General features: G+C 72.2%; 49 protein-coding genes, 1 tRNA gene and 1 pseudogene (2 of these 51 running past the window's edge). 20 read left to right on the top strand and 31 right to left on the bottom strand.

All coding sequences use genetic code 11. From position 1 onward, the window contains the following. The 5 genes from ACIRPP_RS15950 to ACIRPP_RS15930 all read right to left on the bottom strand — a co-directional run. Nucleotides 1–543, bottom strand: partial view of a helix-turn-helix transcriptional regulator gene (locus tag ACIRPP_RS15950; protein ID WP_403642544.1) — the 5' portion only. 411 nt of this gene lie to the left of the window's left edge; the window shows 543 of its 954 coding nt (coding positions 1–543); its start codon is at nucleotides 541–543; its stop codon lies off the left edge, out of view. 201 nt (nucleotides 544–744) lie between these two features. Next, entirely contained in the window at nucleotides 745–1,116 is a 372-nt protein-coding gene (locus ACIRPP_RS15945; protein WP_403642542.1) for an FKBP-type peptidyl-prolyl cis-trans isomerase, read from the bottom strand. A gap of 56 nt (nucleotides 1,117–1,172) precedes the next feature. Further along, nucleotides 1,173–2,147: an FKBP-type peptidyl-prolyl cis-trans isomerase gene (locus ACIRPP_RS15940; protein ID WP_403642539.1), complete on the bottom strand. Its 975-nt coding sequence runs from the start codon at nucleotides 2,145–2,147 to the stop codon at nucleotides 1,173–1,175. Between the two features lie 191 nt (nucleotides 2,148–2,338). Continuing rightward, a complete protein-coding gene (pafA, locus tag ACIRPP_RS15935) occupies nucleotides 2,339–3,700 on the bottom strand; it encodes a Pup--protein ligase (RefSeq protein WP_403642536.1) in 1,362 nt (453 codons plus the stop codon). A 9-nt stretch (nucleotides 3,701–3,709) separates the two neighbouring features. Next, nucleotides 3,710–4,969, bottom strand: a complete 1,260-nt coding sequence (locus ACIRPP_RS15930; protein ID WP_403642533.1) for an MFS transporter — start codon at nucleotides 4,967–4,969, stop codon at nucleotides 3,710–3,712. Nucleotides 4,970–5,045: 76 nt separating this feature from the next. Between ACIRPP_RS15930 and ACIRPP_RS15925 the strand changes: the two genes are divergently transcribed. Further along, nucleotides 5,046–6,098, top strand: a complete 1,053-nt coding sequence (locus ACIRPP_RS15925; RefSeq protein WP_403642530.1) for a LacI family DNA-binding transcriptional regulator — start codon at nucleotides 5,046–5,048, stop codon at nucleotides 6,096–6,098. A gap of 73 nt (nucleotides 6,099–6,171) precedes the next feature. Here the strand turns inward: ACIRPP_RS15925 and prcA are convergent, their stop codons facing one another. The 6 genes and pseudogenes from prcA to arc form a co-directional block, all read right to left on the bottom strand. Next, complete coding sequence (gene prcA / locus ACIRPP_RS15920; protein WP_403642527.1) at nucleotides 6,172–6,945, bottom strand: proteasome subunit alpha; 774 nt, start codon at nucleotides 6,943–6,945, stop codon at nucleotides 6,172–6,174. 61 nt (nucleotides 6,946–7,006) lie between these two features. Continuing rightward, nucleotides 7,007–7,852 carry a proteasome subunit beta gene (gene prcB, locus ACIRPP_RS15915; RefSeq protein ID WP_164335106.1) on the bottom strand — a complete coding sequence of 282 codons (846 nt, stop codon included), beginning with the start codon at nucleotides 7,850–7,852 and terminating at the stop codon, nucleotides 7,007–7,009. Further along, nucleotides 7,804–8,037 (bottom strand): annotated as a pseudogene (locus ACIRPP_RS15910) (endonuclease domain-containing protein); the annotation flags it as partial. The pseudogene ACIRPP_RS15910 and the gene prcB, both read right to left, overlap by 49 nt. Before the next feature lie 79 nt (nucleotides 8,038–8,116). After that, nucleotides 8,117–8,335, bottom strand: a complete 219-nt coding sequence (locus tag ACIRPP_RS15905; protein WP_164335133.1) for a ubiquitin-like protein Pup — start codon at nucleotides 8,333–8,335, stop codon at nucleotides 8,117–8,119. A gap of 199 nt (nucleotides 8,336–8,534) precedes the next feature. Beyond that, nucleotides 8,535–10,046, bottom strand: coding sequence for a depupylase/deamidase Dop (gene dop / locus ACIRPP_RS15900; RefSeq protein ID WP_343240650.1), 1,512 nt, complete (start codon nucleotides 10,044–10,046; stop codon nucleotides 8,535–8,537). A 235-nt stretch (nucleotides 10,047–10,281) separates the two neighbouring features. Beyond that, complete coding sequence (gene arc / locus ACIRPP_RS15895) at nucleotides 10,282–12,048, bottom strand: proteasome ATPase (protein ID WP_403642523.1); 1,767 nt, start codon at nucleotides 12,046–12,048, stop codon at nucleotides 10,282–10,284. Between the two features lie 245 nt (nucleotides 12,049–12,293). Here arc and ACIRPP_RS15890 point away from each other — a divergent pair, with 245 nt between their 5' ends. Beyond that, on the top strand, nucleotides 12,294–12,599 hold the full coding sequence (locus ACIRPP_RS15890) for a ferredoxin (protein WP_403642520.1): 306 nt from the start codon (nucleotides 12,294–12,296) through the stop codon (nucleotides 12,597–12,599). Between the two features lie 136 nt (nucleotides 12,600–12,735). Here ACIRPP_RS15890 and ACIRPP_RS15885 read toward each other — a convergent pair whose 3' ends face one another. The 3 genes from ACIRPP_RS15885 to ACIRPP_RS15875 all read right to left on the bottom strand — a co-directional run bounded on the left by ACIRPP_RS15885 (nucleotide 12,736) and on the right by ACIRPP_RS15875 (nucleotide 16,315). After that, on the bottom strand, nucleotides 12,736–13,314 hold the full coding sequence (locus ACIRPP_RS15885) for a hypothetical protein (RefSeq protein ID WP_403642517.1): 579 nt from the start codon (nucleotides 13,312–13,314) through the stop codon (nucleotides 12,736–12,738). Nucleotides 13,315–13,667: 353 nt separating this feature from the next. Next, on the bottom strand, nucleotides 13,668–14,570 hold the full coding sequence (locus tag ACIRPP_RS15880) for a tRNA (adenine-N1)-methyltransferase (protein ID WP_164335096.1): 903 nt from the start codon (nucleotides 14,568–14,570) through the stop codon (nucleotides 13,668–13,670). A 95-nt stretch (nucleotides 14,571–14,665) separates the two neighbouring features. Continuing rightward, a complete protein-coding gene (locus ACIRPP_RS15875; protein WP_403642514.1) occupies nucleotides 14,666–16,315 on the bottom strand; it encodes a site-2 protease family protein in 1,650 nt (549 codons plus the stop codon). A 232-nt stretch (nucleotides 16,316–16,547) separates the two neighbouring features. Between ACIRPP_RS15875 and ACIRPP_RS15870 the strand changes: the two genes are divergently transcribed. Continuing rightward, nucleotides 16,548–17,501, top strand: coding sequence for a RecB family exonuclease (locus tag ACIRPP_RS15870; protein WP_403642511.1), 954 nt, complete (start codon nucleotides 16,548–16,550; stop codon nucleotides 17,499–17,501). 90 nt (nucleotides 17,502–17,591) lie between these two features. Continuing rightward, nucleotides 17,592–18,263 (top strand): response regulator transcription factor, encoded by a 672-nt coding sequence (locus tag ACIRPP_RS15865; protein ID WP_024885186.1) that lies wholly within the window; start codon nucleotides 17,592–17,594, stop codon nucleotides 18,261–18,263. Nucleotides 18,264–18,354: 91 nt separating this feature from the next. On the opposite strand, the gene ACIRPP_RS15860 is transcribed toward ACIRPP_RS15865, so the two are convergent. The 4 genes from ACIRPP_RS15860 to metH form a co-directional block, all read right to left on the bottom strand. Next, nucleotides 18,355–19,938: an ABC transporter substrate-binding protein gene (locus tag ACIRPP_RS15860; protein WP_403642507.1), complete on the bottom strand. Its 1,584-nt coding sequence runs from the start codon at nucleotides 19,936–19,938 to the stop codon at nucleotides 18,355–18,357. 61 nt (nucleotides 19,939–19,999) lie between these two features. After that, the gene (locus tag ACIRPP_RS15855) at nucleotides 20,000–21,604 is read right to left on the bottom strand and encodes an ABC transporter substrate-binding protein (protein ID WP_403642504.1); all 1,605 of its coding nucleotides are present in this window, start codon (nucleotides 21,602–21,604) and stop codon (nucleotides 20,000–20,002) included. Between the two features lie 445 nt (nucleotides 21,605–22,049). Further along, on the bottom strand, nucleotides 22,050–22,805 hold the full coding sequence (locus tag ACIRPP_RS15850) for an HAD family hydrolase (RefSeq protein ID WP_403642502.1): 756 nt from the start codon (nucleotides 22,803–22,805) through the stop codon (nucleotides 22,050–22,052). 196 nt (nucleotides 22,806–23,001) lie between these two features. Then, nucleotides 23,002–26,514, bottom strand: coding sequence for a methionine synthase (gene metH / locus ACIRPP_RS15845; protein ID WP_403642499.1), 3,513 nt, complete (start codon nucleotides 26,512–26,514; stop codon nucleotides 23,002–23,004). Between the two features lie 296 nt (nucleotides 26,515–26,810). Here metH and ACIRPP_RS15840 point away from each other — a divergent pair, with 296 nt between their 5' ends. The 5 genes from ACIRPP_RS15840 (at nucleotide 26,811) to ACIRPP_RS15820 (ending at nucleotide 33,550) form a co-directional block, all read left to right on the top strand. Further along, nucleotides 26,811–27,575 (top strand): IclR family transcriptional regulator, encoded by a 765-nt coding sequence (locus tag ACIRPP_RS15840; RefSeq protein WP_403642496.1) that lies wholly within the window; start codon nucleotides 26,811–26,813, stop codon nucleotides 27,573–27,575. Nucleotides 27,576–27,957: 382 nt separating this feature from the next. Next, nucleotides 27,958–28,752, top strand: coding sequence for an MIP/aquaporin family protein (locus tag ACIRPP_RS15835; RefSeq protein WP_192232212.1), 795 nt, complete (start codon nucleotides 27,958–27,960; stop codon nucleotides 28,750–28,752). Nucleotides 28,753–28,838: 86 nt separating this feature from the next. After that, entirely contained in the window at nucleotides 28,839–30,377 is a 1,539-nt protein-coding gene (gene glpK / locus ACIRPP_RS15830) for a glycerol kinase GlpK (RefSeq protein ID WP_403642493.1), read from the top strand. A 19-nt stretch (nucleotides 30,378–30,396) separates the two neighbouring features. Beyond that, nucleotides 30,397–32,013: an FAD-dependent oxidoreductase gene (locus ACIRPP_RS15825; protein WP_403642490.1), complete on the top strand. Its 1,617-nt coding sequence runs from the start codon at nucleotides 30,397–30,399 to the stop codon at nucleotides 32,011–32,013. Nucleotides 32,014–32,551: 538 nt separating this feature from the next. Then, nucleotides 32,552–33,550, top strand: coding sequence for a PAC2 family protein (locus tag ACIRPP_RS15820; protein WP_403642488.1), 999 nt, complete (start codon nucleotides 32,552–32,554; stop codon nucleotides 33,548–33,550). 69 nt (nucleotides 33,551–33,619) lie between these two features. On the opposite strand, the gene mshC is transcribed toward ACIRPP_RS15820, so the two are convergent. The 4 genes from mshC to ACIRPP_RS15800 all read right to left on the bottom strand — a co-directional run bounded on the left by mshC (nucleotide 33,620) and on the right by ACIRPP_RS15800 (nucleotide 37,118). Further along, nucleotides 33,620–34,849 carry a cysteine--1-D-myo-inosityl 2-amino-2-deoxy-alpha-D-glucopyranoside ligase gene (gene mshC, locus ACIRPP_RS15815; RefSeq protein WP_403642485.1) on the bottom strand — a complete coding sequence of 410 codons (1,230 nt, stop codon included), beginning with the start codon at nucleotides 34,847–34,849 and terminating at the stop codon, nucleotides 33,620–33,622. 109 nt (nucleotides 34,850–34,958) lie between these two features. Then, the gene (locus ACIRPP_RS15810) at nucleotides 34,959–35,792 is read right to left on the bottom strand and encodes an SCO1664 family protein (RefSeq protein WP_403642482.1); all 834 of its coding nucleotides are present in this window, start codon (nucleotides 35,790–35,792) and stop codon (nucleotides 34,959–34,961) included. Continuing rightward, complete coding sequence (locus ACIRPP_RS15805; protein ID WP_164337358.1) at nucleotides 35,756–36,346, bottom strand: DUF3090 domain-containing protein; 591 nt, start codon at nucleotides 36,344–36,346, stop codon at nucleotides 35,756–35,758. Before ACIRPP_RS15805 ends, ACIRPP_RS15810 begins: the two co-directional genes overlap by 37 nt. Before the next feature lie 85 nt (nucleotides 36,347–36,431). Next, nucleotides 36,432–37,118: a histidine phosphatase family protein gene (locus ACIRPP_RS15800; protein WP_403642479.1), complete on the bottom strand. Its 687-nt coding sequence runs from the start codon at nucleotides 37,116–37,118 to the stop codon at nucleotides 36,432–36,434. A 62-nt stretch (nucleotides 37,119–37,180) separates the two neighbouring features. Between ACIRPP_RS15800 and corA the strand changes: the two genes are divergently transcribed. Beyond that, a complete protein-coding gene (gene corA, locus ACIRPP_RS15795; RefSeq protein ID WP_403642477.1) occupies nucleotides 37,181–38,176 on the top strand; it encodes a magnesium/cobalt transporter CorA in 996 nt (331 codons plus the stop codon). Nucleotides 38,177–38,237: 61 nt separating this feature from the next. Here corA and ACIRPP_RS15790 read toward each other — a convergent pair whose 3' ends face one another. Both ACIRPP_RS15790 and ACIRPP_RS15785 read right to left on the bottom strand, forming a co-directional pair. Further along, complete coding sequence (locus tag ACIRPP_RS15790) at nucleotides 38,238–39,026, bottom strand: ferritin-like domain-containing protein (protein ID WP_403642474.1); 789 nt, start codon at nucleotides 39,024–39,026, stop codon at nucleotides 38,238–38,240. A gap of 226 nt (nucleotides 39,027–39,252) precedes the next feature. Continuing rightward, nucleotides 39,253–40,308 carry an LLM class F420-dependent oxidoreductase gene (locus tag ACIRPP_RS15785; RefSeq protein ID WP_403642471.1) on the bottom strand — a complete coding sequence of 352 codons (1,056 nt, stop codon included), beginning with the start codon at nucleotides 40,306–40,308 and terminating at the stop codon, nucleotides 39,253–39,255. A gap of 190 nt (nucleotides 40,309–40,498) precedes the next feature. Here ACIRPP_RS15785 and ACIRPP_RS15780 point away from each other — a divergent pair, with 190 nt between their 5' ends. Together ACIRPP_RS15780 and ACIRPP_RS15775 are read left to right on the top strand one after the other, a co-directional pair. Continuing rightward, a complete protein-coding gene (locus ACIRPP_RS15780; protein WP_403642468.1) occupies nucleotides 40,499–41,485 on the top strand; it encodes an aldo/keto reductase in 987 nt (328 codons plus the stop codon). Further along, nucleotides 41,482–43,878, top strand: a complete 2,397-nt coding sequence (locus ACIRPP_RS15775) for a helix-hairpin-helix domain-containing protein (RefSeq protein WP_403642465.1) — start codon at nucleotides 41,482–41,484, stop codon at nucleotides 43,876–43,878. Before ACIRPP_RS15780 ends, ACIRPP_RS15775 begins: the two co-directional genes overlap by 4 nt. A 99-nt stretch (nucleotides 43,879–43,977) precedes the next feature. Here ACIRPP_RS15775 and ACIRPP_RS15770 read toward each other — a convergent pair whose 3' ends face one another. Continuing rightward, a complete protein-coding gene (locus ACIRPP_RS15770) occupies nucleotides 43,978–44,685 on the bottom strand; it encodes a hypothetical protein (protein ID WP_403642462.1) in 708 nt (235 codons plus the stop codon). Between the two features lie 47 nt (nucleotides 44,686–44,732). Here ACIRPP_RS15770 and ACIRPP_RS15765 point away from each other — a divergent pair, with 47 nt between their 5' ends. After that, nucleotides 44,733–44,921, top strand: coding sequence for a DUF5703 family protein (locus tag ACIRPP_RS15765; RefSeq protein WP_031108614.1), 189 nt, complete (start codon nucleotides 44,733–44,735; stop codon nucleotides 44,919–44,921). A 99-nt stretch (nucleotides 44,922–45,020) separates the two neighbouring features. Here ACIRPP_RS15765 and ACIRPP_RS15760 read toward each other — a convergent pair whose 3' ends face one another. From ACIRPP_RS15760 to ACIRPP_RS15750, 3 genes are all read right to left on the bottom strand, one after another. Next, a complete protein-coding gene (locus tag ACIRPP_RS15760) occupies nucleotides 45,021–45,836 on the bottom strand; it encodes a chaplin (protein WP_403642459.1) in 816 nt (271 codons plus the stop codon). 165 nt (nucleotides 45,837–46,001) lie between these two features. Beyond that, the gene (chpH, locus tag ACIRPP_RS15755; protein ID WP_403642457.1) at nucleotides 46,002–46,235 is read right to left on the bottom strand and encodes a chaplin ChpH; all 234 of its coding nucleotides are present in this window, start codon (nucleotides 46,233–46,235) and stop codon (nucleotides 46,002–46,004) included. 197 nt (nucleotides 46,236–46,432) lie between these two features. After that, entirely contained in the window at nucleotides 46,433–47,758 is a 1,326-nt protein-coding gene (locus tag ACIRPP_RS15750; RefSeq protein WP_403642454.1) for a M20/M25/M40 family metallo-hydrolase, read from the bottom strand. 243 nt (nucleotides 47,759–48,001) lie between these two features. Between ACIRPP_RS15750 and ACIRPP_RS15745 the strand changes: the two genes are divergently transcribed. Together ACIRPP_RS15745 and ACIRPP_RS15740 are read left to right on the top strand one after the other, a co-directional pair. Beyond that, nucleotides 48,002–48,086, top strand: a tRNA-Leu gene (locus ACIRPP_RS15745). 77 nt (nucleotides 48,087–48,163) lie between these two features. After that, complete coding sequence (locus ACIRPP_RS15740; RefSeq protein ID WP_403642451.1) at nucleotides 48,164–48,541, top strand: YchJ family protein; 378 nt, start codon at nucleotides 48,164–48,166, stop codon at nucleotides 48,539–48,541. Between the two features lie 34 nt (nucleotides 48,542–48,575). Here ACIRPP_RS15740 and ACIRPP_RS15735 read toward each other — a convergent pair whose 3' ends face one another. Next, on the bottom strand, nucleotides 48,576–49,277 hold the full coding sequence (locus tag ACIRPP_RS15735) for a FadR/GntR family transcriptional regulator (RefSeq protein WP_403642448.1): 702 nt from the start codon (nucleotides 49,275–49,277) through the stop codon (nucleotides 48,576–48,578). Between the two features lie 138 nt (nucleotides 49,278–49,415). On the opposite strand from ACIRPP_RS15735, the gene ACIRPP_RS15730 reads away from it, so the two are divergent. The 3 genes from ACIRPP_RS15730 to ACIRPP_RS15720 all read left to right on the top strand — a co-directional run bounded on the left by ACIRPP_RS15730 (nucleotide 49,416) and on the right by ACIRPP_RS15720 (nucleotide 52,653). Further along, complete coding sequence (locus ACIRPP_RS15730) at nucleotides 49,416–49,934, top strand: gluconokinase (RefSeq protein WP_403642445.1); 519 nt, start codon at nucleotides 49,416–49,418, stop codon at nucleotides 49,932–49,934. A 96-nt stretch (nucleotides 49,935–50,030) separates the two neighbouring features. Continuing rightward, complete coding sequence (locus ACIRPP_RS15725; protein WP_403642442.1) at nucleotides 50,031–51,428, top strand: gluconate:H+ symporter; 1,398 nt, start codon at nucleotides 50,031–50,033, stop codon at nucleotides 51,426–51,428. Between the two features lie 178 nt (nucleotides 51,429–51,606). Then, nucleotides 51,607–52,653, top strand: a complete 1,047-nt coding sequence (locus tag ACIRPP_RS15720) for a hypothetical protein (protein ID WP_403642439.1) — start codon at nucleotides 51,607–51,609, stop codon at nucleotides 52,651–52,653. Between the two features lie 71 nt (nucleotides 52,654–52,724). Here ACIRPP_RS15720 and ACIRPP_RS15715 read toward each other — a convergent pair whose 3' ends face one another. Both ACIRPP_RS15715 and ACIRPP_RS15710 read right to left on the bottom strand, forming a co-directional pair. Then, entirely contained in the window at nucleotides 52,725–54,266 is a 1,542-nt protein-coding gene (locus tag ACIRPP_RS15715; protein ID WP_403642436.1) for an APC family permease, read from the bottom strand. A gap of 144 nt (nucleotides 54,267–54,410) precedes the next feature. Next, a complete protein-coding gene (locus ACIRPP_RS15710; protein WP_403642434.1) occupies nucleotides 54,411–55,361 on the bottom strand; it encodes a hypothetical protein in 951 nt (316 codons plus the stop codon). 319 nt (nucleotides 55,362–55,680) lie between these two features. Here ACIRPP_RS15710 and ACIRPP_RS15705 point away from each other — a divergent pair, with 319 nt between their 5' ends. Further along, the gene (locus ACIRPP_RS15705) at nucleotides 55,681–56,574 is read left to right on the top strand and encodes a DMT family transporter (RefSeq protein WP_403642431.1); all 894 of its coding nucleotides are present in this window, start codon (nucleotides 55,681–55,683) and stop codon (nucleotides 56,572–56,574) included. 60 nt (nucleotides 56,575–56,634) lie between these two features. Beyond that, nucleotides 56,635–56,656 carry the beginning of an NUDIX hydrolase gene (locus tag ACIRPP_RS15700; RefSeq protein ID WP_403642428.1) on the top strand. 494 nt of this gene lie beyond the right edge of the window, so 22 of the gene's 516 nt are visible here — the first part of the coding sequence; its start codon is at nucleotides 56,635–56,637; the stop codon falls past the right edge of the window.

Here is a 56,656-nt window from a genome sequence, read left to right as displayed (position 1 = left end):
CCACGGTTCGACGTGCCTTTGCTCGGGCTGGGCGGCGGAGGCCTTGCGGTAGTCGAAGACGACGGGGCGGCGGTCGCGGCAGGCGAGCATCAGCGGCTCGAAGGCGGCCTCGTGCACCGGGATGCGGGGTTCGAGGGCGCTGTGGGTGCCGTGCGGGTCGACGTCGTCGGGCAGCCCGGCGGCGCGCAGCTTCTGCAGGGCGCCGCTGGCCGCCCCGGCGAGCCGGGCCTGCTGCCAGACCTTGGCGGCGAGCCCGAGCGCCGCGGCCTCCTCGGCGTCCAGGGTGATGGGCGGCAGCCGGTTGCTGTCGCGGCGGGCGAGGTAGCCGGTCTCGCCGTCGAGGTTCTCGACGGTCTCGATGACGAGTCCGAGTTCGCGCAGGTCGTCCTTGTCGCGCTCGAACATCCGGTTGAAGGAGTCGGTGGAGCCCGCCTCCAGGTAGGCCTCGATGGACTCACGCAGCTCGCGCTTGCTGAGGGGCCGCCGCGTCCCGAGCAGACACAGCGCCAGGTTCATCAGCCGCTCGGCCTTGGCAATGGCCATCGACGCCCTTCGCCTCCCTATGGTGCTTACGACCGATGACCGTACCGCTCCGTGGTGGCGCGGCAAAAGCCGAGGGCCCACGCCCGGACGGGCGTGGACCCCTGATGATCGGCTCCGATCGGTTTCCGACCGGACGTCGCACGACGAACCGACCGTACGGTGATCGCTTCGATCACCGGGTGCCGGCCGGCGGTGCGATGCTCAGACGCCGAGCAGGTCGACCACGAAGATCAGCGTCTCGCCGGGCTTGATCGCCGGCGTCGGGCTCTGGTTGCCGTAGGCCAGGTGCGCGGGGATGGTCAGCTGGCGGCGGCCGCCGACCTTCATGCCCTGCACGCCCTGGTCCCAGCCCTGGATGACCCGGCCGCCGCCCAGCGGGAACCGGAAGGGGGTCCCGCGGTTCCAGCTGGCGTCGAACTCCTCGCCCGTGCTGAACGCGACTCCGACGTAGTGCACGGTGACCGTGTGACCCGCCTGGGCCACCTCGCCGTCACCCTCCCAGATGTCCTTGATCTCGAGGTCCGCCGGGGGCTCGCCGCCCGGGAAGTCGATCTCGGGCTTGTCGATGCTCACTACATATCTCCTTGTTGCGTGACCTGCGAACCCTGACAGTTTCACAGACGCACGGGTCAGACGGTGCCCACGATGTCGACGACGAAGACCAGCGTGTTCTTCGCCAGCTCGCTGCCCGGGTTGGCGCCGTAGGCGAGGGACGGCGGGATCACCAGCAGCACGCGGTCGCCGACGTTCTTGCCGACCAGGCCCTGGTCCCAGCCGGCCACGACCGAGCCGGTGCCGATCTGGAAGGCGGTGGCGCCGCCGTGGTCCCAGGAGGAGTCGAACTTCTTGCCGTCCTCCCACTTGACGCCGGTGTACTGCGCGACGAGTCCCTGACCGGCCTCGACCTTCTTGCCGTCGCCCTTGATCAGGACCTGCTCCTCGAGCTCCTTCGGGGCCTCGGCGCCCTTCGGGACGGTGATCGTGGCGGCCTTCTGCGGCGCCGCCTTCACCTCGGGCAGACCGTCCTCGGTGGCCGCCTGCTCACCCTTGGCCTCGGCCTTGGCGTCGACGGGGGCGGCGGCGACGGTGTCGACCACCCAGACCAGGACGTCCTTCTCGGTGACGCCGGAGGCGGGGTTCAGCCCCGGACCGATCAGGTCGCCCGCGGTGCCCTGCACCAGGGTGCGGCTGCCGACCTGCTTACCCTTCAGGGCGTTCAGGACCTTGGGGGGCAGCTGCCCGCCCTCCTTGCCCAGCTGGGCCACGGACTGCGGCCGGGGGTTCTTGCCCGCCGCGGTGGCCCAGGTGCCGCCGAGCTCCTGCTCCTCGCCCCACTTCACGAGGGACCAGTCGAGCCGGACGAAGTCGGACGCCTTGACGGCCGCCCCCTTGCCCGCCGACACCGTCTTGACCACGGTCTTCTCGGTCGGCTTGGTGTCCTTGGGGTCGGAGATCTCGGGCTTCTGACCGAACTTCCCCTCGACCTGGGCGACGCCGTCCGCGGAGTCGCTGTTCTTGTCGTCGTCCGCGCCGCACGCGGCGGTGAACAGCAGGGCGGGAACGGCCAGCAGCGCCGCGAGGCGCCGGTACGTGTTGTGGTTCATCAGTCCAACTGGGAGTCGGGGGCGTGGGGGCGATGCCCGCCACTCTACGACCTGTGACCCCGTGGACCACGAGAACGCGGTGACGCCCCGGCGAAAGAGGGCGCACCCGGCCGGGAGGCCCGATGCCCCCGGGTGGTGTGGGTCACCACCCGGGGGCATCGCATCCGCACCGGCGCGGCCGGCCCGACCGGTCACATGCCGGCGATCAGCTTCTCCACCCGGTCGTCCACCGAGCGGAACGGGTCCTTGCACAGCACGGTGCGCTGCGCCTGGTCGTTCAGCTTGAGGTGGACCCAGTCGACGGTGAAGTCCCGGCGCTGCTCCTGGGCCCGCCGGATGAAGTCGCCGCGCAGCCGCGCCCGGGTGGTCTGCGGCGGCACGGACTTGCCCTCGAAGATCTTGAGGTCGTTGCAGATCCGGGCGGCCTGCCCCCGCTTCTCGAGGAGGTAATACAGACCACGACGCCGGTGGATGTCGTGGTAGGCGAGGTCTATCTGCGCGACCCGCGGATTCGACATGGTCATGTTGTGCTTGGCCCGGTACCGCTCGATGAGCTTGTACTTCATGACCCAGTCGATCTCGGTGCCGATGCGGTCGAGGTCCTCCTCCTCGATGGCGTCCAGGGTGCGGCCCCACAGCTCCAGCACCTGCTCCACCGTGCCGGTGCGGATGCCCCGGCGCTCGCAGAAGTCCAGCGCCTTCTCGTAGTACTCGCGCTGCACCTCCAGGGCGGACGCCTCACGTCCGCTGGCCAGGCGCACCTTGCGCCGGCCGGTGATGTCGTGGCTCACCTCGCGGATCGCCCGGATCGGGTTCTCCAGGGTGAGGTCCCGCATGACGGTGCCCGCCTCGATCATGCGCAGCACCAGGTCGGTGGCGCCGACCTTGAGCAGCATGGTCGTCTCGGACATGTTCGAGTCGCCCACGATGACGTGCAGCCGGCGGTAGCGCTCGGCGTCCGCGTGCGGCTCGTCGCGGGTGTTGATGATCGGCCGGGAGCGGGTCGTCGCCGAGGAGACGCCCTCCCAGATGTGCTCGGCCCGCTGGCTGACGCAGAACACGGCTCCGCGCGGCGTCTGCAGCACCTTGCCCGCGCCGCACAGGAGCTGGCGGGTCACCAGGAAGGGGATGAGGATGTCGGCGAGCCGGGAGAACTCCCCGTGCCGGGCGACGAGATAGTTCTCGTGGCACCCGTAGGAGTTTCCCGCGGAATCGGTGTTGTTCTTGAAGAGGTAGACGTCGCCCGCGATTCCCTCCTCGTGCAGGCGTCGTTCGGCGTCCACCAGGAGTCCTTCGAGAATGCGCTCCCCGGCCTTGTCGTGGGTGACCAGTTCGGTCACGTTGTCACACTCGGGGGTGGCGTATTCCGGGTGTGATCCCACGTCGAGATAAAGGCGGGCACCGTTGCGCAGAAAGACGTTGCTGCTTCGGCCCCATGACACGACACGGCGGAAGAGGTACCGCGCCACCTCGTCAGGAGACAGGCGCCGCTGTCCCCTGAACGTGCACGTGACGCCGTACTCGTTCTCCAGCCCGAAAATGCGGCGGTCCATGACTGAACATTACGCCCGATCCTCTGAACTGAAACGGGGTTCGAGGGCACGGTTCGGATCATTTTCCGAACGGGCCGCAACCACCGCCCTGCCGACCGGAACTGCTATTACCCTTCTTGTGGCGATCAAAACCAGCAGGGACACGCCACCGGCCGCGCCGGGCACCGCGAAACCCCACAGGGCGCCGCCGGCCTCGACGACCGGGCCCGCCACGCCCGTTCCGGCCGACGCGCCCACGGTGAAGGTGGTCACCAGCCAGGAGAACGCCTCCGTGACCGTGCCGCGCGGCGCGTGCCGGTCGACGAGCACGAAGGCACAGGCGATGGCCGGGGCGAGGAACACGCCGGCGAGCGCGGCGAGCAGCGTCATGGCGACCGGGCCCGGCATCAGCATGAGCGGCAGGTAACACACCGCCAGAAGGGCCACCAGCACCCGCAGTCGACGCCCGGGTTCGCCCCGCCAGCCGCGCGCCCCGTACGCCAGGCCGCCGACAAGGGCTCCGAAGCCGAGGCCCGCCATCAGCCAGCCGTACACGACGTCGCCGCCGTTGTCGTCCCCGTAGGACACCGCGGCCACGGTGATGGAGCCGAGCGCCATGCCGATGAACAGGAAGGCGGCCAGCAGGGCGAGGAGCCCCGGGGAGCGCAGGGCGCCCAGCCAGTGCGCCTCGCGCGGCGCGGAGCGCCATGCGCGGGAGGGTGCCGAGACGACCACGGACAGCGCGCCGAGCACCCCGACGGCGTTGAGCACGAGCAGGGCCGCCTGGGCCGACCACAGGGCGGCGCACACCGTCACGAGCAGCGGCCCGACGGTGAACATCACCTCCTGGGCCACGGCGTCCAGGGCGTACGCCCGGTGCACGTGGTTCTCCTTGGGCAGCACCGTGGCCCACAGGGCCCGCAGTCCGCCCTCCAGCGGGGGCGTGAACAGCCCGGCGGCGGCCACGGCCGCGTAGGCCAGGGGCAGCGGACCGATGCCCGCGAAGGCGAACACGGCCATGGCGAGGGCCGAGAGCACGGCGGCGGGCAGCTGCACCCGGGGCTGGCCGCGCAGGTCCACCAGCCGCCCGAGCACCGGCTGGCCGACGGCGTTCGCCACGCCGTAGACCGCCGCGAGGGCACCCGCCAGGCTGTAGGAGCCCCCCTCGGCGCGCACGAAGAGCACGATGGCGATGGCCGCGGTCGCGTTGGGCAGCCGTCCCACCAGCGTGCCGACAAGCAGCCGGGCGGCGTGCCGCACCCGGAGGATCTCCAGGTATCCCGTGGCCATGCCGAGCCCTCCGCTCACCGGCCGTTCCGGGGCCGGACCGTGGGTTGTACGTATAACGGCCGGTTCCATACGTACCATGTCGGCTGTTCGCCAGTCCAGACGAAGGAGCGGTCCGACGGTGGCACGAGCCAGCACGCGACCCACGAGCCGGGACGTCGCCCGGGCCGCCGGTGTCTCCCAGGCCGCGGTCTCCCTGGTCCTGGGCGACAAGTGGCGCGGCCGGGTCTCCGAGACCACCGCGCAGCGCGTCCGCGAGGCCGCGGACAGCCTCGGCTACCGGCCCAACCTCGCCGCCCGCAACCTGCGCCTGGGCCGCACCCGTACGGTCCTGCTGGTGGTTCCCGCGCTCACCACGGAGTTCTTCGCCGGGGTCTACACCGGCGCCGCGCGCGTCGCCGGCCGGCACGGCTTCGGTGTGGTGCTCTACCCCTCCCCGGAGGGCATCGGCCCGGCCCGCGACCCCTTCGCGTCCGCACAGGCCGCCCTGGACGGCGTCATCGCCTCCTCCATGGCAGCCGACGCCCTCAGCGCGATCCGGGGCGACCAGCTGCCCCTGGTGATGCTGGACAGCGACCCGGCGGCCGGGGTGGGCGCGGCCACGGTGAACCTGGACATCGCCGACGGCGTCCGCCAGGTCGCCCGGCACCTGCTGGACCTCGGCCACCGGCGCTTCGTGCACCTGGCCGCGGACGTGGCGTCCTGGACCTTCGAGGTGCGCGCCCGCGAACTGGCCGCCCGGCTGGAGGACGTCCCGGGCGCGTCCGTGCGCACCGTCTCCTCGCCCATCTCGATCAGGGGCGCGGAGGCCGCCGCCGGGGCCGCCCTCGCGGGCGGGGACCGGCCCACGGCCGTCGTATGCGACGACGACCAGCTGGCGGCCGGTGTCTACAAGGCGGCCCGCAGGCTCGGCCTGCGGATCCCCGACGACCTCTCCGTCACGGGGCTGGACGACCTGGCCCTGGCCACGGCCATCGACCCGGAACTGACCACGGTGCGGTTCGACGCCGAGCTGTTCGGCGAGCGCGGCATGCGGGCGCTGCTGGCCGTGCTGGAGCAGCGCGCGCCCGACGCGGACGACATCCCCGTCGACCTGGTGGTGCGGGGGTCCACCGGCCCCGCACCGGACTGACGGGCCGCGCATGACGGTGCACCGCGCGCTGCCGGCCCGCAGGCCCGGCCGCGCACGGCGCACCCGTGCCCGGCTACTCGGTGTCCGAGCCCCCGGACTCCGTCTCCGCCTCGGTGTCCGCTTCGGCCTCCGACGCCGTCTCGGCGCCGCCGGCCTCCAGCAGGCGCACCAGCTGGCGCCCGGTGATGCGCTTGAACTTGCGCTTCTGCGGCCGGGTGCGGTCCAGCACCGCCACCTCCAGCCGCTCGGCGGGGATCTCCCGCTCACTGCCGTTGGTGTCCCGCGACAGCGACTGCACGGCCAGCTTCAGCGCCTCGGCCAGGGTCATGCCGTCCTGGTGCCGCTGGTCGAGGTAGCCGCTGATCTGCTCCGCGTTGCCGCCGACCGCCACCGAGCCGTGTTCGTCGACGATGGAGCCGTCGTGCGGCAGCCGGTAGATCTGGTCCTGGTCCGGGGTCTCACCGACCTCGGCGACCACCAGCTCCACCTCGTACGGCTTCTCGCCGACGCTGGAGAAGATGGTGCCCAGCGTCTGCGCGTAGACGTTGGCCAGGCCCCGGGCGGTCACGTCGTGCCGGGCGTAGGTGTAGCCGCGCAGGTCGGCGTACCGGACGCCGCCGATGCGGAGGTTCTCGTACTCGTTGTACTTGCCGGCGGCGGCGAAGCCGATCCGGTCGTAGATCTCGCTGAACTTGTGCAGCGCGCGGGACGGGTTCTCGCCGACGAAGACGATGCCGTCGGCGTACTGCAGCACGACCAGGCTGCGGCCACGGGCGATGCCTTTGCGGGCGTACTCGGCCCGGTCGGCCATCGCCTGCTGGGGGGAGACATAGAACGGCGTCGACACCGGTTATCCGTCCCTTTCTGTCGAAGTCACTGGACCACCTTGAAACATCCGGACCGCCCGCCTACAGCAGCGAGGCCCGCGGGCCGTCGGGCTGCTCCAGCCGCCGCTCCAGCACGGACCGGGCGATCCCGGACGCCTCGTCCTCGGTGAGCCGGCGGAAGCCGTCCTCGGTGATCACGGTGACGATCGGGTAGATCCGGCGGGCGACATCGGGACCACCGGTCGCCGAGTCGTCGTCTGCCGCGTCGTACAGGGCCTGCACCACCAGCGTGGTGGCCTCGGCCTCGCTCAGGTCCTCCCGGAACAGCTTCTTCATCGCGCCGCGCGCGAAGATCGAGCCCGACCCGGTGGCGGCGAACCCCTGCTCCTCGGAACGGCCGCCCGTGACGTCGTAGGAGAAGATCCGCCCCTTCTCCCGGTCCACGTCGTACCCGGCGAACAGCGGGACCACGGCCAGGCCCTGCATGGCCATGCCCAGGTTGGAGCGGATCATGGTCGACAGGCGGTTGGCCTTGCCCTCCAGGGACAGCTGCGCGCCCTCGACCTTCTCGAAGTGCTCCAGCTCCAGCTGGAACAGCTTCACCATCTCCACGGCCAGGCCCGCCGTGCCGGCGATGCCCACCGCGGAGTACTCGTCGGCGGGGAACACCTTCTCGATGTCCCGCTGGGCGATGACGTTGCCCATGGTGGCCCGCCGGTCCCCGGCGAGGACGACCCCGCCGGGGAAGGTCACGGAGACGATGGTGGTGCCGTGGGGAGCCTCGATCGCGCCCTGGACGGGCGGCAGCTTCCTGCGCCCCGGCAGCAGGTCCGGCTGGTGTTCGGAGAGGAAGTCCATGAAGGAGGAAGACCCTGGCGTCAGGAAGGCAGCAGGCAGACGCCCGGTGTCACGAGTGTTGGCTTCCACGAGGTTCCCTCCAGATAGGCGGCAGCCCGACGGATGCGGTCGGGATCGTCTCCCAACTTGCCGATGGCCGAATTGCAGTTGAAGCACAGTACGTCACGGACCCTACCCGCCACGCGGCAATGATCCACATGCGATACGGGTCTTTCCGGGACGGGTCCGGTGCAGCGCGAACGCTGTCCGCGGCAGGTCTGGGCGCACCGCGGACAGCGTTCACACTCTCTTCGATTGCGAAGTACGGCACCTGCTCGGCCTTCGGACCGAAGGTTACTCGCCGCCCTTTTGGACGAAGGACCTGACGAAGTCCTCGGCGTTGGCCTCCAGGACGTCGTCGATCTCGTCGAGGACGTCGTCCACGTCCTCGTTGAGCTTCTCCTGGCGCTCCTTGAGGTCCTCGGAAGCCTGCGCGTCCTGCGTCTGCTCCTCGACCTCCTCGGTGGAGCGCGTGGCCTTCTGCTGCCCGCCGCCGGTGTCCTTGGTCGCCATAACCCTCACCCCGCTCAGTTCGCCCGACATGGTCGGCATGACGCCGATCGGTGATGATCAGACCCTACAAGCCTGGTCCGACAATGCCCCCGTACTTGCTCCAACGTACGGGGACCACCTCGATGATTCCCGCCGACGGGGCGTTCCACCCCGTCGGCGGGCCGTTCGCGGCTCCCCGGGTACCCCGGGGCGCTCCGGTTCAGTTCCCGGACAGGACCCTGACCAGGTCTTCCGCCGTGCGGCAGCGGTCCAGGAGCTCCTTGACGTGATTACGCGTTCCGCGAAGCGGTTCGAGGGTTGGGACCCTCTGGAGCGAGTCGCGGCCCGGCAGATCGAAGATCACGGAGTCCCAGGAGGCCGCCGCCACGTCGTCCGCGTACTGCTCCAGGCAGCGTCCGCGGAAGTACGCTCGCGTGTCCTCCGGCGGCTTCGTACGGGCCCGCTCGACCTCCGCCTCGTCCAGCAGCCGCTTCATCCGGCCGCGGGCCACCAGCCGGTTGTAGAGACCCTTGTCGGGGCGTACGTCGGCGTACTGGAGGTCCACCAGGTGCAGCCGGGCGGCGTCCCAGTCCAGGCCGTCGCGGCGCCGGTAGCCCTCCATCAGCTCCCGCTTGGCGACCCAGTCCAGCTCGCCGGCCAGGCTCATCGGGTCGTTCTCCAGACGGGTGAGGGTGTCCTCCCAGCGGGCCAGGACGTCCTTGGTCTGGTCGTCGGCGTCCGCCCCGAACCGCTCCTCCACGTACTTGCGGGCCAGCTCGTAGTACTCCATCTGGAGCTGGACCGCGGTCAGGGTCCGGCCGCTGCGCAGCGTGACGAGGCGCTTCAGCGACGGGTCGTGGGAGACCTGGTGGAGGGTGCGGACCGGCTGGTCGACGGCCAGGTCCACGGCGATGAAGCCGTCCTCGATCATCGACAGCACCAGGGCGGTGGTGCCCAGCTTCAGGTAGGTCGAGATCTCCGACAGGTTCGCGTCGCCGATGATCACATGCAGGCGCCGGTACTTCTCGGCGTCCGCGTGCGGTTCGTCGCGGGTGTTGATGATCGGGCGCTTCAGCGTGGTCTCCAGGCCCACCTCGACCTCGAAGTAGTCCGCCCGCTGGCTGATCTGGAAGCCGTGCTCGTGGCCGTCCTGGCCGATGCCGACGCGGCCGGCCCCGGCGAAGACCTGGCGGGAGACGAAGAAGGGCGTCAGGTGGCGCACGATGTCCGAAAACGGGGTGGCCCGCTTCATCAGGTAGTTCTCGTGCGTGCCGTAGGAGGCGCCCTTGTTGTCGGTGTTGTTCTTGTAGAGGTGGATCGGCTGGGCGCCGGGCAGTGCGGCCGCCCGTTCGGCGGCCTCGGCCATGATGCGCTCGCCGGCCTTGTCCCACAGCACGGCGTCGCGCGGGTTGGTGACCTCCGGTGCGCTGTACTCGGGGTGCGCGTGGTCCACGTAGAGGCGGGCCCCGTTGGTGAGGATCACGTTCGCCAGGCCGATGTCCTCGTCGGTGAGCTGGCTGGCGTCGGCGGCCTCCCGGGCGAGGTCGAAGCCTCGCGCGTCCCGCAGCGGGTTCTCCTCCTCGAAGTCCCAGCGGGCCCTGCGTGCCCGGTGCATCGCCGCCGCGTAGGCGTTCACGATCTGGGACGAGGTGAGCATGGCATTGGCGTTCGGGTGGCCGGGGACGGAGATCCCGTACTCCGTCTCGATGCCCATTACTCGCCGTACGGTCATGCGGCCCTCCTTGCCCGGCAGCGCTCCCGGTCGGGGGCGCTGCTCAAGTACCGCTGGCGCTCAGATGCGTGTGCGGTGCCCGTCCCCGCACTGCGCGACTCGGCGGTATGCAAGAGCCTAGAACGCCTCTGCGCCGGTGGGGAGATCATTTGCGTCATTGCTGTGCTCCAGCCGTGGCCCCGAAAAACAGTCGGCTGCGGGTACCCGCCGAGGGCACCCGCAGCCGCCCTGCCTTTTACAGGTACTGACCGGTATTCGCCACCGTGTCGATGGACCGGCCGGTGTCCGCGCCCTGCTTTCCGGTGATGAGCGTACGGATGTAGACGATCCGCTCGCCCTTCTTTCCGGAGATGCGCGCCCAGTCGTCCGGGTTGGTGGTGTTGGGCAGGTCCTCGTTCTCCTTGAACTCGTCCACACAGGCCTGGAGCAGGTGGGAGACGCGGAGACCCTTCTGGTTCTTCTCGAGGAAGTCCTTGATGGCCATCTTCTTGGCCCGGCCCACGATGTTCTCGATCATGGCGCCGGAATTGAAGTCCTTGAAGTACAGAACTTCCTTGTCACCATTGGCGTAGGTGACCTCCAGGAAGCGGTTCTCCTCGGACTCGGCGTACATCTGTTCCACGGCGGTCTGGATCATGCTCTGGACCGTCATGCCCTTGTCGCCGCCGTGCTCGGTGAGGTCGTCGCCGTGCAGCGGGAGGCGCTCGGTGAGGTACTTGCCGAAGATGTCCTTGGCCGCCTCGGCGTCCGGACGCTCGATCTTGATCTTCACGTCGAGCCGGCCGGGCCGCAGGATCGCGGGGTCGATCATGTCCTCACGGTTGGAGGCGCCGATGACCACCACGTTCTCCAGGCCCTCCACACCGTCGATCTCGGCCAGCAGCTGCGGGACGATGGTGTTCTCCACGTCCGAGCTGACACCGGATCCACGGGTGCGGAAGAGGGACTCCATCTCGTCGAAGAAGACGATGACGGGCGTGCCCTCGCTGGCCTTCTCACGAGCCCGCTGGAAGACCAGGCGGATCTGCCGCTCGGTCTCGCCGACGTACTTGTTGAGCAGCTCCGGGCCCTTGATGTTGAGGAAGAAGCTCTTGCCCGCGGCCTGCCCGGTCACCTCGGCCACCTTCTTGGCGAGCGAGTTCGCGACGGCCTTGGCGATGAGCGTCTTTCCGCATCCGGGGGGCCCGTAGAGCAGGACACCCTTGGGCGGACGCAGTTCGTGCTCGCGGAACAGGTCCGGGTAGAGGTACGGCAGCTCGACCGCGTCCCGGATGGCCTCGATCTGGTTGCCGAGGCCGCCGATCTGCTCGTATCCGATGTCGGGGACCTCTTCGAGGACGAGTTCCTCGACCTCGCTCTTGGGGACGACCTCGTAGACGTACCCGGAGCGCGGCTCCATCAGCAGGGCGTCGCCGGGGCGGATGGTGATGTCCAGCAGCGGCTCCGCGAGCCGCACCACCCGCTCCTCGTCGGTGTGCCCGACCACCAGGGCGCGCTCGCCGTCCTCGAGGATCTCCTTGAGGGTGACGATGTCGCCGACACGCTCGAACTCCATGGCCTCGACCACGTTGAGCGCCTCGTTGAGCATGACCTCCTGGCCACGCCGGAGCCCGTCGAGCTCCACGCCCGGGCTGACGTTCACCCGGAGCTTGCGGCCGCCGGTGAAGATGTCGGCGGTGCCGTCCTCGTTCGCCGTGAGGAAGACTCCGAAGCCGGCCGGGGGCTGGGCGAGCCGGTCGACCTCCTCCTTGAGGGCCACGATCTGGTCGCGGGCCTCACGGAGCGTGTTGGCGAGTCGTTCGTTCTGGGCGGACACGCCGGCCAGGTTGGTCTGCAGCTCGACGATCCGCTCTTCGAGAATCCTCGTGTGTCGCGGAGAGTCGGCGAGCTTACGTCGCAGGACGGCGATCTCCTGCTCAAGGTAGGCGATCTGCCCGGTCGGGTCGTCGGACCCGCGTCCCGGGCGGATGCCGCGGTTCATGTCGTCGTCGTGGGCTGCCACGGTCCTCACCTCCTCCAAGGGGAGCTGGACGCTTCCAGACCCTACCTGGGCGGGTGTCGATTGAAACCCCTAGATCACAAAGACGGTCGGGGTGTGTCCGATCTTCACCCTTGCGCTCTCCCTCACGCCAGGGGAATACCCACCGACGATGATTGGAATCCCGGCGCGGGTAGGGTCGAAGTGTTCAACACCCGTCGGAGCTGGCCGGATTCCCGTCCCTTCCGACGCAGCGATCGGCAGGAGAGATGAGCGTGCAGCAGGAGGCCGGGGTCCGCGAGGAGGCGCTGGAGGTCTGGATCGACCAGGACCTGTGTACGGGCGACGGCATCTGCGCCCAGTACGCGCCGGAGGTGTTCGAGCTCGACATCGACGGCCTGGCCTACGTGAAGAGTCCGGACGACGAGCTGCTTCAGGACAAGGGCGCGACAACGCCCGTGCCGCTGCCCCTCCTCACCGATGTGGTCGACTCGGCGAAGGAGTGTCCCGGCGAGTGCATCCACGTCCGCCGGGTGACGGACGGCGTCGAGGTGTACGGGCCGGACGCGGCGTGACGGGCGGGGCACGGACCGTCATGTCCGTCTGATTCCTCGCCCGCCGGAGTGCGCTCCGGGGCCGCGCGCCCGCGCGTGCCCCCTCACGCGCGCGGCCCGTACGACCGGCCCGGTGGCCGCCGGTTCCCGGGCGCGGTCAGACGCTCCGGGCGCCGGACGGCGTGGAGCGCGTGAACGAGCCGTTGTCCCAACGCCATTTCACGCTCTCGCGCACGTCGGGGCAGCAACTGGGCACGTCGGAGGACGAGTAGCCGAGGAGGGTGGCGTGCACGTCGCCCGCGTCCACCGAGAAGTCGTCGACGTTGGTGCGGTCTCCCGGGTCGACGAGGGTGGCGACCACCCGCTCGGTCGCGTCGTCGGCGGACCGGGTCAGCACGTACACGCCGTCCGGCGGGGTGCCCATGGGCGCGTCGCAGTGGACCACGGCCACGGTCTCGGGGCGGCCGTCCCCGTCGAGGTCACCGGACGCCTGCTTCTTCACGACCTGCTGCACCGGGCCGCAGTCGAAGGGGAACTCCACACCCGCCGGGTCCGGCGGGGCGCCGTGCGCCGGCGCGCTCCTGGTCTGCGGGCCGGGGCTCTGGGCCGCGGTCGCGGAGCCGGGCTGGAACAGCGACGACAGCGCGACGACACCGGCGAGGGCCGTCGCGGTGGCGACCCAGTGGATCGGGCGGGCGTGCGTGTGCGCGAGTTCCGGGACCGCGGAAGGCTGCACGAGGAGTGCCTCCTGTGAGGGCTGTGCCGGTGGGGGTGGCCAGCATCGTGCCACACGTCACAGGACGGAGGGAACGGCGGGGGGTGTGGGTTCCCGCCGCGGGGGAACCGGGGCGGATCCGGCCGCGGGCCGGGGATCCCGTCGGAGGGTCAACGCACGGGCGCCGTGGCACAGTTCCCGCGGGTGCGGGGGGCACGGGGGCCGGCGGCCGGGCGGGGTGCGGGGGGGGGGGGCCGGCGCGGGGGGGGGCCCCCCCCCCCGGGCCCCCCCCCCCGGGGCGCGGGGGCGGGGGGGGGGGGGGGGGCGCCCCCCCCCCCCCCCCGCGCCCGTGCGTTGTCGTGGCGGGGGTCGCGTCAGCGGGTGGCGCCGCCGTCGGCGTTGGGGCCCGCGTAGTCCTCGCCGTAGGCGCCCTTGGCGGGGCGGCGGCGGCGCATGGGCGGCTCGACGCCGTCGGCGAGACGGCGGGCGGTGAGCAGGAAGCCGGTGTGGCCGATCATCCGGTGGTCCGGGCGGACGGCCAGGCCCTCGATGTGCCAGTTGCGGATCATCGTCTCCCAGGAGGTCGGCTCGTTGAAGCAGCCGATCTCGCGGATGGACTCCACCGTGCGGGCGAGCTGGGTGGTGGTCGCCACGTAGCAGCACAGGATGCCGCCGGGCACGAGCGCCTTGGAGACGGCCTCCAGGCACTCCCAGGGGGCCAGCATGTCGAGGATGACGCGGTCCACGTCGGCGTCGGACAGGTTGTCCTGGAGGTCGCCGACGGTGAGCTGCCAGGCGGGGTGCGGGCCGCCGAAGTAGCGCTCGACGTTCTGCCGGGCGATGTCGGCGAAGTCCTCGCGGCGCTCGTAGCTGTGCAGCATGCCCTGGTCGCCGATGGCCCGCAGCAGGAAGCTGCTCAGCGAGCCGGAGCCCACACCGGCCTCCACGACGCGCGCGCCGGGGAAGATGTCGGCGAAGGCGAGGATCTGTCCCGCGTCCTTCGGGTAGACGACGGCCGCCCCGCGGGGCATGGACAGGACGTAGTCGGGGAGCAGGGGGCGCAGCGCGAGGTAGGCGACGTTCCCGGTGGTGCGGACAACGCTGCCCTCGGGAGCGCCGATCAGTTCGTCGTGCGGGAAGGAACCCTTGTGGGTGTGGAAATTCTTCCCGGCCTCGAGCGTGAACGTGTAGTGGCGGCCCTTGGGGTCGGTCAGCTGAACCTGGTCCCCGACCTTGAAGGGCCCGCGCCTGCGGGCGGCACCGGTCGGTTCGGACATGTGACCAGCCTACCGGTCCCCGGAGGGGCCGCCGACCACCTCCGGGGCGTGCGGGGGCCGGGGCGGCGAAGCGGTGCTCCTCCGTCCCGGCGGGCTCAGCTGGGCCGTGCCATGGCCTTCACGAACGCCCGTTCCACGTCCGCCGCGGACAGCACGCCGTAGATCTCGCCGGTGTCCTCGACCACCAGGTACTCGGTCGCCGGGGTCGCCCGCAGCACCTCCAGCAGGTCCTCGCCCGCCAGCTCGGCGGAGACCCGCATGCCGTCGGTGATGTCCTGGGAGAGTCCGGAGACCGGCACCCAGGGGCGGCGGTGCTCGGGCACGCCGACGATGGCGGCCTCGCGCACCAGGGACAGCGGGGTGCCGTCGGGATCGACGACGACCAGGGCGCGGGCCCCGGCGGCGTTGGCCCGGCGCAGGGCCTCGGACAGGGGGGTGTCGTTCTCCACCGGGACGGCGCGGCGGGTGAGGGTGCGGGCGCGCAGCTCGGGGAGGTGTTCCCGCAGGCGGGCCATGCGCAGGCTGTTGCCGGCGCCGGTCCAGATGATGGCGGCCAGGATCGCGGCGAGCAGGGCGTCCAGGACGGTGTCCATGCCGACGCCGTCGGCGGCGGCGGAGCCGAGCGCGCCGGACTGGGTGAGCAGCGGCAGCCCGACGAGGACGGACACGGCGAGGGCGCGGCCGACCCAGGCGGCGGCGACGGTGCCGGTCATCGGCCTGCCGGTGAGTTTCCAGACCACCGCGCGGAGCATCCGGCCGCCGTCGAGCGGGAGGCCCGGCAGGAGATTGAAGACGGCGACGATGAGGTTGGAGATCATCAGGCCGGCCAGCAGGACCCCGGGCACGGAGCTGGGGTCGACGGCGAGCAGGCCGAGGTAGAAGACGCCGGACAGCACGAGGGAGAGCAGCGGGCCGACGAAGGCGAGCACGAACTCCCGGCCGGGGGTCTCGGCCTCCTTCTCGATCTCGGAGACGCCGCCGAAGAACTGCAGCTGGATGCGGCGCACGGGCAGCTTGAAGCGGAGCGCGGCGAGGGTGTGGGCCAGCTCGTGTACCAGGACCGAGGCGTAGAAGGCGACGGCGAAGAACAGGGACACCAGGTAGCTGGCGGCGCCGAGCTCGGGCAGGACGCGGTCGATCTGCCCGCCGAACACCCAGGTGATGAGGATGGCGACGAGGAACCAGCTCGGCGCCACGTACACCGGAACGCCGAACGGCCGCCCCATCAGCAGTCCGCCGCGCTGCTGCTCGGGAGGCCGCTGGGGGCCCTTGCCGGGGCCGGAGTGGGCGAGCGTGCGGTCGTCCTCGGTCCCGCCGGGTGCCGCCGTCGGCGGAGGCGGCGGGGGCGGCGGGTGGGGGGCGCCGGGACCGGGAGTCCGGGTGTCCCCTCCGGCGGCCGGGGGCGCCACAGGGGCGTCGGGCCGTTCCGGCGCGGCCGGGGGCCCGTCGGCGGTGGGGCGGTCGTCCGGGGCGGGCCGGCCGGGAGCGGGCCGGTCCTCGCCGTCGGCGGGGGCGCCGGTGTGCGGGTGTCCCGTCTCCCCGGGTGTGCCGCTGACGGGGCCGGGCCGGGCAGGGTCGGCGCCGGGCCGGGGCGCGTCGGTCCCGGCCGGAGCGTCCGGTGCCGGGCCCTGGGCGCCGTCCCGGGTGGTGGTGTCGTCGGGGGCCGGTTCCGAGCGGCCCGAGGGGTGCTCGGTCGATTCGTCGTTGCCGGACCGCGGCCGCCCGCGCCCGCCACTTGCCTCCACCGGTGTCCCCTCGTTCGCTGCGTCTCCCGCGCCATCCGGGCGGGAGGGTCTCGTGTCGATGGTATGCGGCCGTTGCCGCCCGTTTCCCCTCGGCACCCTGTCCCTTCCCCTGTGCAACGGCGCCTGCACCCCACCTCCTTCCCGTTCTGCCTCTCCGGTCACCCTCGGGCAGTTGTCCACAGGCGCCCCCGCCCTGACGTCGATGTCGGCGCCGGGCCGTAAGGTCTGGGGCATGGAGACGAGCACGGAGCACCCGGCACGGCCCGAGAGCGGCCCGGCGGTCGCGGACCGGACACCGCCGGCACCGGACGCCCCGACCGGGGCCGCGGCCGGCGCGGCCGCGGTGAGCGGTGCTCCCGCGCTGCCGCCCGCCTCGCTGTCGCCGTCCCGTGCCAGTGACTTCATGCAGTGCCCGCTGCTGTACCGGTTCCGGGTCATCGACCGGCTGCCGGAGAAGCCCAGCGAGGCGGCGACCCGGGGCACGCTGGTGCACGCCGTGCTGGAGCGGCTGTTCGACGCCCCGGCCGCCGAGCGGACCGCGCCGCGCGCCAAGGCGCTGCTGCCGGGGCAGTGGGAGCGGCTCCTGGAGAGCAGACCGGAGGTCGGGGAGCTGTTCGCCGAGGATCCGGGGGGCGAGCGGCTGGCCCGGTGGCTGGCGGAGGCGGAGCAGCTGGTCGAGCGGTGGTTCACGCTGGAGGACCCCAGCCGGCTGGAGCCGGCGGAGCGGGAGCTGTTCGTCGAGGCGCGGCTGGATTCCGGGCTGACCCTGCGCGGGATCATCGACCGGGTCGACGTGGCGCCCACCGGTGACGTGCGCATCGTCGACTACAAGACCGGGAAGGCACCGCGTCCGGAGTACGCCGAGGGCGCGCTGTTCCAGATGAAGTTCTACGCGCTGGTGGTGTGGCGGCTGAAGAACGTCGTCCCGCGCCGTCTGCAGCTGGTGTACCTGGGCAGCGGCGACGTGCTGACGTATGACCCCGTGCTCGCCGACCTGGAGCGGGTCGAGCGCAGGCTGCTGGCCCTGTGGGACGCGATCCGGCAGGCCACCGAGACGGGTGACTGGCGTCCGCGGCCCACCAAGCTGTGCGGCTGGTGCGACCACCGGGAGCACTGCCCCGAGTTCGGCGGCACTCCCCCGCCCTACCCGCTGCCGGTCCCGCCGCCCGCGCCCAGCGGCGCCTGACCGGGGCCGGCCCGGGGCCGCGGTGCCCCGGCCGGGAACCGGCCGCCCGCCGCAGGGCAGAATGGGACCGGACTAGCGAAGGAGACTTACGTGGCCATCCGCGTCCTACTGGTCGACGACCAGCCCCTGCTGCGCACGGGCTTCCGCATGATTCTGGAGGCCGAGCAGGATCTCGCGGTCGTCGGCGAGGCCGGGGACGGCCTCCAGGCCCTGGACCAGGTGCGGGCTCTGCAGCCCGATGTGGTGCTGATGGACATCCGCATGCCGCGGATGGACGGGGTGGAGGCGACCCGGCAGATCACCGGTCCCGAGCGGAACGGCCCGGCGAAAGTGCTCGTGCTGACGACGTTCGACCTCGACGAGTACGTCGTGGAGGCCCTGAAGGCGGGTGCCAGCGGGTTCCTGCTGAAGGACGCCCCGGCCAACGAGCTGGTGCAGGCGATCCGGGTGGTCGCCGCCGGGGAGGCGATGCTCGCGCCGAGCATCACGCGCCGTCTGCTCGACAAGTACGCCACCCACCTGCCGTCCGGTGAGGAGCCGGTGCCGGACACGCTGCACACGCTGACCGACCGTGAGGTCGAGGTGCTGAAGCTGGTGGCCCGCGGCCTGTCCAACGCGGAGATCGCCGCGGACCTGTTCGTCAGCGAGACCACGGTGAAGACGCACGTGGGCCATGTGCTGACCAAGCTGGGCCTGCGCGACCGGGTACAGGCCGCGGTGTACGCCTACGAGAGCGGTCTGGTGCGCCCCGGCGCCCAGTGAGCGGGCCCGGGCCCGTCGCGGTCCGGCTACGAGCGAGGGGCGCCCTCTTCCCGGCCGGGAAGGGGGCGCCCCTCGCGTGTGCGGGCCCGGGTCAGCTCTTGCTCAGCTCCCAGAACCGGAACACGGTGGAGGCGTCCAGGCAGTACTCCACGCCGGCGACGCCGTCACGGACGACCGCGTACTGCTTGGCCTGCCAGACGGGCAGGACCGGCAGTTCGTCGGCGACGATGTCCTGGAGTTCGCCGTACTCCTTGTCGGTCGCGCCGCGGTCGGTGATGGCGGCGGTGCGCGGGATGAGCGTGCCGGTGATGGTGCGGTTGCTGTAGTTGTTGCTCAGCACGTTGCCCTCGCCGAAGAAGGGCCCGGTGAAGTTGTCGGCGTCCGGGTAGTCGGGCACCCAGCCCTTGACGTAGACGCCGTACTTGCCGGCCTCGACGTCCTTCTCGTACTGCTCGAAGTCGACGGACTTCATGTCGGCGTCGAACAGGCCGCTGGCGTTGAGCTGCTTCGCTATGGCGGTGAGCTCCTCGTCGGTGGCCGGGCCGTAGCGGGACGGCGTGGACCACAGGGTCAGCTTCACCTTGCCGCTGATGCCCTCGTCCTGCAGGGCGGCGGCGGCCTTGGCCCGGGAGGGGCGGGCGCCATAGGTGTCGAAGAAGGCGGTGTTGTGGCCCGCGATACCGGCCGGGATGATCGAGTACAGCGGGGTCGCCGTGCCCCGGTAGACGTCCTGGATCAGGGCCTCGCGGTCGAGCAGGTGCGCGATGGCCTTGCGGACGCCGGTCTTTCCGGCGACCGGGTGGTCCATGTTGAAGACGAGGTGCTGGACCTCGGCGCTGCTGCCCTCGACGACCTCGATGTCCTCGGTGCCCTTGGAGGTCTCCTCGATGTCGGCGATGGCCTTGGCGGTCAGACCGCGGTAGGCGATGTCGACCTCGCCGTCCTGCACCGCCTTCTGCAGGGCCCCCTGGTCGCCGCGGTAGAACTTCAGGGTGACGCCCGAGTTCTTGGTCGTCACGGTGCCCTTGTAGTGCGGGTTGACCGAGAACACGGCCTTGTCCTCGCCGTAGGAGTCCAGCTTGTACGGGCCGGAGCCGGCCGCCTTGCCGTCCTCGCGCAGGCCGTTCGCGTCGTACGCGCGGTGGTCGACGATGGATCCGGCACCGGAGGCGATCTTGCTGGGGAAGGTGGCGTCCGAGGTGTTGAGCCGGAAGACGACCGTCCTGTCGTCGGGCGTCTCGACCTCTTCGAGGGTGGAGAACATCACCGCCGGGCCGTCCGGGTCGTCGATCTTCAGCATGCGGTCGAAGGAGAACTTCACGTCCTTCGAGGTGAGGGACTCACCGTTGCTGAACTTCAGCCCGTCCTTGAGCGTGCAGCGGTAGACCGTGGTCTCCGAGTCGGTGAAGGCACACTCCTCGGCCGCCTCGGGCTGCGGCTCGGTGGCTCCCTTGGGGAAGCTGAGCAGCGACTGGAAGACGTTGTTGAACAGCAGCCACGAACCGGGGTCGTAGCCGGAGGCCGGGTCGGTGGCGAGGACGTCGTCGGACATTCCCACCACGACGTTGGAGCCGTCCGCCCCGGAGTCGCCGTTCTCTGATCCACAGCCGGTCAGCAGGCCGGAGGCCAGGCCCGCCACCAGGGGCAGGACCGGCCACTTGTTGCGCAGGTTCACGTGTGCTTCGTCCTCGGTAGGTCCCGGCCGCGGAGGTCCCCGGCCCGGGCGGGTGGGTCGGTCAGCCGTCCACTCCCCGGCCGAGCTCCCACAACTGGAGCGTCGCCGAGGAGTTGAGCGAGTAGGCGGTGCCGGTGATGTCGTCGTGGGCGGCGAGGTACTGCTTGCCCTGCCACAGCGGCAGCACGGGCACGTCGTCGGCGACGATGTCCTGAATGTCCGTCAGGCTGCCCGCGGCGGACAGCCGGTCGGCCTGGCGACGGGACGCGGGGATGAGGTCGTCGCGGATCTCGTCGTTGGCGTACGGCGAGCGCAGGAAGTTGTTCTCGTCCAGGAAGGGTGCGAGGAAGTTGTCGGCGTCGGGGAAGTCGGGGAACCAGCCCATGCCGTAGACGTCGTACTCGCCCTTCTGTCCGGCCGGGCGGTAGGTGGACCAGGGGTGGCCCTTGATGTCGATCCGGAACAGGCCGCTGGCGTCGAGCTGCTTCTTGAGCTGTTCGAACTCGGCCTTGGTGCCCGGTCCGTAGTGGTCGGTGTTGTAGTGCAGCGTCAGTTCGACCGGGGTGCTGACCCCGGCGTCCTCGAGCAGCTCCCGGGCCTTGGCGGGGTCGGGGTCGCCGTACTGGTTGAAGAAGGAGTTCGAGTGGCCGGTGACGGTCGCCGGGACGAGCGAGTAGAGCGGCTCGGCCTGGGAGCCGTAGACCGAGGAGACCAGCGCGCCGCGGTCGACGGTGTACGCCATGGCCTGCCGGACCGCCTTGGACTTCACGACCGGGGCGTCGGTGTTGAAGACCAGGTAGCGGATCTCCAGGCCGGGCATCTCGACGAGGTCGATGTCGTCCTCGGCGTTGCCCGCGAGTTCGTCGATCTGGTCCGGCGACATGGTGCGCGTCATGACGTCGATGTCATCGTGCTCCAGCGCGTCGCCCATGGCGTCGGGGTCCGCGAACGAGACCATCTGCAGCTTGTCGCTGTTCACCTTCAACGAGCCCTTGTAGTGCGGGTTCTTGGTGAAGGTGGCGCGGACCATCTCGCCCTTGTCGACCTCGGCGTCCAGGACGTACGGGCCGGAGCCGTCGACCTCGAAGCCGTCGCGCAGCTTGTCCTTGGCGTAGCTGTCCGGGTGCACGATGCCGGCGACCGGGGTGGAGAGCTTGTAGGGGAAGGTCGCGTCGGCGCTCTTCAGGTGGAAGATCACCTCACGGTCGCCCTGGGTCTCCACGGTGTCGATGGTGGACAGCAGCGCGTAGACCTCGCTGTCGGCCTTGATGGCGAGGGCCCGGTCGATGGAGTACTTCACGTCCTCGGCGCTGACCGGGTCGCCGTTCGCGAACTTCAGGCCCTTGCGCAGGGTGCAGCGGTAGCGCTCGTTGCCGGCGTCGGTGAAACCGCACGACTCGGCCGCCTCCGGCACGGGCTCGCCGGCCCCGCGCGGCTGGATCATCAGCGTCTGCACGGTCTGGCGCAGGACGTTCCAGGTGCCGACGTCGTAGGCGGAGGCGGGGTCGATCGGCGCCGGGTCGTCCTTGGAGGCGGTGAACCGGTCCGTGGTGCCGACCACGATGGCGTCGCTGTCGCGGCTGCCGCCCTCGGTGTCGCCACAGCCGGCGAGCACCGGCGCGAGCAGGCCGATCGCGGCCGCCGGCACCAAAGTCTTGCGGTTCATGCTCGAGTTTCTCCAGAGCTGTCGACTCCGTGTACCCGGCATGCGGGGGTGGCGCAGCGGATCACGTGAGAAGGGGGGTGATGTTCTCGCGTCGAGATTAGACCGCCCCCGCAGGAGGGCGGACAGTCACTGGAGTTGGGCTCTCATCACGCAGTGGAATCAGGTGTGAACGCACCGGCAGAAGTACCGGGGAATGATTCGTGCAGCGTCCCACCAATCGGTACACATGGGTCCGAGCACAGCTGCCGAAAAGGGGCGGACGGCACGCACCGCCACCCCCTCCGCACCCCGCAGAAGTGGTGAACCTCACATGTGAAAACGGCCTCTCCGGTATCGGAATTCAGCCATCGACAGTGATTCGAATTCTGTCGGACACCTGTTCCGTGATCACCCGGTCACGCAATGGGAATTTCCGTCCGGATGCCGCTGCACGCTGGGTGAACCCCTAGCGCATTTCCGTCATCAGGCCGCGCAGGAATGTCAGGTCGACGACTTCCAGCGAGGGCACGACGGTGCGCCCGGCGGCCGGCGCGATCGGCGCGACGGAGGGAACCGCCACGACCTGGCAGCCCGCGGCCTCGCCGGCGGCGACCCCGGTCGCGGTGTCCTCGACGACCGCGCACCGGGCCGGGTCGACCCCGAGTCCGGCCGCGGCGGCCAGATACGGGTCCGGGTGCGGCTTGGTGCGCGGGACCTCGTCACCGGCGACCGAGAGGCCGAAGTGGCGCCGCCCGAGGGAGTTCATGACGCGGTCGATGATCCGCCGGTGCGAGGCGGACACGAGGGCCGTGGGAACGCGGTGCTCCGACAGTTCGGCGAGCAGCCGCCCGGCCCCGGGCATCAACGGCAGGGCCCGGTCGATGCGGGCCTCGAAGCCGTCGTTGAGCAGCACCGTCAGTTCGGGGAGGGTGATGTCGGCGCCGGTCGCCTCGATGAGGAACCCCGCGCTGCGGGTCATGGGACCGCCCACGACGACATGGCGCCAGGAGTCGTCGAGGGTGTGGCCGAGGGAGGCGAAGACCTCGACCTCGACGTCCCACCAGAAGCCCTCGGTGTCGACGAGCGTGCCGTCCATGTCGAGGAGCACGGCCTGCAGGCCGGCGCCGGCGGCGCGTGCGGGCGCGGCCGTCGCCGGGGCGGGGCCGTGCGTCCCGGGCAGGGGCCCGGGAGAGGAACCGAAGGCGGGGATCGTACTGGTCATCCACGTACCTCCTGAAGGGGCGAGCAGGCCGGTCCCCCGTGCGGGGAACCGGCCTGCAGTGGACCGACCAGTGTACGTCGCGCGCGCGGCAAGTGCCTCATTTGCCCCGTGAGTCCCCCGTGAGTCCCCCGCGAGCCCCCCGCGCGGGCCGTGCGCGAGGGGCTCGTGACAGGGGACCGGGAGGCACGTACGTGCCTCAGCGGGCGTTGAAGTACTTGGCCTCCGGGTGGTGGATCACGATGGCGTCCGTGGACTGCTCGGGGTGCAGCTGGAACTCCTCGGACAGCTCGACCCCGATGCGCTCCGGCTGGAGCAGTTCGGCGATCTTGGCGCGGTCCTCCAGGTCCGGGCAGGCCCCGTAGCCGAGGGAGAAGCGGGCGCCCCGGTACTTCAGGGCGAACATGTCCTCCATGGCGGCCGGGTCCTCCCCGGCGAAGCCCAGTTCGCTGCGCACGCGGGCGTGCCAGTACTCGGCGAGCGCCTCCGCCAGCTGCACGGACAGGCCGTGCAGCTCCAGGTAGTCGCGGTAGGCGTTGGCCTCGAACATCCGGGCGGTCTCCGTGCCGATGCGGGAGCCGACGGTGACGACCTGGAAGCCGACGACGTCCGTCTCACCGGACTCCTCGGGCCGGAAGAAGTCGGCCAGGCACAGGCGCCGGCCGCGGCGCTGGCGCGGGAAGGTGAAGCGGGTGCGCTCGTTGCCGTCGTCGTCGAGGACGATCAGGTCGTCGTCCTTGGAGACGCACGGGAAGTAGCCGTGCACCACGGCCGCCTCCAGCAGGTTCTCCGTCTGGAGCCGGTCGAGCAGCCCGCGCAGCCGCGGACGCCCCTCGGTCTCGACGAGCTCCTCGTACGTCGGCCCCTCGCCGGTGCGGGCCTGCTTCAGGCCCCACTGCCCCTTGAACAGGGCGCCCTCGTCGAGCCAGGACGCGTACTCCTTGAGCTGGATGCCCTTGCTGACCCGGGTGCCCCAGAACGGCGGGGTGGGCACGGGGTTGTCGGTGGCGACGTCGGAGCGCACGTGCCCGGCCTCGGGGCGTTCCTCGATCTCGACGGTGGCGGCCCGCACCCGCCGCTGGCGCAGTTCGGGCAGCTTGGCGCCGGGCACCCCGCGCTTGATGCCGATGAGGGCGTCCATCAGGCGCAGGCCCTCGAAGGCGTCGCGGGCGTAGCGGACCTCGCCCTGGTAGATCTCGTACAGGTCCTGCTCGACGTAGGCGCGGGTCAGGGCCGCGCCGCCGAGGATGACCGGGTAGTCGGCGGCCAGTCCGCGCTGGTTGAGCTCCTCCAGGTTCTCCTTCATGATCACCGTGGACTTCACCAGGAGGCCGGACATGCCGATGACGTCGGCCCGGTGCTCGTCGGCGGCGTCGAGGATCGCGGAGACCGGCTGCTTGATGCCGAGGTTGACGACGTTGTAGCCGTTGTTCGACAGGATGATGTCGACCAGGTTCTTGCCGATGTCGTGCACGTCGCCGCGGACGGTGGCCAGCACGATGGTGCCCTTGCCCGCCTCGTCGGTCTTCTCCATGTGCGGTTCGAGGTGGGCGACGGCGGACTTCATCACCTCGGCGGACTGGAGCACGAACGGCAGCTGCATCTGGCCGGATCCGAACAGCTCGCCGACGACCTTCATGCCGTCCAGGAGGGTGTCGTTGACGATGTCGAGGGCCTTGCGGGTCTGCAGGGCCTCGTCCAGGTCGGCCTCCAGGCCCTTGCGCTCGCCGTCGATGATGCGGCGCTTGAGCCGCTCCTCCAACGGCAGGGAGGCCAGTTCCTCGGCCTTGCCGGCCTTGAGGGACTTCGCGGTGGCGCCCTCGAACAGCTGCATCAGCTTCTGCAGCGGGTCGTAGCCCTCGCGGCGGCGGTCGTGGATGAGGTCGAGGGCGGTCTGCACCTCCTCCTCGCTGAAGCGGGCGATGGGGAGGATCTTCGAGGCGTGCACGATCGCCGAGTCCAGTCCGGCCTTGACGCACTCGTCGAGGAAGACGGAGTTCAGCAGGATGCGCGCGGCCGGATTGAGGCCGAAGGAGATGTTCGACAGGCCCAGCGTGGTCTGCACGGCGGGGTGGCGCCGCTTCAGTTCGCGGATGCCCTCGATGGTGGCGAGGCCGTCCTTGCGGGACTCCTCCTGGCCGGTGCAGATGGTGAAGGTGAGGCAGTCGATGAGGATGTCCTCCTCACGGATGCCCCAGTTGCCGGTGAGGTCCTCGATCAGCCGTTCGGCGATCTCGACCTTCTTCTCGGCGGTGCGGGCCTGGCCCTCCTCGTCGATGGTCAGCGCGATCAGGGCGGCGCCGTGCTCCTGCGCCAGCCGGGTGACGCGGGCGAAGCGGGACTCGGGTCCGGCGCCGTCCTCGTAGTTGACGGAGTTGATGACGGCGCGCCCGCCCAGCCTCTCCAGCCCGGCCCGGATGACGTCGACCTCGGTGGAGTCCAGGACGATCGGCAGGGTGGAGGCGGTGGCGAGCCGGCCGGCCAGTTCGCGCATGTCGGCGACGCCGTCGCGGCCGACGTAGTCCACGCACAGGTCGAGCATGTGCGCGCCCTCGCGGATCTGTTCGCGGGCCAGTTCGACACAGGCGTCCCAGCGGCCCTCCAGCATGGCCTCGCGGAACTTCTTGGAGCCGTTGGCGTTGGTCCGCTCGCCGATCGCCAGGTAGGAGGTGTCCTGGCGGAAGGGGACGCTCTGGTAGAGGGAGGCGGCTCCGGGCTCGGGGCGCGGCTCGCGCTCGGCGGGGGCCAGGTCGCCCACGCGCTGCACGAGCTGCCGCAGGTGCTCGGGGGTGGTGCCGCAGCAGCCGCCGACCAGGGACAGGCCGTAGTCGCGGACGAAGGTCTCCTGCGCGTCGGCCAGCTCCCCGGGGGTCAGCGGGTAGCGGGCCCCGTCCTTGGTGAGTTCCGGCAGGCCGGCGTTGGGCATGCAGGACAGCTGGATGCGGGAGTGGCGGGCCAGGTGACGCAGGTGCTCGCTCATCTCGGCGGGGCCGGTCGCGCAGTTCAGCCCGATGAGGTCGATGCCGAGCGGTTCCAGCGCGGTGAGCGCGGCGCCGATCTCGGAGCCGAGGAGCATGGTGCCGGTGGTCTCGACCGTGACCGACACGATGAGCGGGACGTCGAACCCGGCGGTCTCCATCGCGCGGCGGGCGGCGATGACGCTCGCCTTGGTCTGCAGCAGGTCCTGGGTCGTCTCGACCAGCAGGGCGTCCGCGCCGCCGGCGAGCAGGCCCTCGGCGTTCTGCTGGTAGGCGTCCCGGATGGCGGTGAAGGTGGTGTGCCCGAGCGTGGGCAGCTTGGTGCCGGGACCCATCGAGCCCAGGACCCAGCGGGCCCGGCCGTCGCGGGCGGTGTACTCGTCCGCCGCCTCGCGGGCGATGCGCGCACCGGCCTCGGACAGTTCGGTGACGCGTTCGGCGATGTCGTACTCGCCCAGGGCGGTGAGGTTGGCGCCGAAGGTGTTCGTCTCGACGCAGTCGACACCCGCGTCGAAGTACTCCGAATGGACCGAACGGACGATGTCCGGGCGTGTCAGGTTCAGGATCTCGTTGCAGCCCTCGAGGTTCTCGAAGTCCTCGAGTGTGGGGTCCTGTGCCTGGAGCATGGTGCCCATGGCACCGTCGGCGACCACCACCCGGGTGGCGAGTGCCTCTCGTAGGGCGGACACACGGGTCCGGCTGTCGGCGGAAGGGGACTGCGGCAACGAGGCCATGTAAGGGGCTCCCTCAGATGCGACGGCTGTCGGCTTTGCGGCTGCGCGGGGAGGCGTCACGGGCCGTCCCCGGCAGGGGCGCACGCGGCCAGGGTAGCCGGGTCCGCGTCCCGATGTTCAGGGCGTCCACGGGCCGGACCATGATGGACGGCACACGGTTACGGAGGACGGGTGACGCGATCGTTGACGTCCGACCATTGGCGGGAGGTCGGCATCGACCGGTAGTGTTCGGCAATGCCGAACAGCGGCAGGGGCGTCGCGGGTCGACGGTCGAAGGGGACGGAGGCAGTACGGCGATGGCACGGAACATCCAGTCGCTCGAGCGGGCGGCGGCGATGCTGCGGCTGCTCGCGGGCGGCGAGCGGCGGCTCGGCCTGTCGGACATCGCCTCGTCGCTGGGCCTGGCCAAGGGCACGGCCCACGGCATCCTGCGCACCCTCCAGCACGAGGGCTTCGTGGAGCAGGACGAGGCCTCGGGCCGCTACCAGCTGGGCGCCGAGCTGCTGCGCCTGGGCACCACCTACCTGGACGTGCACGAACTGCGGGCCCGGGCCCTGGTCTGGACGGACGACCTGGCCCGCTCCAGCGGCGAGAGCGTCTACCTGGGGGTGCTGCACCAGCAGGGCGTGCTGATCGTGCACCACGTGTTCCGGCCCGACGACAGCCGGCAGGTCCTGGAGATCGGGGCCATGCAGCCGCTGCACTCCACCGCCCTCGGCAAGGTGCTGTCCGCCTACGACCCGGTGGCCCACAGCGAGGCCCTGGACGCGGACCGCAAAGCGTTCACCGAGCGCACGGTGTGCGAGGCGGACGCCTTCGAGCAGGTCCTGGACCTCACCCGCGCGCGGGGCTACGCGGCGGACGTGGAGGAGACCTGGGAGGGCGTCGCGTCCGTCGCGGCGCCGATCCACGACCGGCGGCGGATGCCGGTGGGCGCGGTCGGGGTGACCGGCGCGGTGGAGCGGCTGCGCCGGGACGGCGAGCTGCGGGCCGAACTGATCGCGGCGGTGCGGGACTGCGCCCGCTCGGTGTCCCGAGACCTGGGCGCGCGCCGCTTCTGAGCAGGCAGGACGTACGACCGGGGCGCCACGCGGGCACTCCGGTCGCAGCCGTGCCCGCTCCCGTGCGCCGGCCCGCCGCGCTCCCGTTCCGCGGGCCGTTCCCGCTCGCGCGCGTGCGCGGCAGGGGGCGCCGGGCGGCCGGGAGGGCCGGTCCGCCCGGCGGGATCAATAACGATCCCGTTTTCGATTACCAGACCCTTGACGCACGTATCGCGCCACGGCGAGACTCCCGTCCATCGGTCGGCATTGTCGAACACCTACCGGCAATACGCGCTAGAGTGTGACAACGCCAAGGGCCGGCATCGCTCTCATTTCCGAGGGCGCCAATCCCCGGTGGGACCCGGGGGTCGGCTTCCCTGGACGAAGGACAAAGGAGTCGCGGGTGTCCAGCTCCGACATCTTCATCGGCGAGACCATCGGTACCGCCATACTCATCCTGCTCGGCGGCGGTGTGTGTGCCGCCGTGACCCTGAAGGCCTCCAAGGCCCGTAACGCCGGCTGGCTCGCCATCGCCTTCGGGTGGGGTTTCGCCGTCATGACGGCCGTCTACATCGCCGGACCGCTCTCCGGCGCCCACCTCAACCCCGCCGTCACCGTGGCCCTCGCCATCAAGGACGGCGACTGGAGCAACGTTCCGGTCTACTTCGCCGGAGAGTTCCTCGGCGCGATGATTGGTGCCACTCTGGTCTGGATGGCGTACTACGGACAGTTCCAGGTCCACCTGACGGACAAGGAGATCGTCGGCGGGCCGGGTGCCCAGGCCACCACCGCGAAGGCGGTCCAGGCCCAGGAGAAGGGCGCCGGCCCGGTGCTGGGCGTCTTCTCCACCGGCCCCGAGATCCGCAACCCGGTGCAGAACCTCGCCACCGAGATCATCGGCACCATGGTCCTGCTGCTCGCCGTGCTCACCCAGGGCCTCAACGACGCGGGCAACGGCCTCGGCGTCCTGGGCGGACTGATCACGGCGCTCGTGGTCGTCTCGATCGGTCTCTCCCTCGGCGGCCCGACCGGGTACGCGATCAACCCGGCCCGTGACCTCGGTCCGCGCATCGTGCACGCCCTGCTGCCGCTGCCCAACAAGGGCGGCTCGGACTGGTCCTACGCCTGGGTCCCGGTGGTCGGGCCGCTGATCGGCGGCGCCCTCGCGGCAGGCATCTACAACGTCGCCCTCGCCTGAGGGCGCCGGATGCCCGCCGGCCACCGAGTCCGCGCCGAAGCGCCGTACGTACAGCCCCGTAACCAAGGAACTCCCAGGAGCACACAGTGACCGACGCCCACACCGCCGGCCCGTTCATCGCAGCCATCGACCAGGGCACGACCTCGTCCCGCTGCATCGTGTTCGACCGTGACGGCCGGATCGTCTCCGTCGACCAGAAGGAACACGAGCAGATCTTCCCCAAGCCGGGCTGGGTCGAGCACGACGCCACCGAGATCTGGACCAACGTCCAGGAGGTCGTCGCCGGAGCCATCGAGAAGGCCGGCATCACCCGCGACGACATCAAGGCCATCGGCATCACCAACCAGCGCGAGACCACCGTGCTGTGGGACAGGAACACCGGGGAACCCGTCCACAACGCCATCGTCTGGCAGGACACCCGCACCGACGCCCTCTGCCGCGAGCTGGGCCGCAATGTCGGCCAGGACCGCTTCCGCCGCGAGACCGGTCTCCCCCTCGCCTCCTACTTCGCCGGCCCCAAGGCCCGCTGGCTGCTCGACAACGTCGACGGCCTCAAGGAGCGTGCCGAGGCGGGCGACATCCTCTTCGGCACGATGGACACCTGGGTCATCTGGAACCTGACCGGCGGCGCCGACGGCGGCCGCCACGTCACGGACGTCACCAACGCCTCCCGCACCATGCTGATGAACCTGCACACCATGGAGTGGGACGAGAAGATCGCCGAGTCCATCGGCGTGCCCACCGCGATGCTGCCGGAGATCCGCTCCTCCGCCGAGGTCTACGGCGAGATCACGGGCGGCAAGCTGGGCGACCTGCTCGGCGGCATCCCGGTCGCCTCGGCGCTGGGCGACCAGCAGGCGGCCCTGTTCGGCCAGACCTGCTTCTCCGAGGGCGAGACCAAGTCCACCTACGGCACCGGCACCTTCATGGTGATGAATACCGGTGACAAGATCATCAACTCCTACAGCGGCCTGCTGACCACCGTCGGCTACCAGATCGGCGGCCAGCAGCCGGTCTACGCCCTGGAGGGCTCGATCGCCGTCACCGGCGCGCTGGTGCAGTGGATGCGCGACCAGATGGGCCTGATCTCCACCGCCGCCGAGATCGAGACCCTCGCCCTGTCGGTCGAGGACAACGGCGGCGCCTACTTCGTGCCGGCCTTCTCCGGCCTGTTCGCCCCGTACTGGCGCTCCGACGCCCGCGGTGTGATCGCCGGCCTGACCCGGTACGTCACCAAGGCGCACCTCGCACGCGCCGTCCTGGAGGCCACCGCCTGGCAGACGCGGGAGATCGCGGACGCCATGACGAAGGACTCCGGGGTGGAGCTGACCGCCCTCAAGGTCGACGGCGGCATGACCTCCAACAACCTGCTGATGCAGACCCTCTCGGACTTCCTGGACGCCCCCGTGGTGCGCCCCATGGTCGCCGAGACCACCTGCCTCGGCGCCGCCTACGCCGCCGGTCTCGCCGTCGGCTTCTGGAACAGCACCGACGACCTGCGCGCCAACTGGCGCCGGGCCGCCGAGTGGACCCCCCGCATGGACGCGGACACCCGCGACCGTGAGTACAAGAGCTGGCTCAAGGCCGTCGAGCGGACCATGGGCTGGATCGCCGACGAAGACTGACGAGGAGTTAGAACCCGACATGACCACTCAGTCCACCCTGCAGTCCGTGCCTGCCCTGGGGACGCACCCGGCATCCGGCTCGAACCCGAGCCGGGCCGAGACCCGGGAGCGGCTCTCCAAGGCGTCGTACGACCTTCTCGTCATCGGCGGCGGCATCCTGGGCATCTCGACCGCCTGGCACGCCGCGCAGTCCGGCCTCAGGGTGGCTCTGGTGGACGCCGGTGACTTCGCCGGCGCGACCTCCTCCGCCTCCTCGAAGCTGCTCCACGGCGGCCTGCGCTACCTGCAGACCGGCGCCGTGAAGCTGGTCGCGGAGAACCACTTCGAGCGCCGTGCGGTCTCCCGGCAGGTGGCCCCCCACCTGTCGAACCCGCTCACCTTCTACCTGCCGGTCTACAAGGGCGGACCGCACGGCGCGGCGAAGCTGGGAGCCGGCGTCTTCGCCTACTCGGCGCTGTCGGCCTTCGGCGACGGCGTCGGCCACCTGCTCTCCCCCGCCAAGGCGGCGCAGGACGTGCCGGAGCTGCGCACCGACAACCTCAAGGCCGTGGCCGTGTACGGCGACGACCAGATGAACGACGCGCGCATGGCGCTGATGACGGTCCGCGCGGCCGCCGAGTCGGGCGCCGTCGTCCTCAACCACGCCGAGGTGACCGGCCTGCGCTTCACCAAGGGCCGGGTCACCGGTGCCGAACTGCGCGACCGGCTCTCCGGCGACGAGTTCGGGGTGGACGCGCGCCTGGTGCTCAACGCGACCGGTCCGTGGGTCGACCACCTGCGCCGCATGGAGGACCCGGCGGCAGCCCCGTCGATCCGGCTGTCGAAGGGCGCCCACCTGGTGCTCAAGCGCACCTCCCCCTGGAGGGCCGCGCTCGCCACCCCGATCGACAAATACCGCATCACCTTCGCCCTGCCCTGGGAGGACATGCTGCTCCTCGGCACGACCGACGAGGAGTTCGAGGGCGACCCGGCGGACGTCGCCGTCAACGACAAGGACGTCGCCCAGATACTCGACGAGGCCGCGTTCTCCATCCGCGACCAGCAGCTCGACCGTGACCTGATCACCTACGCCTTCGCCGGGCTGCGGGTGCTGCCCGGCGGCCCCGGCAACACCGCCAAGGCCAAGCGGGAGACCGTGGTGACCGAGGGCCGGGCCGGCATGCTGTCCGTCGCGGGCGGCAAGTGGACCACCTTCCGGCACATCGGCCGTACGGTCATGCAGAAGCTGCAGTCACTGCCGGGGCACCCGCTGGGCGAGGACTTCGAGCCGGTCTCCGCGCTGCCGAAGAAGCTGCCGCTGCCAGGTGTCGCCAACCCCCGCGCGGTCGCCCACCGGCTGCTGGTCGACGGCCCGGCGCCCGGCCCCCGCATGGCGGCGGACACCGCCCGGCACCTGGCCACCCACTACGGCTCGCTGGCCTTCGACATCGCGCGGCTGGCCAACGACGACCCGGCGCTGGCCCAGCGCGTCCACCCGGACGCCCCGGAGATCTGGGCGCAGGTCGTCTGGGCCCGGGACCACGAGTGGGCCGAGACGGCGGACGACGTGCTGCGCCGCCGGACCACCCTGACGATCCGCGGCCTCGCCACGGACGAGGTCCGCGGACGCGTCCAGGACCTCCTCGACCGGAAGTAGGGGGAACCGGGGAGGACAACCGCGGGTCCGGGCCCGGGAGCCCGGACCCGCGCGGCGCCCTGACGGGGCGCGGGGGCGGTTCCACGCCGACGGAAGCCGCCCCTTCCGCGTGTCCGGACCCGGGATGCCCGCCGCCGGCCCGCGGAAGGGGCGGCTCGTCGCTTCCGCGTGCCCGGACCCGCGGGTGCCCGCCGCCGGGTCGCACGGGCGGGCGGCGGGGTCGCGCGGGCGGGCGGCCGGGGCGCCGGCCGGTGCGCGGACCCGTGTGGGCCCGACGCCCGCCCGCGCCCCGTGCGGCCGGGGCGCCGGGCGCCTCCCGCTCCGGCGCCCGCCCTGCGGCGGCCGGTCCCCATCACGGCGTCCTCGCACGGGAGTTCGCCCGTCGCCGCGCGGAGGCACCGCCCGGCGCGGCGGGGGTGTGTCCGGAGGACTCCCCGGGCAGTGATGGGGCACTCCCCCCGCACGGGGGCTGCGGGCGCACCCTCGGCACGCCGTAAGGTTGGGGGGTACGCGAGGGCACGTCGGAAGGAGGCGCTGGGTGATCGAGCTCGAGGGGGTTCCCGAGCTGATCGACCCGGTCATGGTGGCCGCGTTCGAGGGCTGGAACGACGCCGGCGACGCCGCCTCCACCGCGGTCGCGCACCTGGACCGGGAATGGAAGGGCGAGGTGTTCGCGGCGCTGGACGCCGAGGACTACTACGACTTCCAGGTCAACCGCCCGACGGTGTTCATGGACGCCGGTGTCCGCAAGGTCACCTGGCCGACGACGCGGCTGTCGGTGGTGCGGGTCGGCGGTGACAAGCCGCGGGACCTGGTCCTGGTCCGCGGGATCGAGCCGTCGATGCGGTGGCGCTCGTTCTGCAACGAGCTGCTCGGCTTCGCCCACGAACTGGGCGTGGAGCTGGTGGTCGTCCTGGGGGCCCTGCTCGGGGACACCCCGCACACCCGTCCGGTGCCGATCAGCGGGACCACGTCGGATCCCGACCTCGCCCGCCGCATGGGCCTGGAGGAGACCAAGTACGAGGGCCCCACGGGCATCGTCGGCATCCTCCAGGAGGCGTGCACGCACGCCGGTGTCCCGGCGGTGTCGCTGTGGGCGGCGGTGCCGCACTACGTGTCGCAGCCGCCCAACCCGAAGGCCACACTGGCCCTCCTGAACCGCCTGGAGGACCTGATCGACGTGCGCATCCCGCTGGGCGAACTGGCCGAGGACGCGCGGGCCTGGCAGGTGGGCGTGGACCAGCTGGCCGCCGAGGACAGCGAGGTCTCCGAGTACGTGCAGTCGCTGGAGGAGGCCCGGGACACCGCCGAGCTGCCCGAGGCCTCCGGCGAGGCGATCGCCCGCGAGTTCGAGCGGTACCTGCGGCGCCGTGACGGGGCGTCGGGTCCCTCGGCCGGCGGGCACGCCACCGACGGCGGTGACGGCCCGTCCTACCGCAAGGACGCCCCGGGCGGCCGGGCCCGGCCGTCGAGACCGCCGAAGCCGGAGACGGACACCGGCACCGGACCGGACGGCGAGGAGCCGTCGGAGGAGTGAGACGGATCAGGGCTCCCGCCCGTGGACGGGAGCCCTGATCCGTGTCCGCGCGTTATCGCGCGGGGCGGACTACAGCGCGACGCCGAGCAGGGCGTCGACCGCGCGGGAGACGACCCCGGGCGCGCCGGTGTCCGTGCCGCCTTTGCTCTCCTGCAGGACGACCCAGCGGTCGACCGCGGCCAGGGCCGCGGGGGCGTCCAGGTCGTTGGCGAGCGCGTCGCGGATCTCCTCCACGAGGGCGTCGGCGGGCGGGCCGTCGGGCCGGGAGACCGCCGCGCGCCAGTGCGCGAGCCGGGTCCGGGCGTCCTGAAGGACCTGGTCGGTCCACTCCCAGTCGGCCCGGTAGTGGTGGGCGAGCAGCGCCAGGCGGATCGCCGCCGGGTCGACCCCGTCGCGGCGCAGGGCGGAGACGAAGACCAGGTTGCCCTTGGACTTGGACATCTTCTCGCCGTGCAGGGCGACCATGCCGGCGTGCACGTACGCCTTGGCCATGGGGAACTCGCCGGTGAGCACCTGGGCGTGCGAGGCGCCCATCTCGTGGTGCGGGAAGACCAGGTCCGAGCCGCCGCCCTGGACGTCGAAGCCCATGCCGAGGTGGTCGAGGGCGATGGCGACGCACTCGATGTGCCAGCCGGGACGGCCCCGGCCCAGTGAGCCGCCGTCCCAGCTCGGCTCGCCCTCGCGGGCGGCCATCCAGAGCATGGGGTCGACCGGGTCCTTCTTGCCCGGCCGGTCCGGGTCGCCGCCGCGCTCGGCCGAGAGCAGCCGCATGGCGGCGGCGTCCAGGTGCGAGACCTCGCCGAAGTGCGGGTCGGAGTCGACCGAGAAGTAGATGTCGCCGTCGAGTTCGTAGGCGGCACCGAGGTCCCGGAGCCGCTCCACCAGCGGGACGATGCCCGGTATGGCCTCCACCGCGCCTATGTAGTGCCGCGGGGGGAGCATCCGCAGGGCCGTCATGTCCTCGCGGAACAGGGCCGTCTCCCGCTCGGCGAGGGCCGCCCAGTCGACGTCGTCGCGCTCCGCCCGCTCCAGCAGCGGGTCGTCGATGTCCGTGACGTTCTGGACGTAGTGAACCTGCCGCTTGGTGTCGAGCCACACGCGCTGCACGAGGTCGAACGCGTTGTACGTCGCCGCGTGCCCGATGTGGGTCGCGTCGTACGGGGTGATGCCGCACACGTAGATGCGGGCGACGGGGCCGGGGTCGAGGGTGACGGGTCCACCGGTCGCGGTGTCGTGGATCCTCAGGTCGCGGCCCTGACCGGGCAGGGCGGGGACTTCGGAAGCGGGCCAGGCATGCATGGTTCGAGCCTAACCGGACCGGAGTTCCGGATACGAACCGGAGCGGGCCGGATGGCCGTGAAGGCACTCTTGCGTGCGGGCGCCCGGTGTGCCGCGGGAGCCCGGCTTCCTAGACAGGGGGCCAGGGGATCGCGGGCCACTGACCGCCCGGGACCGGGTGCGTGCCGGAGGCGAGCAGGGCCGCGACGCGCGCCCGGGTGGCGTCGGTCTCCCCGGTGGTGATCAGCGGCGCGAGCGCCGCGGCGAGCGGGCCGTCCTCGGCGAGGGCCTTGCCGAGACGGGTGAGCACCTCGCGGGCCTCCTCCGTCAGCGGTTCGCCCGCCCAGCCCCACAGCAGGGTGCGCAGCTTGTCCTCGGTATGGAAGGTGACGCCGTGGTCGATGCCGTAGAGGCGGCCGTCCCCGGCGGGCAGCAGGTGGCCGCCCTTGCGGTCGGCGTTGTTGATCACCGCGTCGAGCACGGCCAGCCGGCGCAGCCGCGGGTCGTCGGCGTGCACCAGCAGGGCGGTGCGGTCCTCCTCGGCCTCGACGAAGCCGATGGCCTTCCAGCCGGGTTCGGGCTCCTCGCGCTCGACCACGGCGAGCAGGGCGCTGTCCGGCACCGCCTCCACCCACAGCTGGCACATGCCCTGGCCGTAGGGGCCGTCGCGCAGCACGGTGGGCGGTACGAGGTCCCAGCCGGTGGCGGCGGAGACCAGGTACGCGGCGACCTCCCGCGCGGCCAGCGTGCCGTCCGGGAAGTCCCACAGGGGGCGCTCCCCGGCGACCGGCTTGTAGACGCAGGCGGCCTCGCGCCCCTCGTGGGTGACGGTGCAGTACAGCGCCGCGTTGGACGCCTCGCGGATGCGGCCGCGCACGGTCAGTACGCCCTCGGCGAGCAGGGTCGTGGCGGCCGGGTCGACGGGGGTCACGCTCCGCGGCGGTATCCGTTCTGGCGCGGACATACGTGTCCTTCCGGGTCGAGCGGGAGACTGCACAGCGGGCACGGCGGCCGTCCGGCGTTGACGACGTCCAGGGCGCGTTTGGCGAAGGCCCGGGCCTGGGCGCCGGTGAGGCGGACCCGGAGCATCGGGGGCCCGTTCTCCTCGTCCTGGAGCAGCCGCTCCTCGGCCTCGGCGAGGTCCTCCTCGGACTCGGCGTCGAGTTCGACGAGGGCCTGCGCCTCGACGATCATGCACTGTTCCTCGCCGTCCCAGGCGAGGGCCATGGTGCCGACCCGGAACTCCTCCTCCACCGGCGTCTGCAGCGGGGCGGTGTCGGGGACGTCGGCGGGTGCCATGGCCGGGACCGCGGCGTTGCCGCCGCTGCGGCGCACGACCTCGTCGAGCAGTTCGTCCATGCGTTCGGCGAGCGCCGCGACCTGGGTCTTCTCCAGGGCCACACTGGTCACGCGGGAACCGGCGGAAGCCTGGAGGAAGAACGTACGGCGCCCTGGCAGTCCGACCGTACCGGCCACGAAACGTTCCGGCTGGTCGTAGAGGAACACCTGACGGGACACGTCCTGTCTCCATTGAGAGTGGTGGGCACGGGCGTCGGTTCGAGGGGGCACTGCTGCGACCGCTTCACCCTACTGCGGCCGACGATCACGGTGCGCCCGCACCGCCCCCGACCGGGGCGTCCTGGGCCGGCGGCTCCTCGCGCGGCGCCAGCGAGGCGAAGTCCCCGGTGTCGCCGAGGCGGACGAGGAAGGGGCGCAGCCGGGTGTAACGGATCGCGGTGATGGAACACGGTTCCACGGAGATCCGCTGGAAGAGGTCGAGATGAAGTCCGAGTGCGTCCGCGACGAGGGACTTGATGATGTCCCCGTGCGAACACATGAGATAGACGGCGTCGGCGCCGTGCTCGTGCTCCACGCGCGCGTTCCACTCCCGCACCGCCTCGGCGGCGCGGGTCTGCATGGCGCGCATGGACTCCCCGCCGGGGAAGGCGGCCGCCGAGGGATGCGCCTGCACCACCTCCATGAGGGGTTCGTCCTTGAGGTCGGCGAGTTTGCGTCCCGTCCAGTCGCCGTAGTCGCACTCGCCGATGCGGTCGTCGGTGTGCGCGGTGAGGCCCGGGCGGGCGTCGAGCAGCGGCCGGACGGTCTCCTGGCAGCGCTGGAGCGGGCTGACGACGACCTCGCTGAGCGGGAGTTCCGCCAGGCGGGCGGGCAGCGCGGCGGCCTGTGCGGCCCCGCGGTCGTCGAGGGCGACGCCCGGCGTGCGGCCGGCGAGCAGTCCCTCGGTGTTGGCGGTGGAACGTCCGTGCCGGACCAGGAGCAACGTGGGCATGCGGCCCAGGGTAGGCGCCCGCACCGGTGCGGTGCGGGGCAGGCGAGGGGAGAATACGGTCCGTGATCGTCGACTGTGCGGTGTACCGCGAGGGGCGGCGGACGAAGGCACCCGGGGACTTCTCCGACGCGCTGGACCAGGCGCGGGAGGCGGGCGGCTTCGTCTGGATCGGGCTGCACGAGCCGGATCCGGACGAGTTCGACCGGGTCGCGCGCGAGTTCGGGCTGCACCCGCTGGCCGTGGAGGACGCCCTCAAGGCCCATCAGCGGCCCAAGCTGGAGGTCTACGACGACTCGTTGTTCGTCGTGCTGAAACCGGTCGCCTACGAGGCGGAGAGCGACACGGTCTCCTCGGGGGAGATCATGATCTTTCTCGGCGACGGCTTCGTGGTGACCGTGCGGCACGGCGAGAGCGCCCCGCTCGCGGCCGTGCGCGGGCGGCTGGAGCACGAGCCGGAGCTGCTGGGCAAGGGTCCGACGTCGGTGCTGTACGCGATCGCCGACGCCACCGTGGACCACTACCTGGAGGTGGCGGCCGAGCTGCAGAACGACCTGGAGGAGCTGGAGACCGAGGTCTTCGACCCCGAGGGCGGCGGTTCGCGGCACACCGCGTCCCGGATCTACACCTTCAAACGGCAGATCCTGGAGTTCCGCCGGGCCACGGGCCCGCTGACGATGCCGCTGACGCGGCTGGCGGGCATCGGCACGTTCGGCGCGGGTGTGCCCTTCGTGTCGGACCGGGCGCGCCCCTTCTTCCGTGACGTGCAGGACCACCTGACGCGGGTGAACGACTCCGTGGAGGGCCTGGACCGGCTGGTGTCGGACATCCTCTCGGCCCACCTGGCGCAGATGAGCGTCCGGCAGAACGACGACATGCGGAAGATCTCCGCGTGGGCCGCGATGGCCGTGGTGCCCACCATGATCGCGGGGATCTACGGCATGAACTTCGAGCACATGCCGGAACTGAGCTGGCCCGGCGCCTACCCGGTGCTGATCGCCCTGATGGTGGTGCTGGAGGTGCTGCTGTACCGGATGTTCAAGCGGCGCGGCTGGATGTGACGGGCCCGGGCGCGTCCCGTCCGTCGGGCGGACGGGCGGGACGCGCGGCCGGGTCGGTGCCTCAGGCGAATTCCGGCGCGGTGGCCGGCGGGCCGCCCAGGGCGTTGCGGCGCTCCGGGATCCGCAGCGAGACCATGCGGTGCCAGCCGGCCAGCCGCTCGTAGGCGTACATGGCGTGGATGCCCGCGGCCAGCAGCGCGGCCCTGGGCCGGGACCAGCCCAGGATGCGGCCCATGTGGGCCATCACCGCGAGGCTGACGTCCCGGTAGATCCTGATCTCGGCGAGCGCGCACTCCCGCAGGGCGCGCTGGATGGCGCGGCCGTGACCGGCGCGGGCCAGGCGCAGCAGTTCCTCGTGGCAGTAGGCGAGGTGGTTGTCCTCGTCGTGGGAGATCATGCGGACCGCGCGGCCCAGTTCGGGGTGGTCGGCGAAGTGCTTGCGGAGCAGTTCCATCTGCTCGGACGCCCGCTGCTCGGTGACCCGGCTGTGGGCCAGGTAGGTGACGATGTCCTGCACGGTGAGCGCCTCGTCGCGCCGCAGCCTGCCGTGGGCCAGGCCGATCCCGTGCCGCTCCAGCAGCATGGTGTAGTCCGTCTCGGGCGGTACGGGGACGGGTGCCACCCCGCGCTTGCGCATCAGGGCGTTGAAGATGCGGCCGTGTTTGTCCTCGTCGGCGCCGTGCCGGGTGATTTTGGGGGCAAGAACGCGCTGGTCCTCGGGGACCAGGGCGGCGATGCGGGCGTTCTCCCAGCCGCCCTGGGACTCGCCGCTGGCGGCGATCGAGCAGAACAGGGCGAACGACTCGTCGTTGTCGAGGATCTCCTGGAACAGACTCCTGGCCGAAAGCATCGTGACCACCTCTTCCGCGGGCTCGCAGGAAAAGAGTCAAATGCCGGAGCGCGGGAGGGGCAACAGGTGTGCCGGACAACTGCGCCGAACGGGGGACGGACCCGTACGACACGGGCATGAGCCGGACGGCACGGCACCCGGGCGTAACCGCGGCGACGCCCGGGCGTTGTACCGCGTGACGGCCGTGGCGGGGAAGACCCCCGAGCCCCCACCACGGCCGTGGGCTTCAGGCGAGGCCGGCGCGCTCCAGGGCCTCGGTGCCGGCGCGCAGCGACGCGAGGCGCTCGTCGAGGGTGAATCCGGCCGGGGCGAGGGTGAGGGTGGTGACCCCGGCCGCGGCGTAGGCCTTCATGCGGTCGGCGATGCGGTCCACCGAACCGAGCAGGGTGGTGGAGTCGATCAGGTCGTGCGGCACGGCGGCCGCGGCGCCCTGCTTGTCGCCGGCCAGGTACTTGTCCTGGATCTCGGCCGCCTCCTGCTCGTAGCCCATGCGCCGGGCGAGCTGGTTGTAGAAGTTCTGCTTGCGGCTGCCCATGCCGCCGACGTACAGGGCGGTGTAGGGGCGGAAGGTGTCGGCGAGCGCGGTGACGTCCTTGTCGTCGCCCACGGCGAGCGGGACGGTGGGGCAGATGTCGAAGCCGTCGAGCGTCCTGCCCGCCTTCTCCCGGCCCGCGCGCAGGTGCCGGACGGCCGTCTCCTCCAGGTGCTCGGCGGAGGGGAAGATCAGCAGGGCCCCGTCGGCGATCTCACCGGTCTGCTCCAGGTTCTTCGGGCCGATCGCGGCGATGTACAGCGGGATGTGCTCGCGCTGCGGGTGCACGGTCAGCTTGATCGGCTTGCCGGGGCCGCCGGGCAGCGGGAGGGTCCAGTGCTCGCCGTCGTGCGTCAGGCGCTCCCGGGTCATCGCCTTGCGGATGATCTCGACGTACTCACGCGTGCGGGCGAGGGGCTTGTCGAACTTGACGCCGTACCAGCCCTCGGAGACCTGCGGGCCGGAGACGCCGAGGCCGAGGCGGAAGCGGCCCCCGGACAGGGAGTCCAGGGTGGCGGCCGTCATCGCGGTCATGGCGGGCTGCCGCGCGGGGATCTGGAAGATGGCCGAGCCGACGTCGATCCGCTCGGTCTGGGCGGCGACCCAGGTGAGCACGGTGGCGGCGTCGGACCCGTAGGCCTCGGCGGCCCAGCAGACCGCGTAGCCGAGGCGGTCCGCCTCCTGCGCCACGGCGAGATTGTCCGCGTCCATTCCGGCGCCCCAGTAGCCGAGGTTGATCCCGAGCTGCATGACCCTCTCCCCTTACCGATGAGTAACGTCGCTTGTCCGCCGACCCTATACCTCCGGCGGTCCGGCCGGCCCGCCCCGAGGAGGCCGCCGGCGCCCGTCCGGGGTCCGGCCGCCGGGTCCCGGGACCCGCACGGAAATCGTTGTCCACAGGCCCTCACACCGCCGTCCCCGGCCAGTAATCTCGGCGTTCATGGAGCAGAGGCATCTCGGCCGTACCGGCCTGCGTGTGTCCCGGATCGGGCTCGGGACCCTGACCTGGGGTCGGGACACCGACGAGCATGACGCCGCGGACCTGCTGAAGACGTTCTGGGAAGCGGGCGGCACCCTCGTCGACACCGCGGACGTGTACGGCGACGGGGAGTCCGAGTACCTGCTCGGCAGGCTGATGGACGGACTGGTGCCGCGCCGGGACCTCGTGATCTCAACGAAGGCGGGCAGCGTCCGGGACCCGGACCGGCGCTTCGACGGCTCGCGCCGGCACCTGCTCTCCGCCCTGGACGCCTCGCTCGCCCGCCTGGGCACCGAGTACGTCGACGTGTGGCACGTCCACGCCTACGACCCGGAGACCCCGCTGGAGGAGACCCTCCAGGCACTCGACACGGCCGTCGCCAGCGGGCGGGCCCGCTATGCCGGGGTGTCCAACTTCTGCGGCTGGCAGCTGGCCAAGGCGGCGACCTGGCAGCTGGCGGTACCGGGCGGGCGGACCCGGCTCGCGAGCACCCAGATGGAGTACTCGCTGCTGCAGCGCGGTGTGGAGCGGGAGGTGCTGCCCGCCGCGCTCGACCTGGGCGTCGGACTGCTGCCGTCCTCGCCGCTCGGCCGGGGCGTGCTGACGGGCAAGTACCGCAACGACGCCACGCCGGCCGACTCGCGCGGCGCCTCCGAGCACCTCGCGCCCTTCGTCGCGCCGTACCTCGACGACACCGCCGCCCGCATCGTGGACGCGGTGACCACGGCGGCGGACGGGCTCGCGGTGACCGCGCTCCAGGTCGCCCTGGCATGGGTGCGCGACCGGCCCGGTGTGACCGCGCCCGTGGTGGGGGCGCGCACCGCGCAGCAGCTCGCGGCGGCGTTGTCAGTGGAGGCGCTTACTCTTCCTGACGAGATCTGCCGGGCGCTCGACGACGTGTCGGCGCCCGTGCACCGCTATCCCGATCACGACTGGAGCACGCTGTGAGCACGGAGCCGTCCAAGACCACGGAGGACGCCGGGCCGGGGACGCCGGGTGAGGCGGAGACCGGCCGGGTCGCGGGCGCACCGGACGCCGCAGCACCGGACGCCGAGGCGCGGGAGACGGCCACGGCGGGCGGGGACACCGGGGACACGCAGCCGCCGGCCGGAGCGGCACCGGGCGAGGCGCCGGAGGCGGAGAGCACACCTGGCGACAGGCCGGGGGCGGAGAGCGCGCCGGGCCAGGACGCGGCGCCCGGCGGACAGGCACCCACCGAGGCGCCGGACGCCGACACGCAGGCGGCGGCCGGGGGCCCGGTGGCCGAAGGGGCACCGGGCGAGGGCGCGGAGCTGTCCGAGGCCGAGGCGGAGCTTCAGGCGCAGCGCATCGAGCGGGAGCGGATCGAGCGGCGGAAGGCGCAGCGGCAGGGGCCGGTGGAGGCCGGGGCCAAGCTGAGCGGAAAGGCGGCCGACCTGCTGGCCGCCGTGCGGGCCGTGGAGAGCGGTGCGCAGTCGGTGGCCACCACGGTGTTCGAGGAGCCCGAGCCCGCCCCGCGGCGCCCGGCGCCCGAACCGGTGCGCCGGGCCCCGGTGGCGGCCCCCGCCGAGGCGGCTCCCCCGCCCGCCGAGACCGTCGGGGCGGTGCGGGAGGTGCTGCTCCAGGGTGGCGCGCCCGAGGCACTGGCCGGACCCGCGGCCTCCGTCCTCGGTGAGGGGGGCGCCGAGGCGCTGCGGGCCGATCCCTGGCAGCTGCTGCGGGTCACCGGGGTGCGGCCCGAGCAGGCCGACGGGTTCGCGCGGTCGCTGCTCGGCGCGGAGGCCGGACCGGACGACACCCGCAGGGGGCGCGCGGTCACCGTGTGGCTGCTGGAGCAGGCGGCGACTGCCGGACACACCGCCCTCGACATGACCGCGCTGACCACCGCGCTCGCGCGGCAGGGCGTGCCCGACGCGGAGACGGCCGTCCAGGACGCCATCGCGGAGGGTGACGTCCTGGTCTTCCAGGACGCCCTCGACGACGGCCCGGCACCGGCCGCGCCCGCGGCCGCGGAGGCCGGGGCCGAGGACGCCGAGGACGCCGAGGACGCCGAGGAGGAGCGTCCGGTCCGGGTCCTGGTGGGACTCGAGCGGTACGCGATGGCGGAGGAGAGCCTGGCCGACGGACTGGCGCGGCTGGTGAACTCGGTGCCGAAGGAGGACGGTTCGGGCGCCGACTGGGAGCGCGCGGCCGGCGCCGCGGAGGGATCGGCGGCCGAGCTGATCCGTGCCGTGGCCGGACACGGCCTGGTGCTGCACACCGGCGGTGCCGCCTCGGTCGCCGAACCGGCGGCCCTGCTGGGGGCCGCGCGCCGGCTCGGGCTGCGCGCCTGGGCGGCCACGCACGGCCCGGCCGGCCGGAATTCCTTCGCGGCGCTGCTGGAGGCATCGGGCAGCGGGGAGCCGGGGGTCGCCACGGTGACCGGGCTGCTGTCCGGCGCCGAAGGGCCGGGACGGGACGCCGAAGGGGCCCTGGCTCTCGACCTGCTGGTCGTGCTGGACGCCCCGCAGCTGGACGTGGAGGCCGCCGCGCTGCTCACCGAGTCGCTGCCGGACGGCGCCCGTCTGGTGCTGGCCGGGGACCCGGGCGTGCTGTGGTCGGCCGGGCCGGGCCGGGTGTTCGCGGATCTGCTGGCGGCTCGGGCGTGCCCGCAGGTGGCCTCCCGGCGGCCGGACCCGGGTCCGCTGGGCGAGCTGGTCTCGGGGATCGGGGCCGGTGAGCTGCTCGCGGTCGAGGCCCCCGGCAAGGAGGTCGTGATCGTGCCGGTGCGGGATGCGGGCGAGGCGGTGCACCGGACGGTGCAGCTCGTGGCGGACTCCGTGCCGCGGGCGATCGGGGTACCGGCCGACGAGACCCAGGTCATCACCCCCGGCCACGGCGGCGCGGTGGGCACGCGGGCCCTGAACGCGGCGCTCAAGGAGCGGCTCAATCCCGGCCCCGGCCGCTTCGGCGGCTTCGACCCCGGCGACCGGATCGCCCACTCCCCCGCCCCGGGGCGCACGGTGACGGGTCGCGTGGTGCGCGCCGACGCCGAGGGCCTGCATCTGTCGTGCGCGGGCGAGGCCGTGGTCGTTCCGAAGGAGCGGGTGGAGCGGACCGTGCGGCACGGGTGGGCGCTGACCGCGCACCAGGCGGTGGGCTGTCGGTGGCCCGCGGTGGTCGTGGTGCTGCCGGGCGACGCGGCCGGGCTTCTGAGCCGTCCCTGGGTCTACACGGCGTTCGGCCGGGCGGACCGGCACCTGTCGGTGGTGCACGGCGTGGAGCAGGCGTTGCCGCGTGCGGTGGCCGAGGTGCCGGCGAAGCCGCGGACGACCCGGCTGCCGGTGCTGCTGGCCCCGCAGGTCCCGGCGACGGACGGCTGAGACCGGCCGTCGTACGGGCCGCGCGGGCGCGGAGCCGGACGCACCTGCGGCGGTGACACCGGGGGTGTCACCGCCGCGGGCGGATGTCCGGGCGCGCGGTCAGCGGTCCGCGTCGAGCGGCTCCAGGTCGTCGTCCCCGTCCGGGTCCGTGGTCCCGGCCAGGGCCCGGCCCAGCGCGTCGTCGAGATCGTCGTCGTCCTCGTCGTCGAGGTCGTCGTCGAAGACCGCGCTGACGTCGAAGCGGCAGATCACCCGCTGCGGGTCCGCGCCCTCGAACGGCGCCTCCAGCCACTCGCCGGGTTCGGCCGGTTCGTCCGACACCGTCACCCAGAGCGTGGAGTCGCCCTCCTCCAGTCCGAACTCCTTGTGCCGGGAGGCGATCTCGTCCGGCTCGAACTCGCCGAACAGCAGCCCGAGCGCGCCGTGCACCGTGCCCGACGCCTCCCCGGTCTCCTCGTCGTCGGCGGCCTCGATCCGCTGGGCGTGCGCGCGCAGCCGCTGCGGTTCCGCGACGGCGTAGTCGCGCCGAATCAGCACACTGAGGGCGCTCGGCTCGTCGGGGCCGGTGTACGGCGGCAGCGTTTCCTCACCGGGGATCTCGAAGGGGGTCACCTCGTCGTAGCGGTCGTAGAGCAGTTCGTCGTACGCCTCCGCGGCACCGGCCAGCTCGTTGAACGCCTCGTAGACGGCCGGGTCGTCCTCCCCCGACCGGCGTTCGACCGCGGCCAGGTGGCGGTCGAGCGCGGTCTTGACCGCCTCGGCGGCGGCGCGTACCTCGGCAGCGGTGGGCTGCGCAGCATCAGACATAGTGCAGACGCTATCCGTACCGGGGCCCAGCCCGCACAATAGATGCGATGCCGGAATACGAATTTGTCGACGTGTACGTGCCGCGCGGGGTCTCCCGCAAGGAGACGGCACGCCTGCTGACCGACCACGCGGAGTACGGGCACTGGGAGTTGTACCGACTGACCCTGTTGCGCGACGGCAGCCGCAAGGTGCGGCTGCGGCGACGGATCATCCGCCAGGTGCGGGCCACCTGGTGACACCGGGCGCACCGCCGGGACGTGCTGTCCCGGCGGTGCAGGACGACGGGACACGGAGCGGGCCCCGCGGTCGCGGGGCCCGCTCCCCGTCGTACGGGGTCAGGCCGCGGAGCGGGCCCGGCGGTACAACACCGCGCCGGCGAGCAGCGCGCCCGCGCCGACCGGCAGCACGAGGCCCAGGGGCAGCTCGCTGCCGGTGGCGGCCAGTGCCGCGCCGCCCTGGTGCGCGGTGACGGTCCGGGAGCCCTCTCCGTCGCCGTCCGGGGAGCCGCCGGGGGTGTCGCCCGGGGTCCCGCCGTCCGGGGTGGACGGGCTGCCGGGCTCGTCACCGGGGCCGTCGGGGCCGCCCGGCTCACCGGGCCGGTCCGGCGTACCCGGCCGGTCCGGCGTACCCGGGCGGTCCGGCGTACCCGGGCGGTCCGGCGTACCCGGGCGGTCCGGCGTACCGGGGTCGCCGGAGCCGCCGTTGCCGCAGTCGTTGCCGGTGGCGGGGTTGCCGATGCCGACGATGTCGACGCTGTTGCCGCAGACGTTCACCGGGGCGTGGACGGGGACCTGGACGTGGTTGCCGGAGGCGACCCCGGGTGAGTCGGAGGTGTGCCCTCCGGCGTGGGAGCCGGCGGAGCCGCCGTGGTGGCCCGCGTCCCCGTAGCCGTCGGGGACCGCCGAGCCCCCCGTGTTGGCACAGGAGTTGCCCATGGCCGGGTTGAGGACGCCGACGATGTCGACCGTGTTGCCGCAGACGTTGACCGGCGCGTACACCGGCGCCTGCACCGAGTTGCCGGAGAGCACGCCGGGCGATCCCGACGCGGTGCCCTGGGCTCCGGAGTCGGCGTGGGCGGCTCCGCCCGCGGCGGCGATCATGCTGGTCGCGGCCGCCATGGTCATCAGACCCTTGCGGGTGGCCTGTCGCATTGCTGTATTCCTGCCTTCGACCTCGTGCCGGGAATTCCGGTCGCGGCGGATTCCCGTGGTGTGGACGTTTCGAGAGACCGGACGGCCCCGGAGCGCATGGCGCGCACTCCGGGGCCGGCGGTTTCAACCCTGAAAAGAACCCGCCCGAATGAGCGAGTCAGAACGTCACTGGTTGACGCAGGTGTTGCCGAAGGCGGGGTTCAGCAGCCCGATCACGGAGACCGTGTTGCCGCAGACGTTCACCGGGACGTGCACCGGAACCTGGATGACGTTGCCGGACGCGACGCCCGGGGAGTGCACGGCGGCACCCTGGGCACCCGAGTCGGCGACGGCCATGCCCGCACCCGCGAGAACCAGACCACCAGTGGCAGCCGCAGCAGCGACGACCTTCTTGATCATTATTCCTCCTTGTTGGCAATGCGATCCAAAATCGCGGATCACATCACGGGTAACGAGGAGGGAGTAATGAGGCTACGAGCTTATCGTCGCATTCACTCGTCCCGGTCAACTCCGCACGCCTGCCCGATTCCCGGCCGCCCGGCACCGTGCGCCGGGCGGCCCGGTTGCCGGGCGGGGTCGCCGGAATGCGATGTCCCTCAGGAGGCGTCCAGGAATCGGTCGAGAACCCGCACCCCGAACTTCAGCCCGTCGACCGGGACCCGCTCGTCGACGCCGTGGAACATGCCGGCGAAGTCCAGCTCCGGCGGCAGCTTCAGCGGCGCGAACCCGAAGCAGCGGATGCCGAGGTCGTCGAAGGACTTGGCGTCGGTGCCGCCGGAGAGCATGTACGGCACGGCCCGCGCGATCGGGTCCTCGGCGCTGAGCGCCAGCTGCATGGCGTCGACCAGGCGGCCGTCGAAGTCCGTCTCCAGCGCCTTGTCGGCGTGCACGTCCTCCCGCTTCACCCGGGGGCCGAGGATGCGGTCGAGGTCGGCGAGGAACTCCTCCTCGTAGCCGGGCAGGAAGCGTCCGTCGACGTGGGCGGTGGCCTGGCCGGGGATCACGTTGACCTTGTAGCCCGCGCCGAGCATGGTGGGCGCCGCCGAGTTGCGCAGGGTGGTGCCGATCATGCGGGCGATGCCGCCCAGCTTGGCGAGGGTCTCCTCCATGTTCTCCGGGTCGAGCTCGGTGCCGAGCGCGTCGGAGAGCTCGTCGAGGAAGGCGCGGACGGTCTTGGTGACCCTGACCGGCCACTGGTGCCGGCCGAGGCGCGCGACGGCCTCGGACAGCTCCGTGATGGCGTTGTCGGTGTTGGTCATCGAGCCGTGTCCGGCCGTGCCGTCGACGGTGAGCCGCATCCAGTGCATGCCCTTCTCGGCCGTCTCGACGAGGTAGAGGCGCAGCTTCTCGTTGACCGTGAAGGAGAAGCCGCCGACCTCGCCGATCGCCTCGGTGACGCCCTCGAACAGCTCGGGGTGCTTGCGCACCAGGTGCTTGGCGCCGTACGTGCCGCCCGCTTCCTCGTCCGCGAGGAAGGCGAGGACGATGTCGCGCGGCGGCTTGCGTCCGGTGCGCATCCGTTCGCGGACGACCGCGAGGGTCATCGCGTCCATGTCCTTCATGTCGACGGCGCCGCGTCCCCAGACGCATCCGTCGGCGATCTCGCCGGAGAAGGGGTGGTGGGTCCAGTCGTCGGCATCGGCCGGCACGACGTCGGTGTGGCCGTGGATGAGCAGCGCGGGCCGGGACGGGTCCTCGCCCTCGATCCTGGCCACCGTGGAGGCCCGGCCCGGGTGGGACTCGAAGATCTGCGGTTCGAGTCCCACCTCGGCCAGCTTCTCGGCGACGTACTCGGCCGCCTTGCGCTCGCCGGGACCCGAGTGGTCGCCGTAGTTGCTGGTGTCGATCCGGATCAGCTCGCGGCAGAGGTCCACGACCTCGTCCTCGCCGGTGACGTTCCTGGCCGTGTCGGTCGCGCTCACGTGCGTCCTCCCGCTCGTTCCCGCTGGTGCACACCGGGGGCGCCCGGCGGCAGCTCCGCTGGTGGGTCCCCCCATCCTCTCCTCTGGGTGCCCGCACCCCAAGTCCCGTACCGGCCGGGCGGCGCGCCGCCGGGCGGATCCCGGCACCGTGCCGGGATCCGCGGCGGGGTGATCGGCCACCCCTGAACACCTGGTAATGTTTACGTCGTCGCCGCGGGGGGAAGCCCGCGCGACAGACACCTTGTCCGGGTGGCGGAATGGCAGACGCGCTAGCTTGAGGTGCTAGTGCCCTTTATCGGGCGTGGGGGTTCAAGTCCCCCCTCGGACACATGAAGCGCGAGGGCCGCGACCACGAGGTCGCGGCCCTCGGGCGTTGTCGGACGGTCCCGGTCGCGGAGGGTGCACATGACCGCTCGTTCCTGCCCCTGCGGGCTGCCCGGGACGTACGAGGCGTGCTGCGGGCGCCTGCACTCCGGGGCCGCCGCCGCACCGACCGCCGAGCGCCTGATGCGGTCGCGCTACTCGGCCTTCGTCGTGCGGGACGCCGGGTACCTGCTGCGCACCTGGCACCCCCGGACGCGGCCCGCCCGCCTGGACCTCGACCCGGCGATGCGCTGGACCAGGCTGGAGATCCTGGGCACCACCGACGGGTCGCCCTTCCACCGGGCGGGGACGGTCACCTTCCGGGCGTCCTACCGGGGCGGCTCGCTGCGGGAGCGCAGCCGGTTCGAGCGGGTCGACGGCGCGTGGGTGTACGTCGACGGGGACGTCGTCGAGGAGTAGACGCGCCCGTCCGCGGGTCGGGACGGCGGCCGGTTCAGGGGGCCAGCACGTCCAGCTCCTCCAGGGCGCCCACGGTGATCTCGCGGGTCAGCCGTTCGGCGCGGTCGGCGTCGCGTTCCCGGACCGCTTCGGCGACCTGGACGTGCAGGGTGACGGCGGCCGGGTCGGGGTCGTCGAACATGACGTCGTGCTGGGTGCGGCCGGTCAGGACCTCCGCGACGACGTCGCCGAGGCGGGCGAACATCTCGTTGCCGGAGGCCGTGAGGATCACGCGGTGGAAGGCGATGTCGTGGATCAGGTAGCCCTCCAGCTGCCCGCCGCGTGAGTGGGCGACCATGCCGAGGGCGCAGCGGGTGAGTTCGGCGCACTGCTCGGCCGTGGCGTGGCGGGCGGCGAGGCCCGCGGCGACCGGTTCGACGGCCGAGCGGAGCACGGTGAGGGAGCGCAGCTGCCGGGGGCGGTCGGCACCGGCCAGCCGCCAGCGGATGACCTGGGGGTCGTAGACGTTCCACTCGCGGGAGGGCTGGACCGTCACGCCCACCCGGCGGCGGGACTCGACCAGGTGCATGGACTCCAGGACCCGCACGACCTCGCGCATCACGGAACGCGAGACGTCGAAACGGTGGGCGAGCTCGTCGGTGCGCAGGACACTGCCCGGGGGGTACCGGCCCGCCGTGATCTCGGGGCCGAGGGTGTCCAGTACGCGCCCGTGCAGCCCCCGGCCCGTTGTGCTCATGCACTCAGCGTACGGGGCGGATCACGGAAACAAAAAGTCAGACTTATAAGTCACAGAGTCTTGAATTCGTCGTACCAATGGGCTTCAGTTGCGTCGACATCACGTGTCGACGAGGACATGCAGACAGTGAGGGCAGCGATGAAAATCCCCAGCGTCGTCGTGGTCATGGGGGTCTCCGGCACCGGCAAGACCACCGTCGGGACCCTGCTGGCGGCCCGGCTCGGCGTTCCGTACGCCGAGGCGGACGACTTCCACCCCCCGGCCAACATCGAGAAGATGTCGGCCGGTACCCCGCTCACCGACGACGACCGGGCGCCCTGGCTGGACGCCATCGGCGACTGGGCGCGCGGACGCACCGGACTCGGCGGTGTCGTCAGCTGCTCGGCGCTCAAGCGGGCCTACCGGGACCGGCTGCGGGACGCGGCCCCCGACCTGCTCTTCCTGCACCTGACGGGCGACCGTTCGCTCGTCGCGGAGCGGCTGGCGCAGCGCACGGGCCACTTCATGCCGACGGCGCTGCTCGATTCGCAGTTCGCCACCCTCCAGCCGCTCGATCCCGACGAGGCGGGGGTCGCCGTGGACGTGGCGGCCGGCCCGACGGAGGTCACCGAACAGGCCCTGGCGGCCCTCGGGGAACTCCGCGAGCCCTCTGCCTAGTCCTCGGCCTCCCCTTCCCCCCGTGGGCCCGGTGCCTCCGGCTCCGGAGCGCTACCGGGCTCCCCTCCCCCACCCCCGTAGATCAAGGGATCCACCGTGACCAGACTCAGCGTCGAGATGCTGGCAGCGGACGCACCCGAGCCGATCACCTCGGCCGGCCACGCTCAGCTGGGCATCGCCGTCCTGGCGGGCATCGCCGTCATCGTCCTGCTCATCACCAAGTACAAGCTGCACGCCTTCCTCGCGCTGACCATCGGGTCGCTCGCGCTCGGCGCCTTCGCCGGGGCTCCGCTGGACAAGGCCATCCTCAGCTTCAGTTCCGGGCTCGGTTCCACCGTGGCCAACGTGGGCGTGCTGATCGCCCTCGGCGCGATCCTCGGCAAGATGCTCGCCGACTCCGGCGGCGCCGACCAGGTCGTCGACACCATCCTCGCGAAGGCGAGCGGCCGGGCCATGCCCTGGGCGATGGTGCTGATCGCTTCCGTCATCGGCCTGCCGCTCTTCTTCGAGGTCGGCGTCGTCCTGCTGATCCCGGTCGTGCTGATGGTCGCCAAGCGCGGCAACTACTCCCTGATGCGCATCGGCATCCCGGCGCTCGCCGGTCTGTCCGTGATGCACGGGCTGGTCCCCCCGCACCCCGGCCCGCTGGTCGCGATCGACGCGCTGGACGCCAACCTCGGTGTGACGCTGGCGCTCGGCGTGCTGGTCGCCATCCCGACCGTCGTCATCGCCGGCCCGGTGTTCTCCCGGTACGCCGCCCGCTGGGTGGACGTCCCGGCGCCGGACCGGATGATCCCGCAGCGCGCCTCCGAGGAGCTGGAGAAGCGGCCCGGCTTCGGCCCGACCCTGTTCACCATCCTGCTGCCGGTCGTGCTGATGCTGGCCAAGGCGCTGGTCGACATCGTCATCGACGACACCGAGAACAACGTGCAGCGGGTCTTCGACGTGATCGGCTCCCCGCTGATCGCGCTGCTGGCGGCCGTGCTGGTCGGTTTCTTCACCCTGGGCATGCCCGCCGGGTTCAGCAAGGAGCGGATGCAGCAGCTGGTGGACAAGAGCCTCTGGCCGATCGCGGGCATCCTGCTGATCGTCGGCGCGGGCGGCGGCTTCAAGCAGACGCTGATCGACTCCGGCGTCGGCCACATGGTCCTGGAGATATCCGAGAACTGGTCGATCCCGGCACTCCTGATGGGCTGGCTGATCGCGGTGGCGATCCGGCTGGCGACCGGTTCGGCCACGGTGGCGACCGTGTCCGCGGCCGGCCTGGTGGCCCCGCTCGCGGCCGACATGTCGACCACGCACGCGGCCCTGCTGGTCCTGGCCATCGGCGCCGGCTCCCTGTTCTTCAGCCACGTCAACGACGCGGGCTTCTGGCTGGTGAAGGAGTACTTCGGCCTCACCGTCGGACAGACCGTCAAGACGTGGTCGGTCATGGAGACGATCATCTCGGTGGTGGCGGGCGGCCTGGTGATGCTGCTGTCCCTGGTGATCTAGCGCGGCGAAGGCCCCATTCCCCCCGCATCGTGCCGCGGTCCGGTTACCGGTCCGCGGCACGGTGCTGTGCGGTGCCGCCCTGCGTGGACGCCCGCCGTGCGGTCGAGGGGGCCTTTCGGCGGACGGCGGACCCCCGGATGATGGTGTCCCGGGGTCGGACCATCGTGCGGGGGACGTCATGCGGGCATCGCTCGGGGCACGGATCTCGGGGCTGCTGATCACCGGCGCCCTGGCCGTCTCGCTGACGGCCGTGCTCGGCGGCGCCCCGGCCGGCCCGGATGCCGGCGCGGGCCCCCCGGGCGCGGGTCCCGGCGGCACCCCCGAGCGGCGTACGGCCGAGGCGGCCGCGCCCTCGCCGAGCGCGGGCAGCACCGGGCCGCGGACCTCACCGGAGGGAGGACGCCGGTCCACCGTCCCGGACACACCGGCCCCCCGGACCGGCACCGCGGCGCCCCCGCCCGTACGGCCGGAGCCCGCCGCCCCGCCGGACCGGCCGCTCGCCGCGCCCGTGTGGCTGCCGGCCGGGCCGCGGTCGCCGGACTCCGACGGGGCGCCGGATCCGGCGAGCGTCTACGACCGGCTGCGCACCCCGGACCGGTGCGCGGACGCCCTCCCGGCGGCCGCGGCCGCCGCGCCGGACGACGAGTGGCGGGTGCTGGGCGCGCTGGCGCGGGCGTGTCTGGCGGTGCGGGGTGTCAGCGGCGGCGACTGGGAGGCCGCGGCGCGGGAGCACGCGGCGCTCGCGGGCCGGCCGCTCGGCTGCAAGGGCCGGGCCGCGTACGCGGTGCTGGGCGGGCTGCTGGAGTTCCACCGCGCGCATCCTGCCGCCACCGCCCGGCCGGTGAGCCCGTCGCGGGGCGGCACCGCGTGCGACTTCCGCGTGGCGTCCGTGCGGGTGGGCGGTGACGGCGGGGCCCGGCCGGGTGATCCGGTGACGATCGAGCTGGACGGCGCCTTCTTCGACCCCGCGGAGTTCACCCGCGCGGGCGAGGTGTCCGTGGGCGGCGTGCCGGCGACGGATCCTGCGGCTCCGGACGGGCTCGTGATGGCGGCCGGGCCCGGGGGGCGGCTCACGGTGACCGTCGGGGTGCCGGCGGAGGTGCCCGCCGGCAGTCCGGTCGACGTGGTCGTGCGGTACGCGGACGCCCGGGCCGTGCGGGAGGACGCCGTCACCGTCGTCACCGTCCTGGACAGCCCCGGCCCTTCGGCGCCGTCGCCCTCCTGACCCGGGCCCGCCGCCCGGCCGTGCCGTCCGCCGCGCCTCCGGGGGCGGCGGACGGCAGGACCGGTGCGGCCCTAGTCGGCGGCCCCGGCCTCCTTGTCGAGCTGGAACGCCTCGTTGCCCAGCCCGATGCGGGCGTGCTTCTCCGGGGCGCGGGCGCGCAGGATCATGCCCTGGACCAGGCCCGCGAGGAGGGCGAGCCCGATGATGCCGGGCAGGAGCCGGCTCAGCGCGGAGCCGGGACCGGCGCCGACGAGCACGTCGAAGTCCTTGACGGTGTAGCACGCGATCACCACCAGGGCGAGTCCGGCGACCGAGGAGGTGGCCAGCCGCCACGCCTGGGTACGGGCCGCTCCGCGGCGGACGAAGAAGACGACGACGGACAGCGAGGCGATCGCCATCAGCACGATGACGCCGAGGGCGCCGATGTTGCCGAACCAGGTGAACAGGTGCAGCACGGGCGCCGTCGGATCGCCCACGGGCTTGTCGTCGGTGAGGGCGAAGGCGAGTACCAGCACCGTCGCGACCACGGTCTGGAGCAGCGACCCCGTGCCGGGTGCCCCGCTCGTTCCCGAGGTGCGGCCGAACGCGGACGGCAGCAGGCCCTCGCGGCCCATGGCGAAGGCGTAGCGGGCGACGACGTTGTGGAAGCTGAGCATCGCCGCGAACATGCCGGTGACGAACAGGACGTGCAGGACGTCGGTGAAGGTGCCGCCGAGCCGGTCCTCGGTGAGGAAGAACAGCAGGCCCGCGCTGTGCTCCTGCGAGGTGCCGACGATGGTGGCGGGGCCGGTGGCGACGGTGAGGGCCCAGCTGCTGATCGCGAAGAACACGGCGACCCCGGCGACTGCGAGGAACATCACGCGCGGCACCAGGACGTGCGGCCTGCTGGTCTCCTCCGCGTACACCGGGGCCTGCTCGAAGCCGAGGAAGGCGGCGATGCAGAAGCACAGGGCGGTGCCCACCCCCGCCCCGGTGAGGGTGTCGGGGTTGAAGGCGTGCAGGGACAGGCCCTCGCTTCCGGGGTCGGCGATGGCGGCGACGTCGAAGACGACGACCAACAGCACCTCGATGACCAGCAGGACACCGAGCACGCGCGCGTTCACGTCGATCTTCAGCCAGCCCAGGACGCCGACGGCGACGACGCCCGCCAGGGCCGGTATCCACCAGGCGACCTCCAGGCCGGCGTAGGTGGCGAGGAGCCCGGAGACCTCGAAGCCGAAGATGCCGTAGATGCCGACCTGGAGGGCGTTGTAGGCGACGAGGGCGACCAGCGCGGCGCCCGCTCCGACGGTGCCGCCGAGGCCGCGGGAGATGTAGGCGTAGAAGGCCCCGGCGTTGTGGACGTGCCGGCTCATCTCGGCGTAGCCGAGGCTGAAGAGGATCAGCACGGTGCCCAGGACCACGAACAGCAGCGGCTGGCCCACGATGCCCATCACCGCGAATGTGGTGGGCATGACACCAGCGACGACCATGAGCGGGGCGGTCGCGGCGAGGACCGAGAGCAGCAGGCCGCCCGTGCCCAGGCGGTCGGCGCGCAGGGCGCGCTCCCGGCCCTTGAAGGTGCTGATGCCGTCGGCCGGTGGTCTGCTCTTGCTCGAACTGTCCGTCGTCATGCGAAGACCGTCCTTCGGTCGGAGGTGGTGGTCGGGCGGGGTGATCGGGAGTGGTTCGGGCGGGGTGATCGGGAGTGATTCGGGCGGGGCGGTCGGGGAGGCGGAGCCGGGTCGGTGGGGTCAGGGGTGGGTCGGGGCGTCCGGTCAGGCCGTGCCGAGGGCGGTGGCGCGGGCCGTGCGGAAGGCGGTGACGGGGTCGCGGTCGGGGTACGACCAGGGCGCCGGGGCGGCGTGGTCGCCGATGCGGTGGAACAGGGCGGCCGCCTCGGCGCCCCGGCCCTCGCAGACCTTGGCGTGGGCGAGGAAGTTGAGGTCGATCAGGCGACGCGGGTGGCCCTCGTGCTCCCACTCCAGCCACCAGTCGAAGGCGGCCTTCATCACCTGCCGGGCCCGCCGGCCGGTCCAGTGCCCGGAGGCGACCGGGTCGGGGCGCTCGTGTCCGGCGGCGGCCAGCGCGCGGTAGCGCTCGGCGTGCGCGATCACCGGGAGGACCGCCAGCGGCGAGTCGGCGGGTGCCTGTTCGGCGGCCCAGTTGGCGAAGTCGTAGACCTCGTGCAGCGGGTCCGGCCCGGCCTCGACGCGGTGGTCGGCGAGCCAGGCGACCACCAGGTGGTGGGCGTGGTGGTGGTCGGCGTAGCGGGTGCGGACCTGCTCGAAGACGCGGACCACGTCCCCCTCGGCGCCCAGGTCGCACTCCAGCATCAGCACCCCGAGCCACGGGGTGGGGTCGGCGGGCCGGAGTCCGGCGGCGCGCAGGCACGCCTCCCGGGCCCGGGCGGGTTTGTCCTTGCCGCGCAGCACGCGCCGGACCTGGGCCAGGGCCAGCAGGACCGACGCGTCCCCCGAGTCGGGCTCGGCGAGCAGCCACTCGCGGGTCCAGGCGGCGCAGGACGGCTCGCGGGCGAGCACCGTGACGCGGTGGCCGCGGCGGTCCCAGTCGGTCCCGGTGCGCACCAGCAGCGAGCGGGCGTTCTGCCAGCGGCCCTGGGCGAGCGCGCTCCGCGCGGTGACGAGTTCGGCGTCGTCGAGGGCCTCGTCGAAGCCCGGGGTCGTGCGTCTGCGGGCGCGGCCGAGGGGTGGCGGGGGTGGGGGCACCGCGGGACTTCCTCACGCGTTCTTCGTGGTTCGGTTCACGGCGGTGGTCGGTACGGCAGTGGTCGGCTGCCGAACGCCATGAACTGATCACGGACAGCAAACCGGCAGCCAACAGTTGACGTCAAGGGCGCCCCGGGCATTACACGCGTCAACTCCCCTTGCACAAACGAAATTTGTACCGGCGGGGCGCTCCTGGGGGCGCGGACGGCGTGACGAAGGCGACGGTGTCCGGGGTGCGCGGGCGCAGGCGCCGGGGCGCGGTGGCGATTAGAGTCGGCTTCACCGTCCGTGACCCCGCATGATCATTGAGGTACGCAGCGTGTCGGTTCCGGTACTGGTGCTCGCCCTGAGCGCCGCGTGCTGTCTGGGCTTCGGTTTCGTGCTCCAGCAGGACGCGGCCCAGCGGGCACCGCTGAGCGACTTCCTCCGCCCCCGTCTCCTCCTCGACCTGATGAAGGTGCCGGAGTGGATGGCCGGGCTGGGGCTGGTCGTGGCCGGCATGGCGCTCGGCGCGGTGGCGCTGGGCCAGGGCGAGCTGTCGCTCGTGGAACCGCTCCTCGCGACGAACCTGCTGTTCGCCCTCACCCTGTCCCGGCACCGCACCCGCCAGGCGCTCGGCCGGCAGGGCTGGGCAGGGCTGGCGCTGCTGGCCGGCGGCGTCACCGCGTTCGTCGTCGCGGGCCGGCCGACGGGCGGCACCGCGCTCACCGACCCGCTGCGCCACTGGCTGATCATCGGCGGCATGGTCGGCCTCGCCCTGCTCCTCACCGCCTGCGCCAAACGCTGGCGGCTGACCTGGGCGCCGATGCTGCTGGCGGGCGCCGCGGGGCTGCTGTACGGCGTGCAGGACGCGCTCACCCGGGTGAGCGGCCAGCGGTTCGAGGCGGGGGGACTCGCCGAGGTGCTGACCGGCTGGCAGCCGTACGCGGTGCTGGCGCTCGGCGTGACCGGGCTGGTGCTGGTGCAGAGCGCCTTCGAGACGGCGCCGCTGCGGATGTCGCTGCCGGCCCTGACCGCCGCGCAGCCGCTCGCCGGGATCATCTGCGGCGTCGGCTTCCTCGGCGACCGGCTGCGCACCGACACCGGCGCCCTGACCTGGGAGGCGTGCGGCCTGGCCGCGATCGTCGGCGGCATCGTCCTGCTGGGCATGCACCCGGCGATGCCCCGGGGCTCCCTGGACGGCGCCCCGACGCGGAACGTCCACCTGGGGTGACGTGACCGGCCGGCCGCCGGAAGAACCGGGGGCGGGGGCGGGGCTGCTTGGATGGGCCGCATGAGTTGCGCCGACGAGATCC

Source organism: Streptomyces sp. NPDC101219 (assembly GCF_044767675.1).
Lineage (GTDB): Bacteria > Actinomycetota > Actinomycetes > Streptomycetales > Streptomycetaceae > Streptomyces.
This window is presented reverse-complemented; position numbering and strand designations above follow the sequence as displayed.

Coding starts and splice junctions, on each gene's coding strand:
- ACIRPP_RS15940 (WP_403642539.1), bottom strand. CDS start 2,147: ATGAACCACAACACGTACCGGCGCCTCGCGGCGCTGCTGGCCGTTCCC.
- pafA (WP_403642536.1), bottom strand. CDS start 3,700: ATGGACCGCCGCATTTTCGGGCTGGAGAACGAGTACGGCGTCACGTGC.
- ACIRPP_RS15930 (WP_403642533.1), bottom strand. CDS start 4,969: ATGGCCACGGGATACCTGGAGATCCTCCGGGTGCGGCACGCCGCCCGG.
- ACIRPP_RS15925 (WP_403642530.1), top strand. CDS start 5,046: ATGTCGGCTGTTCGCCAGTCCAGACGAAGGAGCGGTCCGACGGTGGCA.
- ACIRPP_RS15905 (WP_164335133.1), bottom strand. CDS start 8,335: ATGGCGACCAAGGACACCGGCGGCGGGCAGCAGAAGGCCACGCGCTCC.
- dop (WP_343240650.1), bottom strand. CDS start 10,046: ATGACCGTACGGCGAGTAATGGGCATCGAGACGGAGTACGGGATCTCC.
- ACIRPP_RS15890 (WP_403642520.1), top strand. CDS start 12,294: ATGAGCGTGCAGCAGGAGGCCGGGGTCCGCGAGGAGGCGCTGGAGGTC.
- ACIRPP_RS15880 (WP_164335096.1), bottom strand. CDS start 14,570: ATGTCCGAACCGACCGGTGCCGCCCGCAGGCGCGGGCCCTTCAAGGTC.
- ACIRPP_RS15870 (WP_403642511.1), top strand. CDS start 16,548: ATGGAGACGAGCACGGAGCACCCGGCACGGCCCGAGAGCGGCCCGGCG.
- ACIRPP_RS15855 (WP_403642504.1), bottom strand. CDS start 21,604: ATGAACCGCAAGACTTTGGTGCCGGCGGCCGCGATCGGCCTGCTCGCG.
- ACIRPP_RS15850 (WP_403642502.1), bottom strand. CDS start 22,805: ATGACCAGTACGATCCCCGCCTTCGGTTCCTCTCCCGGGCCCCTGCCC.
- metH (WP_403642499.1), bottom strand. CDS start 26,514: ATGGCCTCGTTGCCGCAGTCCCCTTCCGCCGACAGCCGGACCCGTGTG.
- ACIRPP_RS15840 (WP_403642496.1), top strand. CDS start 26,811: ATGGCACGGAACATCCAGTCGCTCGAGCGGGCGGCGGCGATGCTGCGG.
- ACIRPP_RS15825 (WP_403642490.1), top strand. CDS start 30,397: ATGACCACTCAGTCCACCCTGCAGTCCGTGCCTGCCCTGGGGACGCAC.
- mshC (WP_403642485.1), bottom strand. CDS start 34,849: ATGCATGCCTGGCCCGCTTCCGAAGTCCCCGCCCTGCCCGGTCAGGGC.
- ACIRPP_RS15810 (WP_403642482.1), bottom strand. CDS start 35,792: ATGTCCGCGCCAGAACGGATACCGCCGCGGAGCGTGACCCCCGTCGAC.
- ACIRPP_RS15800 (WP_403642479.1), bottom strand. CDS start 37,118: ATGCCCACGTTGCTCCTGGTCCGGCACGGACGTTCCACCGCCAACACC.
- ACIRPP_RS15790 (WP_403642474.1), bottom strand. CDS start 39,026: ATGCTTTCGGCCAGGAGTCTGTTCCAGGAGATCCTCGACAACGACGAG.
- ACIRPP_RS15785 (WP_403642471.1), bottom strand. CDS start 40,308: ATGCAGCTCGGGATCAACCTCGGCTACTGGGGCGCCGGAATGGACGCG.
- ACIRPP_RS15780 (WP_403642468.1), top strand. CDS start 40,499: ATGGAGCAGAGGCATCTCGGCCGTACCGGCCTGCGTGTGTCCCGGATC.
- ACIRPP_RS15770 (WP_403642462.1), bottom strand. CDS start 44,685: ATGTCTGATGCTGCGCAGCCCACCGCTGCCGAGGTACGCGCCGCCGCC.
- ACIRPP_RS15765 (WP_031108614.1), top strand. CDS start 44,733: ATGCCGGAATACGAATTTGTCGACGTGTACGTGCCGCGCGGGGTCTCC.
- ACIRPP_RS15760 (WP_403642459.1), bottom strand. CDS start 45,836: ATGCGACAGGCCACCCGCAAGGGTCTGATGACCATGGCGGCCGCGACC.
- chpH (WP_403642457.1), bottom strand. CDS start 46,235: ATGATCAAGAAGGTCGTCGCTGCTGCGGCTGCCACTGGTGGTCTGGTT.
- ACIRPP_RS15740 (WP_403642451.1), top strand. CDS start 48,164: ATGACCGCTCGTTCCTGCCCCTGCGGGCTGCCCGGGACGTACGAGGCG.
- ACIRPP_RS15735 (WP_403642448.1), bottom strand. CDS start 49,277: ATGAGCACAACGGGCCGGGGGCTGCACGGGCGCGTACTGGACACCCTC.
- ACIRPP_RS15730 (WP_403642445.1), top strand. CDS start 49,416: ATGAAAATCCCCAGCGTCGTCGTGGTCATGGGGGTCTCCGGCACCGGC.
- ACIRPP_RS15720 (WP_403642439.1), top strand. CDS start 51,607: ATGCGGGCATCGCTCGGGGCACGGATCTCGGGGCTGCTGATCACCGGC.
- ACIRPP_RS15715 (WP_403642436.1), bottom strand. CDS start 54,266: ATGACGACGGACAGTTCGAGCAAGAGCAGACCACCGGCCGACGGCATC.